At 53.6% G+C, this 56,573-nt stretch carries 46 protein-coding genes and 1 tRNA gene (1 of these 47 cut by a window edge); 22 read left to right on the forward strand and 25 right to left on the reverse strand.

Going from position 1 to position 56,573, the window contains the following annotated elements; translation table 11 throughout:
* From AC3B5A_RS06520 to AC3B5A_RS06535, 4 genes are all read left to right on the forward strand, one after another.
* A protein-coding gene (locus AC3B5A_RS06520; protein ID WP_489799766.1) for a Jag family protein crosses the window boundary here: on the forward strand, positions 1-398 show its 3' portion. Its footprint begins 301 nt before the window's first position; the window shows 398 of its 699 coding nt (coding positions 302-699); its start codon lies off the left edge, out of view; its stop codon occupies positions 396-398.
* Between the two features lie 2,654 nt (positions 399-3,052).
* A complete protein-coding gene (rsmG, locus tag AC3B5A_RS06525; protein ID WP_489799768.1) occupies positions 3,053-3,733 on the forward strand; it encodes a 16S rRNA (guanine(527)-N(7))-methyltransferase RsmG in 681 nt (226 codons plus the stop codon).
* A gap of 320 nt (positions 3,734-4,053) precedes the next feature.
* Positions 4,054-5,001 (forward strand): ParA family protein, encoded by a 948-nt coding sequence (locus tag AC3B5A_RS06530; RefSeq protein ID WP_489799770.1) that lies wholly within the window; start codon positions 4,054-4,056, stop codon positions 4,999-5,001.
* A gap of 523 nt (positions 5,002-5,524) precedes the next feature.
* Positions 5,525-6,901, forward strand: coding sequence for a ParB/RepB/Spo0J family partition protein (locus tag AC3B5A_RS06535; protein WP_489799871.1), 1,377 nt, complete (start codon positions 5,525-5,527; stop codon positions 6,899-6,901).
* Between the two features lie 516 nt (positions 6,902-7,417).
* Here the strand turns inward: AC3B5A_RS06535 and trxB are convergent.
* Together trxB and AC3B5A_RS06545 are read right to left on the reverse strand one after the other, a co-directional pair.
* Entirely contained in the window at positions 7,418-8,416 is a 999-nt protein-coding gene (gene trxB / locus AC3B5A_RS06540) for a thioredoxin-disulfide reductase (protein ID WP_489799873.1), read from the reverse strand.
* Between the two features lie 467 nt (positions 8,417-8,883).
* Entirely contained in the window at positions 8,884-10,266 is a 1,383-nt protein-coding gene (locus AC3B5A_RS06545) for a class E sortase (RefSeq protein WP_489799772.1), read from the reverse strand.
* A gap of 848 nt (positions 10,267-11,114) precedes the next feature.
* On the opposite strand from AC3B5A_RS06545, the gene crgA reads away from it, so the two are divergent.
* Complete coding sequence (gene crgA, locus AC3B5A_RS06550) at positions 11,115-11,822, forward strand: cell division protein CrgA (protein WP_489799774.1); 708 nt, start codon at positions 11,115-11,117, stop codon at positions 11,820-11,822.
* 166 nt (positions 11,823-11,988) lie between these two features.
* On the opposite strand, the gene AC3B5A_RS06555 is transcribed toward crgA, so the two are convergent.
* The 3 genes from AC3B5A_RS06555 to AC3B5A_RS06565 form a co-directional block, all read right to left on the reverse strand.
* Complete coding sequence (locus AC3B5A_RS06555) at positions 11,989-13,602, reverse strand: THUMP-like domain-containing protein (RefSeq protein ID WP_489799775.1); 1,614 nt, start codon at positions 13,600-13,602, stop codon at positions 11,989-11,991.
* Positions 13,603-14,260: 658 nt separating this feature from the next.
* Entirely contained in the window at positions 14,261-16,744 is a 2,484-nt protein-coding gene (locus tag AC3B5A_RS06560; protein ID WP_489799776.1) for a mucin-binding protein, read from the reverse strand.
* Between the two features lie 182 nt (positions 16,745-16,926).
* Positions 16,927-17,166 carry a hypothetical protein gene (locus AC3B5A_RS06565; protein WP_489799778.1) on the reverse strand — a complete coding sequence of 80 codons (240 nt, stop codon included), beginning with the start codon at positions 17,164-17,166 and terminating at the stop codon, positions 16,927-16,929.
* A gap of 463 nt (positions 17,167-17,629) precedes the next feature.
* On the opposite strand from AC3B5A_RS06565, the gene AC3B5A_RS06570 reads away from it, so the two are divergent.
* Entirely contained in the window at positions 17,630-18,283 is a 654-nt protein-coding gene (locus AC3B5A_RS06570) for an anthranilate synthase component II (RefSeq protein WP_489799780.1), read from the forward strand.
* 125 nt (positions 18,284-18,408) lie between these two features.
* Here AC3B5A_RS06570 and AC3B5A_RS06575 read toward each other — a convergent pair whose 3' ends face one another.
* The 4 genes from AC3B5A_RS06575 to AC3B5A_RS06590 form a co-directional block, all read right to left on the reverse strand.
* Positions 18,409-20,979: a mucin-binding protein gene (locus tag AC3B5A_RS06575; RefSeq protein ID WP_489799782.1), complete on the reverse strand. Its 2,571-nt coding sequence runs from the start codon at positions 20,977-20,979 to the stop codon at positions 18,409-18,411.
* Between the two features lie 80 nt (positions 20,980-21,059).
* On the reverse strand, positions 21,060-21,275 hold the full coding sequence (locus tag AC3B5A_RS06580; RefSeq protein ID WP_489799784.1) for a hypothetical protein: 216 nt from the start codon (positions 21,273-21,275) through the stop codon (positions 21,060-21,062).
* Positions 21,276-21,537: 262 nt separating this feature from the next.
* Positions 21,538-22,194: an ATP-binding protein gene (locus AC3B5A_RS06585; RefSeq protein WP_489799786.1), complete on the reverse strand. Its 657-nt coding sequence runs from the start codon at positions 22,192-22,194 to the stop codon at positions 21,538-21,540.
* Positions 22,195-22,510: 316 nt separating this feature from the next.
* Complete coding sequence (locus AC3B5A_RS06590; RefSeq protein WP_489799788.1) at positions 22,511-22,840, reverse strand: AlbA family DNA-binding domain-containing protein; 330 nt, start codon at positions 22,838-22,840, stop codon at positions 22,511-22,513.
* On the opposite strand from AC3B5A_RS06590, the gene AC3B5A_RS06595 reads away from it, so the two are divergent.
* The 7 genes from AC3B5A_RS06595 (at position 22,839) to AC3B5A_RS06625 (ending at position 28,791) form a co-directional block, all read left to right on the forward strand.
* A complete protein-coding gene (locus AC3B5A_RS06595; protein ID WP_489799790.1) occupies positions 22,839-22,994 on the forward strand; it encodes a hypothetical protein in 156 nt (51 codons plus the stop codon). The genes AC3B5A_RS06590 and AC3B5A_RS06595 overlap by 2 nt on opposite strands.
* Before the next feature lie 477 nt (positions 22,995-23,471).
* Positions 23,472-23,615 carry a hypothetical protein gene (locus AC3B5A_RS06600; protein WP_489760837.1) on the forward strand — a complete coding sequence of 48 codons (144 nt, stop codon included), beginning with the start codon at positions 23,472-23,474 and terminating at the stop codon, positions 23,613-23,615.
* Between the two features lie 141 nt (positions 23,616-23,756).
* Entirely contained in the window at positions 23,757-24,743 is a 987-nt protein-coding gene (locus AC3B5A_RS06605; RefSeq protein WP_489799792.1) for an ABC transporter ATP-binding protein, read from the forward strand.
* Positions 24,740-25,564: an ABC transporter permease gene (locus AC3B5A_RS06610; protein ID WP_489799794.1), complete on the forward strand. Its 825-nt coding sequence runs from the start codon at positions 24,740-24,742 to the stop codon at positions 25,562-25,564. Before AC3B5A_RS06605 ends, AC3B5A_RS06610 begins: the two co-directional genes overlap by 4 nt.
* A gap of 71 nt (positions 25,565-25,635) precedes the next feature.
* The gene (locus AC3B5A_RS06615) at positions 25,636-26,688 is read left to right on the forward strand and encodes an alpha/beta fold hydrolase (RefSeq protein WP_489799796.1); all 1,053 of its coding nucleotides are present in this window, start codon (positions 25,636-25,638) and stop codon (positions 26,686-26,688) included.
* A 193-nt stretch (positions 26,689-26,881) separates the two neighbouring features.
* Positions 26,882-28,147, forward strand: a complete 1,266-nt coding sequence (locus tag AC3B5A_RS06620) for a MalY/PatB family protein (RefSeq protein ID WP_489799798.1) — start codon at positions 26,882-26,884, stop codon at positions 28,145-28,147.
* A 59-nt stretch (positions 28,148-28,206) separates the two neighbouring features.
* Positions 28,207-28,791: an LOG family protein gene (locus AC3B5A_RS06625; RefSeq protein ID WP_489799800.1), complete on the forward strand. Its 585-nt coding sequence runs from the start codon at positions 28,207-28,209 to the stop codon at positions 28,789-28,791.
* 230 nt (positions 28,792-29,021) lie between these two features.
* Here the strand turns inward: AC3B5A_RS06625 and AC3B5A_RS06630 are convergent.
* From AC3B5A_RS06630 to AC3B5A_RS06645, 4 genes are all read right to left on the reverse strand, one after another.
* Positions 29,022-29,104: transfer RNA gene (locus tag AC3B5A_RS06630), tRNA-Leu, on the reverse strand.
* Between the two features lie 200 nt (positions 29,105-29,304).
* Positions 29,305-30,660, reverse strand: a complete 1,356-nt coding sequence (locus AC3B5A_RS06635) for a bacteriocin secretion accessory protein (RefSeq protein ID WP_489799802.1) — start codon at positions 30,658-30,660, stop codon at positions 29,305-29,307.
* Positions 30,661-30,677: 17 nt separating this feature from the next.
* The gene (locus tag AC3B5A_RS06640) at positions 30,678-32,831 is read right to left on the reverse strand and encodes a peptide cleavage/export ABC transporter (protein WP_489799803.1); all 2,154 of its coding nucleotides are present in this window, start codon (positions 32,829-32,831) and stop codon (positions 30,678-30,680) included.
* Positions 32,832-32,893: 62 nt separating this feature from the next.
* Positions 32,894-33,937 carry a CPBP family intramembrane glutamic endopeptidase gene (locus AC3B5A_RS06645; RefSeq protein WP_489799805.1) on the reverse strand — a complete coding sequence of 348 codons (1,044 nt, stop codon included), beginning with the start codon at positions 33,935-33,937 and terminating at the stop codon, positions 32,894-32,896.
* A gap of 314 nt (positions 33,938-34,251) precedes the next feature.
* On the opposite strand from AC3B5A_RS06645, the gene AC3B5A_RS06650 reads away from it, so the two are divergent.
* The 5 genes from AC3B5A_RS06650 (at position 34,252) to AC3B5A_RS06670 (ending at position 37,698) form a co-directional block, all read left to right on the forward strand.
* A complete protein-coding gene (locus AC3B5A_RS06650; RefSeq protein ID WP_489799807.1) occupies positions 34,252-34,521 on the forward strand; it encodes a hypothetical protein in 270 nt (89 codons plus the stop codon).
* Between the two features lie 7 nt (positions 34,522-34,528).
* Positions 34,529-35,161: a CPBP family intramembrane glutamic endopeptidase gene (locus AC3B5A_RS06655; protein WP_489799809.1), complete on the forward strand. Its 633-nt coding sequence runs from the start codon at positions 34,529-34,531 to the stop codon at positions 35,159-35,161.
* A gap of 102 nt (positions 35,162-35,263) precedes the next feature.
* On the forward strand, positions 35,264-35,941 hold the full coding sequence (locus AC3B5A_RS06660; protein ID WP_489799811.1) for a hypothetical protein: 678 nt from the start codon (positions 35,264-35,266) through the stop codon (positions 35,939-35,941).
* Between the two features lie 15 nt (positions 35,942-35,956).
* Positions 35,957-36,496 carry a helix-turn-helix transcriptional regulator gene (locus AC3B5A_RS06665; RefSeq protein ID WP_489799813.1) on the forward strand — a complete coding sequence of 180 codons (540 nt, stop codon included), beginning with the start codon at positions 35,957-35,959 and terminating at the stop codon, positions 36,494-36,496.
* Positions 36,493-37,698, forward strand: a complete 1,206-nt coding sequence (locus AC3B5A_RS06670) for a sensor histidine kinase (RefSeq protein ID WP_489799815.1) — start codon at positions 36,493-36,495, stop codon at positions 37,696-37,698. The genes AC3B5A_RS06665 and AC3B5A_RS06670 overlap by 4 nt, the downstream gene beginning before the upstream one ends.
* A gap of 850 nt (positions 37,699-38,548) precedes the next feature.
* On the opposite strand, the gene tgt is transcribed toward AC3B5A_RS06670, so the two are convergent.
* From tgt to AC3B5A_RS06710, 8 genes are all read right to left on the reverse strand, one after another.
* A complete protein-coding gene (gene tgt / locus AC3B5A_RS06675) occupies positions 38,549-39,985 on the reverse strand; it encodes a tRNA guanosine(34) transglycosylase Tgt (protein WP_489799817.1) in 1,437 nt (478 codons plus the stop codon).
* Between the two features lie 34 nt (positions 39,986-40,019).
* Entirely contained in the window at positions 40,020-40,607 is a 588-nt protein-coding gene (locus AC3B5A_RS06680) for a hypothetical protein (RefSeq protein WP_489799819.1), read from the reverse strand.
* A 65-nt stretch (positions 40,608-40,672) separates the two neighbouring features.
* Positions 40,673-40,840, reverse strand: coding sequence for a hypothetical protein (locus tag AC3B5A_RS06685; RefSeq protein WP_489799821.1), 168 nt, complete (start codon positions 40,838-40,840; stop codon positions 40,673-40,675).
* A 456-nt stretch (positions 40,841-41,296) separates the two neighbouring features.
* The gene (locus AC3B5A_RS06690; RefSeq protein ID WP_489799823.1) at positions 41,297-41,923 is read right to left on the reverse strand and encodes a hypothetical protein; all 627 of its coding nucleotides are present in this window, start codon (positions 41,921-41,923) and stop codon (positions 41,297-41,299) included.
* Entirely contained in the window at positions 41,920-43,068 is a 1,149-nt protein-coding gene (locus AC3B5A_RS06695) for a hypothetical protein (protein WP_489799825.1), read from the reverse strand. Before AC3B5A_RS06695 ends, AC3B5A_RS06690 begins: the two co-directional genes overlap by 4 nt.
* Positions 43,069-43,105: 37 nt before the next feature.
* Positions 43,106-43,381: a hypothetical protein gene (locus AC3B5A_RS06700; protein WP_489799827.1), complete on the reverse strand. Its 276-nt coding sequence runs from the start codon at positions 43,379-43,381 to the stop codon at positions 43,106-43,108.
* A gap of 17 nt (positions 43,382-43,398) precedes the next feature.
* The gene (locus AC3B5A_RS06705; protein ID WP_489799829.1) at positions 43,399-43,695 is read right to left on the reverse strand and encodes a hypothetical protein; all 297 of its coding nucleotides are present in this window, start codon (positions 43,693-43,695) and stop codon (positions 43,399-43,401) included.
* A gap of 2 nt (positions 43,696-43,697) precedes the next feature.
* Entirely contained in the window at positions 43,698-44,183 is a 486-nt protein-coding gene (locus AC3B5A_RS06710) for a hypothetical protein (RefSeq protein WP_489799831.1), read from the reverse strand.
* 366 nt (positions 44,184-44,549) lie between these two features.
* Here AC3B5A_RS06710 and AC3B5A_RS06715 point away from each other — a divergent pair, with 366 nt between their 5' ends.
* From AC3B5A_RS06715 to AC3B5A_RS06725, 3 genes are all read left to right on the forward strand, one after another.
* Positions 44,550-46,520 (forward strand): S1C family serine protease, encoded by a 1,971-nt coding sequence (locus tag AC3B5A_RS06715; protein ID WP_489799833.1) that lies wholly within the window; start codon positions 44,550-44,552, stop codon positions 46,518-46,520.
* 316 nt (positions 46,521-46,836) lie between these two features.
* Positions 46,837-48,270, forward strand: coding sequence for an FAD-dependent oxidoreductase (locus AC3B5A_RS06720; RefSeq protein ID WP_489799875.1), 1,434 nt, complete (start codon positions 46,837-46,839; stop codon positions 48,268-48,270).
* A 69-nt stretch (positions 48,271-48,339) separates the two neighbouring features.
* Positions 48,340-49,104 carry an alpha/beta hydrolase gene (locus tag AC3B5A_RS06725; protein WP_489799835.1) on the forward strand — a complete coding sequence of 255 codons (765 nt, stop codon included), beginning with the start codon at positions 48,340-48,342 and terminating at the stop codon, positions 49,102-49,104.
* A gap of 123 nt (positions 49,105-49,227) precedes the next feature.
* Here AC3B5A_RS06725 and AC3B5A_RS06730 read toward each other — a convergent pair whose 3' ends face one another.
* Complete coding sequence (locus AC3B5A_RS06730; RefSeq protein ID WP_489799837.1) at positions 49,228-51,315, reverse strand: cation:proton antiporter; 2,088 nt, start codon at positions 51,313-51,315, stop codon at positions 49,228-49,230.
* A 358-nt stretch (positions 51,316-51,673) separates the two neighbouring features.
* Here AC3B5A_RS06730 and AC3B5A_RS06735 point away from each other — a divergent pair, with 358 nt between their 5' ends.
* A complete protein-coding gene (locus tag AC3B5A_RS06735) occupies positions 51,674-52,156 on the forward strand; it encodes a nucleoside deaminase (RefSeq protein WP_489799877.1) in 483 nt (160 codons plus the stop codon).
* Here AC3B5A_RS06735 and AC3B5A_RS06740 read toward each other — a convergent pair.
* From AC3B5A_RS06740 to AC3B5A_RS06750, 3 genes are all read right to left on the reverse strand, one after another.
* Entirely contained in the window at positions 52,146-52,955 is an 810-nt protein-coding gene (locus tag AC3B5A_RS06740; RefSeq protein WP_489760854.1) for a sulfite exporter TauE/SafE family protein, read from the reverse strand. The two genes, AC3B5A_RS06735 and AC3B5A_RS06740, sit on opposite strands and share 11 nt — an antisense overlap.
* Positions 52,952-54,910, reverse strand: a complete 1,959-nt coding sequence (gene asnB, locus AC3B5A_RS06745) for an asparagine synthase (glutamine-hydrolyzing) (protein ID WP_489799839.1) — start codon at positions 54,908-54,910, stop codon at positions 52,952-52,954. The genes AC3B5A_RS06740 and asnB overlap by 4 nt, the downstream gene beginning before the upstream one ends.
* 276 nt (positions 54,911-55,186) lie before the next feature.
* The gene (locus AC3B5A_RS06750; protein ID WP_489799841.1) at positions 55,187-55,945 is read right to left on the reverse strand and encodes a Sir2 family NAD-dependent protein deacetylase; all 759 of its coding nucleotides are present in this window, start codon (positions 55,943-55,945) and stop codon (positions 55,187-55,189) included.
* Between the last annotated feature and the right edge of the window lie 628 nt (positions 55,946-56,573).

Consider the following 56,573-nt stretch of genomic DNA (forward strand, 5'->3'; position numbering starts at 1 on the left):
GGAAGAGGCTGCGGGAGATTGCCCTCGATGCCATTGATGAGGCGCAGGAGACTGGTGAGCCGGTTGATCTTGACCCGATGAATTCGTTTGAGCGCAAGGTCATTCATGATTTGGTGCGCGAGGAAGGAATGAAATCTCGCTCGCATGGTGAGGAGCCAAACCGTCACATCACGATTTACGCGCGTCCGGTAAAGAATGTAGAGAGCTATAGTGGAGATATCGATGATGCAGAAGATTCTGGTGAGGATTTCCCCCTCGAACAAGAATTGACTGGCCGAGATACTGCGCCTCGGTCTCGTCGATATGAGGACGAGGCATTCGCTGAAGATGAGTTTGCCAGTGCTGCTGCCGACGATATTGATGCTGTTGCGAATGATGATTCAGCTGATATTGACTAGGTGAGTGGCGTTGACAATGTTGCGTTGACAAAGGTGTACTGACAGTGTTGCGCTGACAATGAGACCTTGACACAGGGATCTTGACAAACGGACATTGACACAGGGACATTGACAACGTGGCGTTGACAGTGGGATGTTGACAGTATGACGTTGGCAATGACGCCGATTTCATCAAACGGACAGGTACTGACCGTTAATTGCTGAAGTGCAGACGTTGCTCTGAGCGATGGTCGTGCTTTGAATGACGGCAATGATTCTGACAATAGTGGCGATAAGACTGTCTGAGTGAGACTACATTTCAATCCCGTCTGTATTGTAGGGTGCGGTCAGGCGCGTATCCGAAAACACATCCGTCGCACGTGTGGAGGGTAATGTGTTCAAAGCTCTCAGATGGGTAAAAGCACTGATATTGTGCGATGCGTGCCAGCGACATGTTTATGTCGTTTGCTAGGTGCGGACACAGTGACGTGCTTCCTGTATGCCTGGTTATTGCCTTGTTAAGGTTCATGTGCGAGGAATATGGTGTGCACTGAGTCTAAATACGCAAATTATGAATTAAAGCATTTGTGATTTGCTATTGTTTCACGTGAAACAATAGCAAAAATGTTATCGAAGCAAAGCTGTGATGGCAGTAGTGGTGTAATAAAAGTAGGTCAGTAAACTCGAAATATAACTTGCGATAAGAGAAGTCTTACGTTGATGGAGCCGATAGGAACTTGGTAAGCTTTGCTCTCTGACAGTTCTCTCTGCAAGCACTCTTTCTTGATATACAAGCTTATTTGTGTGCCATACAGATAAGTGCAGATAGGCAAAATGTCAGGTCTGTGTTCTTGTATATGGTGTGGCTTGGATGTGTTGGATATGTTGGATGTGTTGGATGTGTTGGATATGTTGGATATGTTTGGTTCCGTTCGCTTGTTTTCTGGTGGCTGTGAGAAGGAATTCCAGCGCATAAGGTGAAAGGAATCAATCTTATGTTTTAATCAGTAAGTTGTAGCAGGAATGATTACTGCTGTAAATAAAAGATTACTACTATAAAATATGAACTTCCCTATAAACATGAACTCCATTTGGATTAGTAATAGGGAAATATACTTAGACCGCAGGGATGGCTGACGTATACCGCGATATCTGCTGCTCTAACATATTAAGGTTCAACTTGTAAAACAAGATTTCTATATATCGTTTCATGCTTTGGAGAGTTCTTATTTTGGAGAGTTCACAGTTAAAGAGCTCTTGTTGTGGCATCCTGTATTGGTGTATTGGCAGTACTGCCCGGTTTTAATTGTTAGAGTAAGTTGATCTTGTGAATAATAGTATCGGTCATCGTGATCTCTGCCGTGCTATACCTGACGATAGTTCTCGGTTCTCATGCTGATTTCTCTTTGTGTGGCACGCGTCATACCCGATGGCGACTCCTGATGTTTTGTGGAATACGTGGAGACTGAGTGTAGTGTTGCCATTGTTTCACGTGAAACAATGGCAAAGTTTGATGCTGGCATATCTTGACTGGTTGGTTGTCTGGCTGACCACCCACCTGACTTTCTGAAATCGCAGCTATCTAGATTGTCGGCTGACGGAATGGTTGACTGGTTGATTCATAAGAGAGTTGTTGAGCAGCTGGCGGGTTGTCTGGCTGATTGGCCAGGTTGGCTGATCGGTTGACTGAACTAACTATCTGGATGACTTGTTGATTGATTGACTGGCTGACTGACTGACTAACTAACTAACTAACTAACTAATCTTCTACGGTCTTCCTTCTTTGTTTGTGTAAAATTTTCCGTCGATGCTTGCCGATTTAGTGAATCCGTTCTCAAGGTGTAGAAGTTTCTGTTCGAAGATCTTCGCTGTTGTCGTGCACCTTTGGCAAACAGTGAGCGAAAGTAAAATCTCGTATGGGCGTGAGAGTTAATTATGGATGTGCGCCCACTAAGCATGTAGCCGTTCGCGAGATAGGCAGATATGCTTTTATAGAATAATCCGGCACAAGCGTATTCAAAGGGTTGTTTTCAGATTTGCCAGGTATAAAAGTGCGAATGTTTCACGTGAAACAATGACAATCTGACTAAGAGAATCTGTGATGGAAACCGTTCGCTATCATTCGATGATAGGTTAATCATCGGTGCGGAAGTCAATACTCGTGAGGGAAGTTTCTTCTTGTCTACTTGCATTGAAGATTCTGCTGCCTGGGACGACTTCGGGATTCGTTCCTTCATGTGGATGTGCAATCTAGATGAATGCCGAATACCACATGTTTCACGTGAAACATGTGCAAAATGATGATTGCAGGGCAGTCATGATGATTGCTGTAAACTGCATTCATTGATTCAAGCGCCGCTGGATGAGTGAATATGCTGGCTCTATGTCTAATGACATTGAGATAGCATGTTTGGGAAGGCCAACCTGAGGAACTGTGTTTGCTGCGCGGTGTATTGAATAGTTCGCAACATCCAGACCGCATGCTCATGCTACGGCACTATGTTTGCCGTTCGGTGTATTGAATAGGTGGTCTTGCAATAACGCGTTACAAAGCTCGGTGAACCCATAAAGAGTAAATGTGTAATGCCGCACGACTTTGGCTATCAGCTCTGTTGGTTTCAGCTGTCGTATAAACTAGAAACGATTGATACAGTGCGGATAAGAATTGGTGAAGCATGAACGAACATACTGACAGCGAACTTGAAGATTCGCCATTGCTGCAGCACGCCTTTGGTGAGGCTCTTCCTAAAATGCGAATGTTTCACGTGAAACTTTCTGAAGAAGGGGAAAAGCGAGGTCTTATTGGACCGAGAGATGTAGATATATTGTGGGAACGGCACCTCCTTAATTCGGCAGCAGTGGTGCCTTATATTGCTGAGGCAGTGAAATCGAGCTCAGAGAAAACAGTTGCTGATTTAGGCAGTGGTGGAGGATTTCCTGGGATTGTTGCTGCAGCATGTTTGCCTGAATGCAGCTTTGCTCTCATTGAGCCAATGGAACGCAGAGTGGCGTGGCTTGAGGAGTGTGTAGAAGAATTGGATTTGCAGAATGTGGAAGTGGTACGTGCCCGTGCTGAGGAAGTAATAGAGGGTGGTAGGCGAAACAATGCGAGGCAAGGTTTTGATGTAGTGACGTGCCGTGCAGTTGCACCTATGACCAAGCTTGCTGGCTGGACATTGCCATTGGTGAAAAAGGGCGGTCAGTTGATTGCACTTAAAGGGCGTTCGGCACCGCAGGAAATTGAGAAGGCATCTCGTATCATCAAAAAGTTCGGTGGGGTGAAGCCTCGTGTTGTGGAGGCTCAAGTTGGTGAAGGATTGGAACCAACTCACCTTGTTGTTGTGCAGAAAAAATGAACGTGTGTACAAGGGTAGTGCCTTGATTAGGCATCGACTTATCCACAAAATAAGATGCAGTGAAAAGTTATCCACATTTTTCCGGTTGTCTCATTTTAGGAACGTGAAGCTTGATATACTGCCAATATAGAAATCGGTAAAGAAAAAGTCGTAAACATCTTGCCCACAGGTTGTGCACACTTGTGCACAGTAGATGTGGATAACTTGGTGGAGAGCGATTACTGTCCATGCACATGGCGAAACTTGATGTAGTGAGAAAATTTTGCTGTGTGCAATGACGTAACAACAAGCGGCCTGGCCGCGGGAGGAGTCGGCGTTGTATGGAGTCTGCCTCGGAAACCATTAAACGAATCTTCGGCGAAAGTAATCGAACTCTTGGAAACGAGATTGCGGAGACTTCTGCACGGTATGAAGCGATAAGCGATGTAGAATTCCCGCACCCAAGTCAGACGCGCTTCATGGCCGTTGCGAATCAAAAAGGTGGCGTTGGAAAAACGACCACAACAGTGAACATTGCTTCGGCGCTGGCTCTTGGGGGAGCGAAGGTCCTTGTCATTGATTTGGATCCGCAAGGGAATGCATCTACAGCTCTTGGTGTGAACCATGACATGGGTATGCCATCCACATACGATGTCATTGAAGGTCGTATGACTATTGATGAGGTCAAGCAGCCGTGTGAGGATTGCCCTGGTCTGGATGTGGTTCCTGCGTCCATGGATTTAAGTGGTGCTGAGCTTGAAGTTGCGGATATGGAAAATCGTAACAACTTGCTGAGTAAAGCAGTCGACCAGTTCGTGGAAAATTCTGAAACACATTATGACTATGTGATTATTGATTGCCCGCCGAGCTTGGGGCTGTTGGTCATTAATGCTATGTGCGCAGTGACTGAAGTACTTATCCCCATTCAGGCTGAGTATTATGCCTTGGAAGGGTTGGGGCAGCTGCTCCATACGATTGAGCTTGTGCAGGAGCATTACAATCCGGTACTTACGGTTTCTACTATGTTGGTGACTATGTTCGACAAGCGCACACTGCTGAGTCGAGAAGTGTTTGCTGAGATCAAGGAACATTATCCGAATATTGTGCTCACGACTACCATTCCACGATCAGTCAAAATTTCAGAAGCTCCAAGTTTCGGGAAAACGGCAGTGGTGTATGATCCTCGTGGTCTCGGTGCGGTTTCATATCGAGAGGCTGCTTTGGAGATAGCGAGTAGATCGAAACAAGTGTTGGCGGCAATTGCAGTGAAGAAGCAGGAGAGGAACTGAGATGGCATCTAAGTCGCGTTTAGGAAAAGGTCTTGGAGCACTGTTCCCTGCATTGCCTGGCGAAAATAGTGAAGTCGCAAAAGACGATAAGCCGAAAAGTGATAGTGACAGCAATAAATCGGTAAAAGCCCCTGCTAAAAAAGCGGCTGGAACTACCGGTGCCAAGACGCGTAGTGCTGCAGGTAAGAAGAGCAATGCAGCGGTTTCTCAAAAATCTGCATCCAAGAGCGTGGAAGGTGTTGAAGAAAATGTCATTGTTTCACGTGAAACAATGACAAAATCTGAAGCGAAGACACCTGCAGCAGAGAAGAATTCGGTTCCTGACAAGGTGGGTAAAATCGTACCTGATGATGCTGGCAACAGTGTATCTGCTAATGAGACGGAAGCTCGTGTATCTGCACCATCCGTTATACCGGCGTCATCCACAGGTATCTCGAATGCGAATGTTTCACGTGAAACAGACCGAACAGATAAGAGCGAGGCTGCTACGCCAGAAAAGGAAAGCGGTGCTTCTGCTCCTGTTATCGGCAGCGTAAAGCAGGTTACTGGTGATTCCAGTAAGGCAGAGTCCGAAAAGACCGTGTCGTCCACGACCTCTTCAACAAGCAAGTCACTGAAGAATAAAAATGTAGGAACTTTATCTACGACAAGTGCGAATGTTTCACGTGAAACATCGGCAAATTCTCGTCGCAAGAGAATGTCGATTCCTGCAATGGATGGACTAGGTCATCCTAGCGATCTGTTCTTTGGTGGGGATGTGGCCGGTAATGTTCCTTCGTCTTCGCGAGGGGCTGGTATTGGTGAGCAATCATCGCAAAATGGTGCTTCCGCAGGTAAGGGTGTATCTGCAACAAGCAGTACTGCTGATGAAGTAAATGTCAATACAACTGATGGGGCAGTAGCTGATTTGGCCACGGGGCTTAAGCCTGTGCAAGGTGGGTATCTCGTTGAGTTGGAGCTTGACCAGATTGGGCCCAACGCCAACCAGCCGCGAACCATTTTTGACGAGGATGAACTACAAGAGCTTGCTTCGTCACTGCGAGAAGTAGGTGTGCTGCAGCCAGTAGTGGTACGTAAGCGTCCAGAGGATCAGCGAAAAGCAGCCGCAGAGGACGCAAAACATGCTGATAGTAGTGCTCAGCATGAAGAAAAGCAAAACTCTCTTGGCGCATCTTCCAATACTTCCGTATTCAACATGATGCGGAAGCCTGCTCTCAGCGATCCTGGCATGAGCAGTGAATATGAGCTCATTATGGGCGAACGGCGTTGGAGAGCGGCGCATTTGGCTGGGCTGAAGACAATTCCTGCCATTGTGAAGACGACAACTGATAATCATATGCTTCGCGATGCATTGCTGGAGAACTTGCATCGAGTAGCTTTGAATCCGCTCGAAGAAGCAGCCGCCTATCAGCAAATGATGAGTGACTTTGGGCTGACACAGGAACAGTTGTCGAAGTCAGTATCTCGTTCGCGTCCACAGATTGCGAATACCTTACGCTTGCTGAACCTGCCTTTGTCGGTACAAAAGAAGGTTGGCTCTGGGGTACTTTCAGCGGGTCATGCACGTGCGCTGCTGGGTTTGCAGACAGAGGAGGAGATGAGCAAGCTTGCCAATCGTGTGCTTGCTGAGGGACTTTCTGTGCGTAGTACTGAGGAGATTGTGGCTCTGCAATCAGCCAATGCTGAACCTGTGAAGAAAGAGCCTCCAAAGCGGAAGAATCCATGGAGTGAATCTCCTATTCAGCACAATCTCGAGAACCGCTTTGATACGAAGGTTTCCATTAAGGGCAGTAAGAAGCGTGGGCGTATTGAGATTGTGTTTTCATCGCCAGAAGATATGGATAGAATCCTGAACATTCTTATGCCTGATGATAAGTCTGGTTCTTCATCGTGGGTCTGATGGGTTGAACAAGTAGTAGCAATTCGACCAAAAATGTCATTGTTTCACGTGAAACAATGACATTTTTGTATTATCGGGTCATGCTGGAAAGGCAAGGTGCTATAGGGATATAGGCAGAACGACAATCCAGAACGACAATCCAGAACGACAATCCAGAACGACAATCCAGAACGACAATCCAGAACGACAATCCAGAACGACAATCCAGAACGACAATCCAGAACGACAGACCAGAACGACAGACCAGAACGACAATTAGTTCTTTTACTCCTGCAGGCGGCTGAGATATTTGCTCCAGTTTGAGCAGCAAAAGCATCTCTGCATTGACAATGCGCACGTCATGAGCAGGAGGCAACACAACTTAATAGCTTAAGCCATATTATTGATGCCTCATAAAAGAAGCCCTCGTCGGGCAGGTGACAGGCGAGGGCTTGAAAGATGGTGTAGCCGGGTTAAAACCAGCTGCTGGACTAATCACTAATTATTGATTACTGATTACTGATCACTAACTACTAATTACTGATCGATGTTGTTGAGGTATTCCTGCGCATCAAGTGCTGCGCGGCACCCCATGCCAGCGGCAGATATTGCCTGCCGGTAGACGCTGTCAACTACATCTCCTGCAGCGAAGACTCCGGGGATTGACGTGCGAGTAGAAGCGCCATCAACAGTAATATATCCGGAGTCGTCAAGCTGCAGCGATCCTCCTAAGAACTTGGTGGTGGGAGTGTGTCCGATGGCCACAAAGACGCCGTTGGCAGGTACCTCAGAAGTCTCGCCAGTCTGCACATTCTTCACGATAACCGACTTGGCACTACCGTCTTCACCTTTCACTTCTTCTACTACAGAGTCAAGCATGAAGGAGAGTTTATCGTTTGCCTTGGCTCGATCTACCATGATTTTTGTAGCGCGGAACTCGCTACGACGATGAATGAGTGTAACCGATGAACCGAATCGTGTCAGGAAATCGGCGTCTGTAAATGCGCTGTCACCACCGCCAATTACAACGATAGGTTGGTCTTTAAAGAAGAAACCGTCGCACGTGGCACAATAGGAGACACCGTGCCCTGAATATTCTTTCTCTCCGGGCACACCAAGTTTGCGTACTTCAGAACCGGTGGTAACAACTACGGCACGTGCCTTATATACATCGCCCTGATCGCACGTAATGGTCTTGATGCCATCAGAAGCTGAAAAATCTACTGAGACTACATCGTCCCACACAATCTCGGCACCAAACTTTTCAGCTTGCTGTTGCATGCTGTCCATGAGATCGGGGCCCATCACTCCATCGGGAAAACCTGGATAGTTCTCCACTTCAGTGGTGTTGACGAGTTGTCCGCCAGGGGTAAGTGCGCCAGCGATGACGATAGGCTTGTATCCTGCGCGACCCAAATAGATGGCTGCGGTGTAACCTGCCGGTCCTGAGCCAATAATGACGGCATCGTGGATGCTTTCTTGGTTGGTGTCGCTCGTGGTGGTCGCGCTGTCAGCTGAGCTGTTAGTGCTGAGCATATTAGTAGAGCTGGTTAGGTCAATCATAAGGCCACCTTAACATTGTCGATAATGGGTTCTGCAAAGCTCAAGCTTTAGGCACAATCACACAGCATTTGTCAATGTTTCACGTGAAACAATGGCAAAAGAGATTACTCTGCTGTGTGCGGCCGCCGGCCGTCTGCTACTTTCGGCCGCCCGTCCATCTGTCAGAGGCGACTCGCTGCTGGCAGCCGTGCCTGCGCATGCTCTGCTTATCTTAGCGTTATGGCAAGTCGGCGCGGGATGCATCTTTTAGCGAGTCCTGCAAAAGGTAATCTAACAAAAGGATAATCTAGCTAAACTGCGATCTCGCAAAACAGAACCCTGCAAAAAGCTATCGAGCAAAACAGAATTCAGCTAAAGAGAATCTCGCAAAACTGAATCCAGCAAAGGCGGGCAAGAAAGAGGCAGTCCTGCGAAACACAGTCCAGCAAAACACAATCTAGCTAGAAGGCGACGTTGGTCATCTGCTCCAGCAGCGGCAATGTCTCGGCAGCCCATGGGAACACCCACTCAAACAGCGCTGCTCCGCCCGCGACCATGAGAATCAGTACAAGCAGTACTCGGATGAGGGTCGGCCCTGGTTGTAGCCGGGAGAGACCGCCGTAGATACTAATATCAGGCTTGCGTACAAGATGCTGCCGTATCTCACGCCTTCTCGGCCAGCGCCACACCACGGCAGCCGCCAGATAAATAACGGCATACACAGTGAGACATGAGGTTATGAACGGTACGAGTGAATCGACAGGAAGCTTGGTTTCCATCCGTTTGCTATTGTTGTAGAACTCAATTTCACCGTTCTGATTGGTGCGAGCGAGCTCTTCTGGTATGCCGTCTGCGACTTTAGCCCAGTAGGTGAGCTTGCCGAACGCAACCCAGCGGTGGGTGGGTTTAGAGTATTTTGGTTCGCATGTGGTGAGCGTTATCATTCTCTGCGTGGGCGCCAGCATAGGGCTCCTCGGATTCGGAGCCACTACACCCACCTGATCGGGTGTTACCACGGTATGGTCGGTGTACTCGTACACATACCAGTAGTCTTTGGTGCGAATCACGATGGGGTCGCCTTCTTTGAGTTTATCAATGTCGCCCAGCGGTTGCCCGTAGCCGTTGCGATGACCGGCAGCTGCAAAATTGCCGATTTGCCCAGGCATTTGTGTCTGCGGGTAGTGTCCGATGCCGTGCTCGTTGAGCTGTGGCTTGTCGGTTCCTTCCACCACGGTTCGCATCCACTGATTGCCGAACCGTGGAATGTACACAGCGCCAATCAAATCGCCAACCTTCGGGTTGATGGGCTGCACAGGTGGCTCCCCGTCCTGCTTGCTGGCTAAGCGTTTGTTTTTGCCCTTGCTTGGGTCGCTCCATGCGGCGGATTGCATCTGCTCATCTTGCTTGTGCTGTGCTACCACACCGGTCCAGCCCATAAGCCAGACAATGTAGAGCACACATACCAGCGCCATGGTGAACAGCGTTTCGGCCACTATGCCCATAATCTGCCAGGCGGGGCCGGTTGCACGCTTGGACAGGTCGGGCCTGCGCTCCACGTACACATATTTGACTTGCTCTTGGAACGGAACTGGGTTGCCGTCCGCGTCATACAGTGGAACGGGTGCGGTCTTGGTGTCGCTGTCGTTGTTGTCCGAAGAGGCGACGCCTGAATCAACGCTGCCTGAAGCGGCGCTATCTGCTGAGTTACCGTTTACAGTAGCGCTGTCTGATGGCGTTGAGGGAGTGGATGGGTCGTCCGCTGTCTGTGCCGAAGACTGCTGGGGGTCCACTGATAATTGCGGTTCTACTGGCAACTGTGATTCTGCTGGATCTGTGGATGACATCGTGTCTGCCTCCCGCGGTCGCTGTTCGCTTGTGGTCTGTTTGTTCCGGTCTCCCGGTGTGCTGTGTATCGAGGCTGTGCTCTGCGCTTGGTTAACGATCGGTAAGTTGCGCTGCCTTGTGCTTGCTTCAGATGACGCAGGTTCTGTTGTTGCGCCAGAATTGCTCTCTGCTGCACTGAGAGGGGGAACGTATAAAGAACTACTTGAACTAGCGTTTTGCGCGTTCTCGGGGCTTACAGGCGTGTTTTCGGCGCTATCTGTGGCGCTATCTGCGGACTTGTCTGCTGAGGTCTGCTTGTTATTGGCATTACGTCGGAACAATGACATGTGGCGCTCGCCTGAAGTGCGCACTGACTTGCCGTGTGACGCGGCCTTATGCTTCCCGGATGCCATATGTTCGCCCCTACCTAACTTCCTCCCGTGAGTCAGGGGGAACCGATACTTGCAAGCGTATGTTAGTTGGATGTTGCATGCAGCAGCGCCTGTATGCAGCCACAAGAAATCCGGTTTCCCCTATGTCTCTACGCCCAGCCTAGCCCAAACGCACTGACATATTTCGGGTGTGTCACATTCTCTGTGCTGTAGAAGAGGTGTTGCGCACCTCTCGAGTGCGTGCTATGGCTTGTGATTTGTGCTGTAAGAGGCACACTGGCCCGAGGTAGCACGTGCTATCGCGCAGATGGTGGCGCAGTCTTGTGCCATGCGCTCGGCCGCGGCTTATCCAATGTCTGCATAAATTCCGCTGACGTGCATCGTCTGTGTTGAGACTGGTTATATTGACTCGTTCGGAAGCGTTCGAGTGCACCTACTATTATGTGTACTAGCCTATTGAATGGAGACTTAAGCTTATGGCTGACGAAGAGTTGCATGAGGACACCTCGACCTCCGCTGATGCCGTTAATTCCAACGCGGCTGAGGCCGAGAGTGCAAAGAAGAGCGCAGGCGAGGCTGTGAAGGCCAGCGAAGATCAGGCCGATGGTGCCGCGGATCAGGCGGCTGGTAAAGCGGAAGCTGATACCAAGCACGATGATGATCAGCTGCGAGACAACGCCGAGTCTTCCACGGATTCTGCACAATCCGCAGCGGATGAAGGCGACGAGGTCAGCCAAGGCAAGACCGACGAGTCGGGTAAGGCTAACGCTCCGGTTGGTGATGCTAAGAAGGCTTCCAAGAAGCGCAAGTCTTCAAAGTCCGGCGACGATGACGACGATGCCGATGACATCGCGGATGAAGATCTTGACCTTCCTATGGACGAGATTGAGGCGCTGTTGAATGCCGATAGTGCCGACCGTAAGGGCATGAGTGCCCAGATGCGCCGTGTGGCTCAGCGTCAGGCCGAAAGCAGCCGCCGGGTAGAAGAGACCATCAAGAACACGAAGGCCAACCCGCGCTGGTTCGTGCCGTTGTTTGTTACGCTGCTTGTTGTTGGCCTGCTGTGGGCAGTGGTCTATTACATGACTAACAAGTACCCGATTCCTGGCCTTGGGCAGTGGAATTTGGCGGTTGCGTTTGCCATCATGATGGTCGGTTTCATCATGACAGTGGCTTGGCATTGATCTTCAGTGCAGGCTGCGCGGCCATAAACGCCGCTGTGTGCTGGTGTTGACCGAATGGCACGCTGCGGCGAATGGCTGTTTCATTGCGCCTCTCGTGGTTTTAGCTGTGAGAGGCGCAACTGTATGCTCTAGAAGTAGGCGCGTGGCATAGTCTTAAGACTGCTGATCACTGGATTTTGTGCGTTACCAGCAGCACACGCTCGCCATTGGCCGTAGTAGTGCCGAAGATATAGATATCCCCGCCATCGCGCAGTCCTAGCTTGTGCCGTAACTCAGCGGCGCTGAGCGGGAAGTTACGTACTGCAATATTGGCGTGAGTCGCGCCGTTGAGAGCAGGCTTGAGCACGGTGCGTAACTCGCGCTTACCGAGACCGCTCACGGCGTCAACGGCGAAGATGCGGCCAGGGAAATTCCTGACGGGGCCGTTGCAAGTGGTAACGGAGCTGCTGATAACGGCGCTGTCGGCATGAACGTTCCGGGTGGCGTGGGGGCTGGTGTTGTGTGCGGGCTGAGAATCGGTGAAGCTATTGGAGTCGTCGTAACTAACTGAATCAGCACAACTGTCTGAATCGGCAAACCCGACGAACAGGTGGCTGTTGTGGCTGATCTCCTCTACGCCATATTGCTGCGCGAGTAGGTCGAAGCAACCGGCCTTCATGATGGAAGCATTGGGTTCGTACAGGTACTGAGGTGTTGCAGTGCTGATTGAATCAGCGGTATTGGTATGAAATGGTACAGAACGCAGCGGTTCCAGCGGTTCCAGCGGTTCGCGTTGAACTGTGAACGCGAAACGCTGAGCATCATTCACGCAGCATACGCGCACAGTCTGTGCGGTCTCACGCTGACCCTCGGCAGGTGCTGTTCCAGCCGCGTCTTCTGCTTGCCTCACACGTTCATCGCGCCCGAGCACGATGAGCAATTCCTTGCACTCGTTGCCGGTGGAGACGATATGCACCTCCCGCACAGCCGTACCAAAATCGGCGACGGCTTTATGCCAGTCAAGCATGGGGGAGAGTTTGACCATCACATGCGCGGATCGCTTGAGCAACAGCGGCGCCAAAGCCACGGCGTTTGGCGTGCAGTCGGCAATGGCATAGGTGCGCGCTCCGTGGTTGTCTCTGCGGGCAGGGTCAATGAAAATAAGATCGACCGGTGCGGCCGTGCTGTCTAAATATGCCTCGGCTGAGGTATTGATTACCGTGACAGTGCTCGTAGCCGAGGCGTTGGCTTGACTTTCGGCGCGTTGCGTCTTGCCTCTTGTGCCGCCTGTAATGCTCGCATCTGCGACCGATTGGTCTGCGGCAACATTGAGGCCGAGAGCGGCAAAATTATGTTCTGCGATTCGGCACAGCTCGGCCTGCTGCTCTACGTAAGTGGCGTTTGCAAAGCCGCGTGCCATATAGGAGAAGTCAACTCCGAATCCTCCGGTCAGGTCCACCATGTGGCTTGTATGATGCTGCGGGTGTGCGCTCGCTGCCAAGCGCTGTGCCAGTGATGCTTTGTATTGAGCGGTGAATTGTGATGAGCACTGTTCCATGGCAAGATGAGGCGGGTAAACGATGCCCTCGCACATGGCCCATTCGGGGAGTTTCCGCTGTGCCCGCTGCCAGCCTTCGATCTGGTTGAGCGCGAACGGTAGGTCGAGGGTCGCATCGGCGCTGGCGCTGGCATTGGAACTGGTATGGGCGCTGGCGCTGGCACGGGTATGCAAAGCTACGTCGTTCACGGGTTCGTTGCGGTGGTCGTGGACGAACCGCCAGGTCGTTTCGCTGATGTGCATAGGTTTATTGTACGAGTGTTGGCGATGTGCTGCTTACTGTTTATGCTGCTGTTGCAGTGTGAGTGTGTAGTTTTGGGGCGGACTTGGGTTCAGGATTGCGATCGGATTCGAGCATAAGCATGAGTGTGTGGCTTGGGCATATAGTTTGGGTGATGTGTGGCTGTGGCGGTAATTGGGAGGGAGTTTGGGGGCTGAAAAGTGAGTTATCCACAACGAGGATGGTGGATATTGTGGATTGTGGATAAACTCTCGTCCACATTATCCACCGTCTACAATCCCTGCAAAATGTGGACTTGTGAATAACTTTGTGGATAAGTTAGAGAGTTTTCCTCAACTTATCCCCGGGTTACACCCAACTTGTCCACAACGTTGTCCACAGATGTGGAGAACTACATGTGTGTAGTTTTGCTTGTTGGTTGTTGTGTCGGGGTTGAGGAGGACTGGCAAGGCATGAGTAAGGGGTGAGCTTGCGCTGGTGGTGTGCGAACCGGCCCTGTCTTCTTTGGGTTGTGTGCAGCCGCTTCGGGCTTGCGTTGAGGGTGTGTGAGGTCACTCTCTTATGGTTGTTGGTTGGTGTGCTGGGTTTGGGGAAGGCCCGCACTTAGTACAGTGTGGGCCTTCTGGCTATTGGTTGCCAACCGGGTTACTGGTCACCTGGTTATTTGGTGGCTGTTTTCTTGTTGCGCACGCGGACCAGCATGGCCGCCACGGCCAGGAGTCCTAGGGCGATGATGCCGCCGAGTAGGATTCCAGAGCCTCCGGTGAAGGGCATGCGTTGGACGGTCTTGTTGTAGACCACGGTTACGGTCAGAGAGCGGTCGCTGGTGTCCGGGTTAGCCGGGTCCGTTGGAGCGAACGTGGTGGATGAGTTGTCGGTGGCGCCGTTGTGTTGGATGCCGGTGATTTCACTGACGACTGGGGTTTTGGCGATATAGCCGTTGATAACTGGGCTGTTGATCTTCGGCATGGTAGTAGCCGGAGTGTTGCTGCTGCTGGCCTGCCACACGTATTTGCTCCAGTTGGCAGTACCATCGATCGAGTCATACGCAGTGTTATGGATCTGATGCTGTGTCCAGGTGATGGTCTGCACGTTGTCCGCTGGCGGAGTGTCTACGGTGTTGTGGTTGAGTTTGTAGTGGATGGTTCTGGTGGTGGTTTTAGTAATGTCTTTTTCCGGGTTGGCCTGGATGTAGATGTATTCGTCTTGGTCGGTGTTGTTGTCCATGTCGTAGGTGGTGTTCAGCTGGAAGTTGATGGTGCGTTTGCTGTCGGTGCCGGGGGCAAGCTGTTGCAGGCCTGCGCTGAGGCTGGCGGGGTGGTCTTTGCCACCGAGCTGCACCGTGTATTTCGCGAGAGTACTAGTGGCAGGGGTGCCGGAGAGTCCGGTGAACGTTTCTCCTAGACCAGTGTTTTCGGTGCCGTCGGACGGTTGCCAGGAGCTTCCGTTGCCGGGGGTGGCGTCGCAGTCTTTACCGCTGGTGGCGTCTGCAGAATTGGCGTAGCAGGGTACTTGCACGACGTGTACGTTGAGTTTCTGGGTGGCGAGGGTGTAGAAGTAGTAGACGTCGGTGGTGCCCCAGCCGGTGTTGCTGCCGGCTGTTCCGGCTGCGACGATGTCACCGTTAACGTTGTAGGTTTTGCCGGTTTCTCCGGGGTAGGGGACGGTCACATTGCCTGTGGCCCATACGGTTTTACCATTGTTCTTGTTGGCCAGGGCGGTGAGTCCTGCAACACTGGAGTCTGTGGTCCCGAGGGTAGAAGCGATGGTTTGCCGTTGCGCCGCGGTCAGCGAACCCAAATCAGCAACGGTCAACGGTCGGTAACCGGCCACGTTAGCTGGGGTGGTTGCTGCTGATGCGGTGCCTTTCGCACCGGTAACCGAATTCGCCTTACCAGTAGGACTGCCGGCAGTCGCCGTCACCGGAGACATGGCTTGCCCAGAACCAATATTGAGATAGTGCGACTTGACTGTGGTTTCTCCGGCTGCAGCTGCAGTGACAGGCACGCTGGTTTCGGTACCAGACTTGGAGGTCATCGAGGAGTCGTCAAGCGCTGTTATCGAGCTGGTGGTTCCGCGGTACTGGTCGGGAACATCGAACCTGAACTGGAAGTAGAAGTAACTGGCTCGTCGGGCAAGTACGTAATTGTAGTAGTAGACGGTCGCATTCAGGTCACCGGTCGGATTGTTGCTGGCAGCAAGGGCGAGATTGTCCTTGGCGTTGGCCTGCAGCTGTGCGTTGGTGAGTACGGTATCTTCTGCTTTGAGATTGACGGCCACGAGGTAGCTGTAACTGTTCTTGGTGTTGGTGGCTGCTTGCCGTGAGTAATAGACTACCGTGGTGGCTGATGCCGCTGCCATGGATTTCAATGTCGTCCACGGTACGTCATCACCGGCATCCGTCATGCTAATAGAATTATTGCAATGCATGGGGTCTGGCCAGCCTGCAACGGTTCCGCCACGATCGGCTGATGTTTGGATGCGGTTACTTGCCGCCGAAACATAGTGGCTTCCCTTAAAGAGCATCAACTGACTTGGTGTTATGTCTTGCGTTGAGTTGAATTTGTACGCGCGGACGATATCGGCTTTTGCGCCGACTGATCCTGATTGACCGCCACTGCTTTGCAACTGCTGAAGCACGGTGTTGTTGGTGATGCTGTTATTGAAGATCATAGGGCGTGCAAGGAAGTAGCTTGATCCCGCCTCTTCATATATATAGTTGCCTTGTATGGTGGTCGCGTCGCTTGTGGGGGCAACCTTGTTGAAATGGAAGGGGTAATCCCGCCTCGTTCCCAGAGTTCCGGTCAAACCTTTATCCGAGTCGTAAACGCCTATCTGAATAGTGTTGTCAAATGGCATTTTGGCGCGGATGGTATTGTCCGTCCAACCGTTGAAGATGATGCGGTATGGAATGGAGAAGCTGAATGTTTGCAGTCCTGCGCCCGTTGATGTTTTAGCCACTTTCAATGTCAGAGAGTGACCCCATTGGGCATGGTCCGTGTTGAATAGCACTGTGCCGACGGTGTTGCCTTGCGCGTCGTTCAAGGTGAGATTGGTACCGGCACCCTTCAGCTCCGCTTTTGCGTCAGGGGTTCCTGTAGTGGTGATGTTGAATGGGGCGATGAGAATTTCGTTGCCTGCCACTAAATCGCTCGCATTGACGGAGAAAGTTCCCGCAACGCCGAATAAAGCGTTCTGATTACCAGCAAGAGTCTGCTTGGTGGCGGGTTGGTCAACTGTCGAATTGTATTTGAGAAGGCGAACGTTGGGGCTGGTGGCGGTGATGAGCGCACCGCGTGTGGAGATTGAGGCTGCTGGTTCAGTTCCTAATGTGCCAGGTTTGCTGGGGGGGGGGTAATCTCATTGCTATTTTGAGCTGCTGCAACTGGTGCTTGGGATTGCAATGAAACCTCGGTGCTGTTGCCAGCGAATGCGGCGGTGCCTGCACCGAAGGCGGCGAACAGAGTAGCCGCAGCAGCGATGCTGGCCACGAGGCGCGTACGTGCAGACTTGGTTGTGCCGCTGGTTGCGCCTTGGCGGCGACCTGCTGTGTGAAGCATGTTCATGGGTGCGTGTCCTTCGTTCCGGTGTCGGTCCGTCCGCTGCGTGTGCCGGCATCATGCACAGTGCCATGCGCGGAAATCATATTCGGTTATGCTGCGGTATCCGCGCAAACCACGTCGCGGACACATACTGTGAGCTACAATACTTGGGAATATTGACAAACTATGCATAATTACCGCATAGCTTGGTGAATGCCGTCGATCCACGCTGCTGCGCGACTTGGCGGGGCGCACGATATGAGCGGTCTTTGCCGCAGCGGATTTGTTGCTGGTATATCTCGTTGAACGAGGAATCTTGACGCTGCTGCTGGCTTGGTCGCCAGGCATGATGGTCTGCAGCGAATAGGCGAATACCACGAATGACGTGAATGCAACGAATGGCATGACCACAAACTGGGCGCTGCGGCCGACGGACGGCCATAACCGGTAGGATAGAACCAGCAGACAGTTCAACAGCAGAGCGGAGATGGCAGTGGAACACGCACGGATTTTGGCGGTCGACAATTACGACTCATTTGTCTACACCATTGTGGGATATCTGCACACTCTGGGTGCTGAAGTGACGGTGGTTCGCAACGATGTGGACGCTGCGCAAGTGAGTCCCGAGGCGCTCGCCGACTATGATGGCGTGCTTATCTCCCCAGGTCCGGGTACTCCAGCAGAGTCGGGCGTGAGCAAAGACGCCATTCGTTCATGCGCGCAAACCGGTACTCCCATGCTCGGGGTGTGCCTGGGGCTGCAAGCGCTCGCAGAAGTGTATGGTGCCAACGTGAGCCACGCGCCCACCATTATGCATGGCAAAACGAGTGTGATTGAGCATGAGGACGGCGGCCTATTCGATGGCGTGCCGAACCCGGTCAACGAGACTCGATACCACTCCTTGGCCATTGAGCCTGAATCGCTGCCTGCTCAGTTATGTGTCACCGCGCGTGCGACGGATGATGGGACTGTGCAGGCGGTGCAGCATGAGTCGCTGCCGCTCTATGCGGTGCAATTCCACCCCGAGTCGGTGCTCAGCGAGTCAGGCTACCGCATCCTCGCGAACTGGCTGGCGATCTGTGGGCAGGAGTCCGTGGTTGATCGCTCGGCAGGTCTCGCGCCGAAAGTGTTGCAGCAGTAAGGTATTGGTGGGTTGGTGTGCCGGGTTTGGGGAAGGCCCGCACTTAATGCAGTGTGGGCCTTCTGGTTATTGGTTGCCGACCGGGTTGCTTGTTATTCGTTTACTTGGCAGTCAGGTGGTCAGGGTTATTTGGTGGTTCGCTTGTTGCGCAGGTGGGTGAGCAAGGCTGCCATGGCCAGGAGTTCTAGGGCGATGAGGGTGCCGAGTAGGATTCCAGAGCCTCCGGTGAAGGGCATGCGTTGGACGGTCTTGTTGTAGACCACGGTTACGGTCAGAGAGCGGTCGCTGGTGTCCGGGTTAGCCGGGTCCGTTGGAGCGAACGTGGTGGATGAGTTGTCGGTGGCGCCGTTGTGTTGGATGCCGGTGATTTCACTGACGACTGGGGTTTTGGCGATATAGCCGTTGATAACTGGGCTGTTGATCTTCGGCATGGTAGTAGCCGGAGTGTTGCTGCTGCTGGCCTGCCACACGTATTTGCTCCAGTTGGCAGTACCATCGATCGAGTCATACGCAGTGTTATGGATCTGATGCTGTGTCCAGGTGATGGTCTGCACGTTGTCCGCTGGCGGAGTGTCTACGGTGTTGTGGTTGAGTTTGTAGTGGATGGTTCTGGTGGTGGTTTTAGTAATGTCTTTTTCCGGGTTGGCCTGGATGTAGATGTATTCGTCTTGGTCGGTGTTGTTGTCCATGTCGTAGGTGGTGTTCAGCTGGAAGTTGATGGTGCGTTTGCTGTCGGTGCCGGGGGCAAGCTGTTGCAGGCCTGCGCTGAGGCTGGCGGGGTGGTCTTTGCCACCGAGCTGCACCGTGTATTTCGCGAGAGTACTAGTGGCAGGGGTGCCGGAGAGTCCGGTGAACGTTTCTCCTAGACCAGTGTTTTCGGTGCCGTCGGACGGTTGCCAGGAGCTTCCGTTGCCGGGGGTGGCGTCGCAGTCTTTACCGCTGGTGGCGTCTGCAGAATTGGCGTAGCAGGGTACTTGCACGACGTGTACGTTGAGTTTCTGGGTGGCGAGGGTGTAGAAGTAGTAGACGTCGGTGGTGCCCCAGCCGGTGTTGCTGCCGGCTGTTCCGGCTGCGACGATGTCACCGTTAACGTTGTAGGTTTTGCCGGTTTCTCCGGGGTAGGGGACGGTCACATTGCCTGTGGCCCATACGGTTTTACCATTGTTCTTGTTGGCCAGGGCGGTGAGTCCTGCAACACTGGAGTCTGTGGTCCCGAGGGTAGAAGCGATGGTTTGCCGTTGCGCCGCGGTCAGCGAACCCAAATCAGCAACGGTCAACGGTCGGTAGCCAGCCACATTGGCAGGTGTGGCAGGAGCGGAAGCAGTACCCTTCTCCCCGGTAACCGAATTCGCCTTACCAGTAGGATTCCCGGCAGTCGCGGTGACTTGGCTCATCGACTGTCCGTTGATGTCGAGGTAGTGGGATTTCACCATGGTTTGACCGGACGAAGCGATGCTGGTCTGTGCTGTTGAGTCGGTGGTTGATTGCAACACGGTTCCGCTGTTGTTGTCGAGCAGCTGGGTGGTGGCGTGGGCTACTTTGTATGGGTCGGTCACCGAGAAGTTCGCATACGGGTAGACGTGGGTGGCGCTGTTGTGGAGCACACCGTGGTAGTAGTCGAGCGTGGCTTGCACATCGGCGTCAATGTTCACGCTGTTGGCTGCGACGTTTGCGTACAGTGTGCTGCGGGTGCTGTCTTCTATTTGCGCGTCGGTGAGGATTGTTTCGGTGTATTTGACGTATGTGACGACGAGATAGCTGCCGTCGGCTTGCGTTGAGAAGGATACGTTGCTGGTGTTCTGCGCCTGCGCCGACTGCTGGGTTTGTGCCAGCGTCAGGTTGTTTCCGGCATTGTTTATTGGTATAGAGACGGCGTTGACTTCAGGTTCGGCTGCATACAGTGAGTTCGGGTAGGATTGCACCTTGTGGGTTGCCGCGGAAACGTAGAAGGTTCCTAGGTGCATCCATGCTCTGTCTGGCATGAGGGGCTGGTCGGCAGTCAGATGGTACGACCTGATGAAATCGCTGCCTTGATCGGGCACGCCTGCTGCGCCGTTGGTGTTCTGCAATGTCAGGAACTGGGTGTCGTCGGCGATGCGGGTATGCCGCAGCTGTTCGGAGGGCCGGATGCCTTCTGCGGTGTAGTCGAACAGATAATCACCGCCCAGCATGGTTGCGTCATAGGTTGGAGCGGGGGCGTTGAAATGGATGGTGTAGGCATGTTGCACCGCGCCGGCTTGGTTTTTACCGGTGGTGAAGGTGGCATCGAACGGCATGTTGTGCATCACCGAAGCCGAGGTGGCATAGTTAAGCAGGAAGAGCAGGTTCGCTTCAAATTGGAAGGTGATGGTGCCGACACCGCCCAGGGTGTTGGTTACGTCGAGCACAATAGCTGGTCCCCAAGCGGCGGTATCTGCAAAATGTAGGTTGCCGACGGTGGTGCCGCTGCCGGTGTTGAGCGGCATGTAGCTGCCGTGCTGGAAGAAGGTGACTTTGTTGCCGGCTGGATCGGTGGTGTCTTGCGCGATGGTTGAGATGAGAATGGTGTTGCCTGTTACCAGGTCGCTGTCGTTGACGGTGAAGGTGCCTTTGGCGCCGCCACGTTGGACGGTATCTGCCTCGAAAGTTTGGTAGGTGGGCAGCGGAGTGCCTTCGGTGTTGCAGAGACGCCCGTCTGACGTGGAATGGCACAGCAATGTGACATCGGCACTGATGGCAGACCGGTCTGTGGCGCTGCGGGAGAGTACGGGTTCGGTGGAATCAGTGGTCAGCGTTCCTAGTTTGCTGGGGGGGGGGTAATTCCGTTGCTATTTTGAGCCGAGCTAGCTGTGGTTTGAGTTTGCGAGGTGGTGTTGCCGGCGAATGCGGCTGATCCCGCTGCGAACGTGGCGAGCAGGGTGGCCGCCGCGGCGATGCCGGCCACCAGGCGGGTGCGTGCGGACTTTGCGCCAGTGTGTGCGGCGCGGTTCGCCGGGGTGGGGGACATGCTCATGGTTGCGTCCTTTGCTGCGATGCTGATGGTTATTCGTTTATGCGTCTTCGTTTATGTGCTTGTGGCATCTGCAGCATAACTTCCGACCGCAAATCCCGTGCTACATCTCACAATATCCTTTAATATTGACAATTAATGCATATACTGCGAATAGAATAAGATGCTTGGCTCATACGCAACCTGCCGGCAACCAAATTCCCGTTGGTATTCCAATGTTTCTCCGTCTGCAAGCCCTAAATTGTTCGTTACTGGCGCCAATTTATCAAGCCCAATTTGGTATGTATCGCATTGATTTTGAAGCCGCGTCTTTTTCGAATGGACGGATTAAGTTCGCTCTTACGCAATCTTTGATGAGACGTGAAATTTGTGAACTACTACTTGTATCTAGTCCAAATCTAGTGCGTAAGGAAGCATTGGTGAGCTGTTTGCCGTCTACGTACCTTAAGCAGGCATGCCAGTAGCAAGCTGCCCGTTTTTCTTGGACGCTGAGATTTTTGAAAGGCATATATGTACGTATTTGCACTTCGATTGATGGGGATCCATCTGTAATCTCTCGTATCTGTGGCGATGGGAGTTGTGAGAGTTCACATGCCGTAATAATCTTGTCCCAGCCGGTGCCGGCTTCTTCGCAAAGTCCCAGTCTACGTGATAAGTGTGCAAGTTCGGGGTTTCGTGATTTTGAGGGGTCATTGACTAATCCGGAGACGGGTATTAAAGATGTGCCGGGATTGGTCATGACTATGCGGTTAGGGAAAATTTCAAGCATTGGTCCGGTGCCCTTGATTGAAAAGTCTTGATGAATCAGCATATTGGCAATTAACTCGCGTAGTGTGAGAACTGGATACCCTTGCACGGTTGTACGCAGTGCTTTATTGATGGTTTCTCGCTCAGGAAGCAATGCTATGACGTAATCGACCATGGCGTCAAAGTCGGCATATCCTTTATCGAAGGTTAGCAGCCTAGCTTCGCTGGCTTTGCTGTCTTCTTCATATTTAACAATTCGAAGAGCTTTAGTGCGTAGGTCGTTAAAATCCGAAAGACGATTTGCGAAAAGAAGTGCACCAAGATTGGTGATGGAATATTGTCCACTATCTTCATGGATGATTATTCCAGCTTTTCCGAGCCCTGCGGCAGTGAGTGGGTAGAGCTACCATTCCGGATGTATGCGTGCCCGTTAAAGGAAACTGGGTATCTACTAGCAGGCATGACACGTAAGAGGTAAACACTGGTGCCTTCTAGATTGACTTTATAGAACCTGAAATCGGCATTTTTTGAGAGCGTCTGTTCGAGACAGAGTAGAAGTTCCTGCTTGCTTTGCCCCTTTTGCCTTGTCCCTTGGCGGTGTACGGGTTGAAGTTTGTTCCTATGATGTTGTGGGTGGTATCGTCGATACCCCACACCATGTATCCGCATTGTTCGTTGTGCAGCGCTGCTGAATTTGCCAAGGCTGATATATCGCGGCCGATCATCTCCGGCTCGTTGTAAGAGTCTTTGAACTCGACTGTTTCTGTTTCGCTGGTTAATTGGCTTAAATTCCGTATCAGCGCGCTTAAGTCTTCAGGCATGACTTCAGTATACAGTATGCAAACTACTGTCAAAGAAATTTTTGTTGGAATTTCAACGTTTTGCCACTTTTCTGGACAAAAGCGGCAAACAAAAGTCAAAGAAATTGAGGTGCAAAAGTTGATGAGCGGCATGGATGAGGTTGGCTGGTGTTGACTTGAACTGTTCAGACGTCTCAGGTATGCAAGAGAAACTGCTGAAAATTGTTGATATCCTGCGGTTTCATTCCTGCTAAGGGAATGCTGCTTTGTGTTATGGCATGAAGTGAAGAAGGGTTGGAGCGCTCACTGCACCGCTCTGTGCAAGAGCAATTTCCGTACAGTGTGCAAACTACTGTCAAAGAAATTTTTGTTGGAATTTCAACGTTTTCCTGTTCTGAATCCATAAGTTGTGCATTACTGAGCAAACAAATTTGGTCTCCACTTCCGTTTAGAGCCTGTAAGAGCGCTATCTGTAAGGGTTGCATATGATGCATTAGTCAAGTTGACGTAAATGGATTTACAGTGTATTATAAAACTTGCGTTCGCTGTTTTAATACGCATAGTAAGAAGCTGTATCCAACTACCACTGGGGAAACCATGGCAGAAATATCCAATAAAACAGTACAACGCTTCTGTTGAGTGAGTGGCATTTATGGCAGAAACAGAAGAAGAACTCAGGGATTTGGCCTATCGGAAAGCGCGAAAACAGAAAATTGTACGCAGGGTAGTGCTTATTGGTGGAGGCGTTCTGGTGTTCATCATTGGTAACTGGTCTTTGCTTATGAATTTTCTGTGAGTGGCAGACTACTGGAATGCCTGCATCCGATGTCCAAATCCGGTGTGAGCGAGACGAGTCTGTCATGTATCAGTACCTGTTCGTTCCGGGAACATCTGTGGTCAGCAATCAGAGAACACACACCATCGAAAGGCCGCTATCGTGACTGATTATGCCATCAGTGCTGAGCATGTCACCGTAAAGTACGGTGATTTCGCGGCGCTCAATGACTTATCGTTTACCGCTGAACCCGGTCAGATTATCGGGCTGCTGGGGCCTAATGGAGCTGGCAAATCTACGTTTGTTGATGCGCTCATTGGCGCTAGGAAAGTTGCCGGCGGCCAGATTCGCACCCTCGGTCTTGATCCTATAACCCAGGCCAAAGAGTTGCGCCCTCAAATCGGTATCGTTCTGCAAAGTGCAGGGTTTCCTACTGGAATGAAGGTCAAGGATATCCTGTTCAGTTGGAAACGCTATATTCCTGCCATGTCTAAGGATGACGTGCTGGACATTGCCAAGAGGGTCAATTTGGTCTACTTGATGGACCGTCCGCTCAGCTCCTTGTCGGGCGGCGAAAGTCGTAGAGTCGACATTGCAATGGCGCTGTACGGCAATCCGCGGCTGATTGTTCTCGATGAGCCCACCACTGGTTTGGACCCCATCTCTAGGGAGAATGTCTGGGACATCATCCGTCAACAGCGCGATCAGGGTTCTACCATATTGCTCACAACGCATTATCTAGATGAGGTCGAAGCACTATCCGATTCCATCAGAGTGATCAATCACGGCCATATTACGGCTACGGGTACTGCTGAGGAACTGGCCGTGTCTGTTCCTGCTCCAAGGTTGAGCGCTGTGTCAGCGGCGTCTGAGGTACTGCAGGATATCGAGCGGATATTGCCAGCTGACAGTGATGTGACCTATCGCCAGCACCGCTTGGAATGGCAGGCGCAAGACCCGGCCCGTGATCTGGCAGCCATATACCGCGCCAGTTTTGAACAGCAGTGGGTCATCAACGACGTTCGTGTAGAGCCGCCGTCGCTGAAGATGGCTTATGCATCATTAGTCGAAGTAGCGGACACTGTGACCGAATCCGACCAGGTAGCAGGCAACCGTGCAGTTTCAGGCGCAAAGGACAATCTTCAATGAACACCACCGTATTACCTCAATTTCATTTGCAGACTCTAAGTTTTCTGCGCAATTCCAAGTCCGTTTTCTTCACTTTAGCTTTCCCTGTAGTGCTGGCGCTCCTCTTTGGAATGGCATACAAGGACGAAAAGCTGCCGCTCGCTGGCGGTGCTCAAGTCCCGTTTCGGGATTGGATGATTGTGGGGTTGACAGCTTACGTTGTCCTCATGGGAGGGTTTATCAAGGTAGCTGGCGACATCACCTCGCAGCGGGACTCTGGCTTGCTGAAGCGCATCAGGCTGAGGGGACAATCTGACAGTGCGGTGCTGCTGGGGTATGCGCTCTCGGGTTTGGTGGTGGCGTTGGTATGCGAGGCCATCTTGCTGCTGGCAGCTATGCTTTTCCTTGGCCTTAAAGCACCAGCGAATCTTCCGGGCGCCGTATTGGTGGGGGTCGCCGGTGCGCTGCTATGCGTCGTTATTGGCGTAGCTTACTCGTCCTTCATTCCATCCGCAGATTCCTCGCAGATGATGCTGCTGGTGCCTGCCCTCATCCTCATGTTCCTCTCAGGTGTGTTTACGCCGTCTTGGCTTATCCCCTCATCGTTGCGTACGATTAGCCAGTTGTTCCCAGTCGGGTATCTAGCTGATGCCATGCGCTCCATGTGGCTTGGTGAGGATTTTGTTCATGCCACAATGCAAGCCGATGGTATGGCGCCGGGCACGAATCAGGGACTGAACGTGCTGGTTGCCCCGGGGTTGGGTGTTTGCGCCGTCTGGTTGGCTGCCTCAATATTTGTAGCGTTCAAAATGTTCCGCTGGGACGTACGAGAAGGACGCTGATACGCGAGATAATCGGGCGCGCGTTACCTGTCCGGCCCCTCCCGGGCGCGGCCACACGCTAGACTGAAATCATGCAGATTCCGCTGATTGACGACGACGGCAACGCCTACGTGCAGGCCATGCGCTCGCAGGTGCTCCCTGCCTTGGAACAGTGCGGCATCGAGGGGTGGATGGAACCTGCTGCGGCTGCAGGATTGGCTCAGCCGCCCACGTCGGGGCGGTTGCACTATATGGTCTACGATGCGCAACGGTTCAACGAGCTCAACGTCCCCGGCGCTTCGGCACAATTCCGTGGGGCGGTGGTGATTGCCCACGGGTTCACTGAGTTTGCTGAGAAATATAGCGAAATGATCTGGTATTTCTTGCTCGCAGGTTTCTCTGTTTGCGTTATGGAACATCGTGGGCATGGGTATTCGCCGCGCGACGTGAGCAATCCGTCCTTGGTGTGGATCGATGACTGGCATCGGTATGTGGCCGATTTTGCGCAGTTCGCGCGCACGGTCGGCAGCGAGGCCGCGCAGGGCAGCCCCCTCTACTTGTACGCTCATTCGCTGGGTGGCGCCATCGGTACCGCGGTGATGGAACAGCATCCCGACCTGTTCGACAAGGCGGTGTTGAGCGCGCCGAGCATGTCCCCGAACTGTGGCTTGCCTAATTGGCTTGCATTCCCGTTCACCGGCGCAGCCACCAAGCTGGGGTTGGGCAAGCGGCATGCGCCCGGGCAGCACGACTACTCACCGAGCGCACCAGACAAGGGACATGACGCTTCGGCTCCGGCTCGCGCTCGCTGGTACATGGGTTTGCGGCGCAACAACGAGCATTATCAAACCAAAGCTGCTAGCCTAGGCTACACGTTTGAGCTGCTGAAGATAGGGCGTGCGGTGCAGCGTGAGGAGTACTGTGCGAACATCGAGGCGCCGATTCTGCTGTGCCAAGCCGGCCGTGATGCGTGGGTGCACGAAGATGGGCAGTTCCGCTTCGTAGAGCGTGTGCAGGGTGGTGGCGGCCAGATTGATCTGGTGCGTTTTGACACGGCCGAGCACGAGATTTACAGCATGCCCAACGAGGTGCTGCGCGAGTATATCGACAATATTATGGACTTTCTCATCCCCGATATTGACTGATGTGGTGGGTTGTGCGCCTGTGCTGTGCTTGTTATTTGGCTTCTGCGTGCCCGCACCGTTCCCGCCAACTTGCTGTGGGGCGCCCCAAAAAATTCGCATTGAGATATGTGAGCTGGGCTGAGCTGTGCCAGCGTTTCTCTGATAGGATAAACGCAACCAGCACCGATAACAAGGCGACGATAAGGCGGCGAACATGAGCAATTCCAACGGTTTCACAGGCACAACAGCAGGTTCCACAAGCCAGACAACATACGATTTCACCACCGTGGTGGACCGTCGAGGCAAAGATGCCGTCGCTTATGATGGGCTGGGCAACGAGCCAGGTTTCGCCCCGGAAGCTCCGCAAGAGGGGTTCGATATTATCCCTATGTGGGTGGCGGACATGAACTTCGCCACCGTGCCTACTATCCCCGAGGCCATTATCGAGCGTGCCAAGCACCCGTTCTACGGTTATTTCCGCCCCACAAGCGAATATTTCAATGCCATCATCGACTGGCAGCGCGACCGCAATGGTGTGGAAGGTCTTACTCCCGAGGCTATTGGCTATGAGAATGGTGTGATCGGTGGCCTGGTGTCTGCTCTCACCGCTTTCGCAGCTCCAGGCGACGCTGTGCTGGTGCACAGTCCTACGTATATCGGCTTCACACGTTCCATTGAAGGCAACGGTTATCACATCGTCCACTCGCCGCTCAAGCGTGACAGCGAAGGCGTGTGGCGCATGGACTTTGAGGACATGGACCGTGCAATCAAGGAGAACAACATTCATGTGGCCGTGTTCTGCAGTCCGCACAACCCTTGCGGGCGCGTGTGGGAACGTTGGGAGATTGAGCAGGCCATGGAGGTGTACCGTAAGAACGATTGCATGGTCATCTCCGACGAGATCTGGTCCGACATCATTCTTGCCGGGCATCAGCACATTCCCACTCAATCGGTGAACGATGACGCACGCAACCGTACTGTTGCGCTCTACGCACCGAGCAAGACCTTCAATTTGGCTGGATTGGTCGGTTCGTACCACATTATTTACAATTCTTATCTGCGTGACCGGGTCACCTCCAAGAGCGAGAAGGCGTTCTATAACGAGATGAATGTGCTCTCCATGCATGCGCTCATCGGTGCCTACACGCCCGAGGGCCGCCAGTGGACGGACGAATTGCGCAGCGTGCTCACCGGTAATGTTGACTATGCCACGTCTTATATCGCTGAGCATTTTGACGGCGTGGACTTCGCCAAACCGCAAGGTACCTACATTCTGCTGCTCGACTGTGAGCGTTGGTGTGCCGAGCATAGTGTGAGCATTGACGAGGTGCTGCGCCGCGCTTGGGCTGTGGGTGTTGCGGTGCAGGACGGTCGACAGTTCAAGGTGCCGCACGGTGTGCGCATGAACTTGGCGTTGCCGCTCTCTCGTGTACAGGAGGCTATGAGCCGCCTGAGCAAATATGTGTTCATTGACAAGTGAGGCAAAACGCACACCGTTCGTAGTATAAAGAGATGTAGACCACATAAGAAGGGACTGGTATGCGAGTTACGGTGTATTGCGGTGCGGCGAGTGGCAAGGATGGCAAGTATCAGGAGGCCATAGAGCGGCTGGGCGAGCAGATTGCTCAGGCCGGCGATGAACTTGTGTATGGCGGTGGCGGAGTGGGGCTGATGGGTGCTGTAGCGCGAGCGGTATACGGCCGTGGCGCTCGCGTGCACGGCATTATTCCTGAGGTATTGCTGGATCGCGATGGCGTTGACGAAAAAACCATCACCGAGTTGGAAATCGTGCCCGATATGGATGTTCGCAAGCGCCGCCTGATGGAGGCCAGCGATGTTCTCATTGCGTTTCCCGGCGGCGCTGGAACGCTTGAGGAGATTGCGCAAGCCTTCTCATGGGCACGTATCGGACTGAACGACAGGCCCTGCGTGTTCTATGACCTTGATGGGTTCTGGCAGCCGCTGCGCCAAATGCTGCAGGACATGGTGTCGAACGGCTTCGTTTCAGATGTGGACTTTCATAAGATGCTTTTTACCACGTCGTACGACGAGATTCGAGAGTTTGCAGCCTCGTATGAGCCACCCATTCCACGCACTTACCCGAAGGCTGATTCTCAGCAATAACAGGGTGGAAGTAGAGTAAGCGGCTGTGTACGGTTGACGTGCGCAGCCCCGGCGTTTGTTGGTGACGGTGAGCTGTGCTGCAGCACGGCTGCTTGCGCCGGTGCGGACGTGTCGAGACACTGCATGATACAAGAGAACTGCGAGGGAATGCGGGGTATTGACATGCCCTATTATTTATGTAAACACGAAGTACTATGTATGATGCCAATCGCGTATCAGAACAATCAAAGTGCGAGTAGAGGGAGTTGAACCCTCACGAGCATTCGCTCACTGCCACCTGAAGACAGCGCGTCTACCATTCCGCCATACTCGCAGACAAAGAACAATTATATCGTAAATGAGGACAAGGTGCAAGGCCTGCAAGCAGCGCCGCGTGTTGCACTGCTGCTGGTTGGTGATGATGGTGATACTGCTGATGGTGATGCCTGTATCGGTCTGCATGGCCTACACGTCCTTCAGCATGTCAGCCAGCTAGGGTGCACAAGCAATTGAGGCGCCGTAACAGCGATTTCCCTACGGATGAAGCAGCTTATCTTTGTAATAGTTGAAGAACGTTTTCTGCCCGGTAACGATGACCGTAGCACCCTCAAACCCATAGCGAATACGGTCATTTTGTTCGTCGCTAGTGGTGGCGCGAGCGTGTATCTCATAGTAGTTACCCTGCTCGGTGCGCGTGGGCGAGGCAGCAATAGTGGTGATAGCACCGTCGATGATCAGCGGTTTGGCGCTGTTCTGATAGCTGGACAGGCGCACCGTCTGCCCGTTGCGGATGCTGTCAATATGCTCGACGGGCAAGTGCAGCACGATATCTAACTTAGTGGCCTTGTTAAGCGTGGGGTAGATTTGCGCCACAACGGTTCCGACCGGAATGGAATCCATCCCTTTGACTTCCGCATTGATGTGCAGCACGCCGGTACTGTTGGCTTTGACCGTGGACTTGGCATCTTGCGATTGTGTCAGCGCAATCTTGGTTTCGGTCTCAAGGCGCGTGGATGAGATGGATGACAGATCCTTGTTGACGTTAAGCAGATACTGAGCATTGAGTTCATCGATTTTGCTGCCGGCACTGGTCGCCTGCGCGGTTATGCTCGTAGATGTCTCCTGCGTTTTCAGTGTCTTGTTGGCTTGGTTCAGTTCTTGTACAGAGTTGTCGATTTCGCTGCGCAGCTGACCGGTGACCGCGCTGCGCTGCGCTGAGTCGGAGGCATTGAGCTGAGCCTGATACAGCTGGTATGTAGCGGTGAACACGTTGTCGCCTGGCAGGTTTCCGCCGTCGATGGCCTGCGCCAGCTCGTGGTAGTCATCGATCCTGGCCTGATTTTGGGCGATCTGCTGCGCGATGGCATCCCGAGTAGACCTGACGGCTTGGTTTTGGTTGGCGGTAGTCGCGTTGTCGCGGCTGTCGTCCTTGTTGATGACGGCGACTTGCGCATTGTAATTGTTGAACATATCCCAATACCCGAACTCATCGGGCGTGCTGAACGTGTTGGTTCGCTTGGTAAGACTGGATTTGAGCTGTTCTGCCGCTGCCTGTTGGCGTTTGATAGTGTCAAGCTGCTGCCGGAGCGCATTGAGCTGTACCGAGTTCTCACCATTGTCATAGGCGAGCAGGGTGTCACCTTTGTGAACGGTTTTATTCTCTTTGAGATTGTTGGTGATGATGCGCTCGCCGCTGGTCGACTGCACTTGCCCGATGGCATCAGCGGGCTCAATCTCTCCGACGGTCTTGACGGTCACCTCGGTCTTGCCGAAGAGTGAAAACACCAGAAGGCCAACGGCAAGTAAGGAGATGGGAATAATGATGAGCGTGGAGAAATTATCGTACCGACGGCGATAAAATTCTGAACTTTCAAAGATATCGGGGTTCATGCTTGGGGTCCTTCCGTTCACGATGTGAAGAGGTCGTAATATTCGCCCTTGCGATTCATCAGTTCGTCGTGAGAGCCGTGCTCGATGATGTGACCGTTGCCCAGCATCAGGACGTTCTGGCAGCGGCTGGCCACAGTCAGGCGATGGGCGATGAACACGATGGTTTTGTCGGTGAGCGCGAGCAGATTGTCGATGACTTTCTTCTCGGTGGCTACGTCTAGGTTGCTGGTGGCCTCGTCGAGAACGAGCACCGGAGTGTCGGCTAGGATAGCGCGTGCCAGCGCGATGCGTTGTTTTTGGCCGCCAGAGACGATGGTGGCGTCGCTGGTGAGCTGCGTCTGGTAGTTCATCGGCATGTGGTAGATGTCGTCCGATATTTCAGCGATCATTGCGGCCCGCTCAACGTCGTTCATCGTGGTTCCCGGCTTGGCGCCGAGCATAAGGTTGTCCAGAATGGATCCCGAGAAGATGTATGGGTCTTGCGGCAGGTAGTTGATGGTATGGCGCAGTGCCGCGCGGTCCACATTGCGCACGTCCGTACCGCCTATGGTGACGGTGCCCACGCTCGCGTCGTAGAAGTTCACCAGCAGTTTGGCGAGTGTGGTTTTCCCCGATCCACTCATGCCGACGATCGCCAGCTTCTCTCCGGGTTCAATGGTGAGGTTGATGCCGTGCAAGGTGTCTTTGCCGTATCCGAACTTGTACGAGAGATTTTCGACCACGACAGGGCCGTTGAGCGCTTCCGGGTCGTCGACGGTCTGCCGGTCGTTGGTTTCCGGCTCGACCAGGAACACCTCGTTGAGCCTGTTGTTGGCTACTTTGGCTTGCTGCAGCTTGGTTTGCAGGTTGATGATGTTGAGCAGGGGCGTGGTGAAGTAGCTCAGCAGTGTGTTGAAGGTGACGAGTTGCCCGACGCTGATTTCTCCCGCCATGACGAGCTGCGCACCGAACCAGAGCACGGCCACGTTGAGCAGCAGCTGTGCGCCGGCTTTCAGCACACTTTGCAGAGTGCTGGTTTTGGCGTAGGTGAAGGACTTGTCGAGGTAATCCACGAATTCATGATTGATTTTCTTGTAGCGGTTTTCCTCGCTTGCCAAGGATTTGACGGTTTCGATGCCGTTGATGTCTTCGATGATCGAGGAGCTGACGATGGAGTTGGCTTGCATGGTGGCGTTGTTCATCTTCTCGAAAGGCTTGACAAACGCGAAGATGATGACAGCGTAGACGGGCAGCGCCACGAGCGCCAGGAGCAGAAGTTTCTGGTTCTGGAAGCCGAGCATGGCTCCTACCACCACGACTGTGCCGGCGTCGAGGAACACCGAAATGATGGTGCTGCCCAAAGCGTCGATGATGGAATTTGCATCGGTGAACCGGGATATGATTTCACCGGTGCGGCGAGTAGAGAAGAAACTCATCGGCAGTTTGAACACGTGGCGGATGTAGGAGAGCAGCACGTCTATGGTGAGGCGCTGGCCAAGCACGGTGAGCAGATATTGCTGCGCGAAGGAGAGGACTTGCTGGATGATGTAGGTGACGACCAAGCCGATGGAGATGATGCCGAGCGTTGAGCGCAGTCGGTCGGGGATATATGTGTCGATCAGCCCTTGCAGGTAGTAGGAGCCGACCACGTTGATGATGGTGACCAGCAGGGCCGCCAGGGTGATGTTGAGTATCAGCTTCTTGTTTTTGAAGAGCAGAGGGACGAAGTTCCACAGGCTGTTGCTCTTGTCTTTGTGCGGCTTGTAGTCGGCGGCCGGTGCCATGAAGAGCGCTACGCCGGTCCACTCTTGCTCGAACTTGGCTTTTGGCTCCTCGTGGATGCCGTCGTGCGGGTCCGGATCCGCCACAATGATGCTGTCTTCCGTGGCGCCGTACACCACAACGTAGTGCATCAGTTTGCCGTCTTTGATGATGTGTGCGATGAACGGGTAGGGGACGTGGTCGTCGAAGATTTCCATGTCTACCTTGAGCGGGGTGACCTCAAAGTTGATTTTCTTCGCGGCTTCCACGATGCCCAGTGCGGTGGTGCCTTCCATATCCGTTTTCGCCAAGGTTCTGAGGTAGGCGAGCGAATAGGTGGAGCCGTAGTGCTTGGCGAGGGTGGCCAGTGCGGCCACCCCGCAGTCGCGAGAGTCTACCTGCGGCACATAGGCGTAGTGATGATCGAGCATGGTGGTCCTTTTGTTAAGACTGGTGAGATGGGATAGTCAGTATGTCAGGTAGAAGGTGTGTTTCAGATATTGAACCTGCTGAGCATGGTGAGCACGCAGTACACCAGAGTGACGATGAACAGTGGTGAGCGCCACGAGCGCCAGATGTGTTCCGGCGGTCGATGGCTTTTAATAGTTGCCTTGATGATTGAGCGTTTGACGATCATAAGAATGAGCAGCACTACCGTGGCTACTGCAGAGAGGATGTTGAGACAATCAGAAAAGGAATGGCTGGGAATTAGTGTCACCATGGAACTTAGCGTGTTGTTGAAGATGTGCAGCGCGATGGACCATGTCAGTGAATAGCAGTAGGCAATATAGCCGAACAGCAATCCTGCCAGGAATGCGGAGGTACTTTGTGCGAGGTCACCGTGCATTGCGCCGAACAGGAATGAGGAAGTGATGATAGCGAAAATCGGGCCGTACTGGCGCAGATTTTCCATGATAACTCCGCGGAACAGCACTTCTTCGCAGATTGGTCCTACGATGCATATGGCCAGTATGCCAGGTATGGAATATGTGATGGAATCAAGCTGGGACAGTGAGGTGGTGGGTTTCCAATGCATGGCATCGGCAATTGCTTGCACCGCGGCGTCAACGACGCTGCTGAATCCACCGATGGCGAAGATAACCAAGACAAACACCGTCAGCGCCGAGGCGGTCATATTGGTGCGTGAGTGCCAGTGCAGGTGCAGTGCGGTGCCTTCTGGGGTAACGGTATTGTCGTCAGCGCGCAAAGACATCGCCACGGTAAAGATGATGGCTACAGGAAGCGGGTCGGTAAGGAGCTGTACCCACGCCATCACATCTGTGCCGTCATCATTTCCGCTGAATGCAAGGACGCCAAGTATGAGGATGGCGCTGACGATGGTAGTGCCAATCAGGAAAGCGAGGGTAAAGCCTGCCTGTCTGCCGACAAGCCTGCGCGGTGTGGGAGGTCTGTGGTTGTTTGCGCTGCTGGTGGCTGAGGTTCCTGTGTTGGATTCCACGCTGAGACTCATGGCATCGGTGGCCTCAGATACCCCAGATGGAGGTTCGTTGATGCTGAGATACTTGCTCGCAGTCATGGTCATCGCTCCTTATACCACGTTTCGGTTTTGGATTACTACAGACCATAAGACCATAATCGTGCGCTGCTGGAGCGAAGGTTGACGGACTGTGTAGCCATATGTGTACAACGCCGGTATTGGTGGAAAACGATGAGGCAGTAGGGCGGAAGTGCAACTTCAGAAAATTGATTAGACATCCGTTGACGTAGTTGTGGCTGACGGCTTCAGGACCTCGTTTTTGTGATTTTCTTATGGTAAATCCGAACTACCTCGGATTCGGCAACACGAGCAGGTTCAGGAAGTTCATTATGCAAAAGTCAATGAGACGGGCCGTGAACCAGAGTGCGTTCATTGTTCTGGCATTCTCTATCATCTTCGATTTTGCGACGATTATTGGGTCGCAGTTTGCGGGGATATTGCCCAACGGCGACAGTGCAGTACTTGTGGGATGGGTAAGCATACTTGCAGATGTTGTAGCGTTGTGTTGCATCCTTGTCGTCGTCAACAATGTTGGTGCGCGCCATACTTTGCATGATGGTTATATGCTCAACGTTCGTGTTTGTTCTCGTCAAAAGATGACATTTTTGGGGGTTTATTTTTAGTGTGCTGATGGTGATTGCGTTTGCAGGTGTCGGTGGGCTACTCGGAAGCGGGATTGAACAAGTTTTCCGTATGTTGGAAATCGCTGCTCCAACCAGCAATGACATCCTCACACAAAGAGGCTTAGCATCCAACGTAGCTCTTTTTGGCTCAATATCTGTTACTCCGGTTGTGGAGGAGCTGGTATTCAGAGGTGTTGTGCTTTCCCGCCTAGAGCGGTTCGGCGGGCTTTTTGCCATAGTCACGACTTCAGCGTTATTCGGCTTGCTGCATCAGGATTTCTCGCAAGGCATGGCTGCTTTCTTTATGGGACTTGCATTTGGATGGGTGGCGAATCGCTACTCGGTTGTGTGGTCGATGGTGATGCACGCTTTTAATAACGTCGTGCTTGCCTATGGTGGCGAATGGTTGGATATGCAGATCGGTGAAAGAAACTGTACTATCGTTCAGCTGGTTTGCATGGTTGCAGCTATTGCAATTGTATGCACTGTTTTACTATGCAATCGTAAGAGTGTGAAAGCGTACTTTACTAGCAGTAAGAGTGTTGAGGTGCACCCCTATCGCTCGTGGATTGCCCCGGTATTTCTCATCTTTGCTCTGCTATCTTTGGTGACTGCTGTTATCAAGCTGTTCGTGCTGTAGGCACGGGCTAGATTCCAGTATGTCAATTTACGTTGTCAACAGTTGTCCACGGTTTGCGGATATTGGCGGTGAGAGTGTCGTGATATCTGCTTATGTGGGAATGTGCGCAACCCAATTCAAGTTTGTGGCAAAGGGATGGCGCAGATTCGACTCAAGGCGGGAGATGGTATGGAATACCGGGATACGGCGGCTGTGGTCATAGCTTATGTCATGAAATTTATGGAGCTGATCAACTTCGTAGGGGCGCTTATTACTATGGCGGTGTATCTTGCTGCGGGAGTCTTCTCGTACGAGCCGCTCATCAATAAATACTCAAAAGAGACCATACCTGCGCTGTATGGGTTTTCCATGGACCTTCCGTTTGGTGAACTTGTGCATCACGAAACACTCTTTGCCGTGGCCGCTGTGAGCGTGATTGCCATCTTTGTGGTTATGACTTGGGCTTTTCACCTGCTGTACAGAGCGTTGATGACACTTGGAAAAGTCCGGGGCGATACCGATCAGAGAGGTGCCGTGAGCGTTACCAAGGATTTGCGATATGCGGCAAACCTCATGTTGGCGCTGTTTGTTGCCAATATCGTAATGACGGACGTGATATTGGTGTTGCAAGACCAGCATCTCGTCCCTGCTTTTTCTATTACACAGGTAAGTTACGGATGGTTGATGCTGTCTCTCGTGGTGTATGGCTTATCCAAGCATATTGGGGATACGCCGCATACTGGTGCTGACCGCGCTGATAGTCCTGACCGTGAGATTTCAGAATCGATTTATGGTGAATAGGGGTATATTGGTGCCATGAGCGAGAACACGACAGTTCCTAAGCAGGAGAGGCCCGAAGCGGCGCCACTCCAGCCGCTCCGACTTGCGATCGTAGACAACGACGGATTCACCTTGGCCGCGTTGACCAGTTTTGTGCCCAAGGCCGTGCCGGCAAGTGTGATTCACTGGAAGACGAGCTCGCCAATTGAGGCGATGGAGAAAGCGATTGACCCGGTTACCATGCCGGACATGCCGCAGATTGCGCTCGGTGTGAGCCGGTTGAGGTGCGGCAAAACGTTTTCACCACTGGAAGAGGTCCACTTTGACAGCGCTGAAGTTGCGTATGAACGCATAACGCATGAACCTAAAACACGGCCGCGCAAGCCGATGCTGAGCGTTCACGAGTCGCGCATCATGGAGCTGCTGTCGCAAGGTTTCAAATACTCGCAAATCGCTGCTGAATTAGGCAACAGCGAATCATCCGTGCGGACCGAAGCTCGTCGCGCCGTCAAAAAGCTTGGGGCTGCTACTTTGAGTCAGGCCGTGGTGATCTGGGTGTTGGGGCAGCGGACATGACATTGCGCGCGCGGGGAGCAAGGTTGTGGGGGTTGGCCCAAGGTGCGGGATACTGGTTGCGGACCCACACCGTCAAGGACAAGCTTGTCATTGTTGTTGCTTTAGTTGGCGCAGTTGGTGCGGTTTTGTTGAGTTTTTTCGACACTGAAACCACTACTTCTCCTTTGCGGATTGTTATCGCTGCAGTTTGTGCGGTGTTGTTGTCGTCGTCGTTGTTTTTCCCCGTGGCTGGTGCGTCTATAGCGTTCATTCTTGCATTAATTTTCAGTGGAACGAATTATGCCTCTTCCTCATCATGGTTGGCTATTGATGTAACAAGTATGTTTATCGTCGGACTTGTCAATGAACGTCCCACAATCAAGGTTCTACCATTTTTTGCAGTTATTTTTTTCTGCACGATCGATATCATTTTTGATAAACCCAGCATAGTGGGATTAGCCCTATATGCTTTTATGTTTCTTGGGCCGTGGGCTGCTGGTGTACTGATAAGACAACAACGTGAACTTCATAGCAAGCTGCAGGTTGCGCATCAGCTTGAGATGGAAAATGCACTCTTAAAACAGCAGCAGAGAGATATCCGGCTTGCTCGCGATATCCATGATTCAGTGACCAACGAGCTGTCCTATATTATCCTGTTAAGTTCTGGTAATAACAGCAATAATGGCGAAGCATCTTTGACTGCCAGTCAGCAGCAGTTTATTAGTGATAAGGCCAAAGCAGCGCTTAACAGAGTGCATCTCATCATCTCGCTGCTTGACGGGAAAACCTCTGCACAGCAAGTGCAGTCAGCTGAGGCACCTTCTTCTTTTATGGAAGTCGTACGTGCTCTCTGCCAAAAGCAAGATGAAGCTTTGCTGCAAGCTGGGTATCAAGGCGCTTCTCGGGTCTCAGGAGATGGCAAAGAACCTCCTGAGCTGGTAGTGTCAGCAATCAGGCATGTACTGGTTGAAGTCTACGCAAACATTGCGCGCCATTGCGAGCCTGATGTTGATCAATATACAGTTGTTGTCGCGTGCACAGAAGAAGCAGTGACTGTCTTCCAAACCAATACCTGCCTACATGGGGTGCACCAGGTTGCGGATGTAAGTCATGGTAAAGGACTCGCGTTGCAGCAGCAAACTGTGGAAGGGCTGGGCGGCAGTCTCAATACATCATTTGAAGACGGCACATGGATTTTGAACTGCGCTATTCCATTACCATAGACGGGCAAATCTATGTAGCCATCTGTGTACAGAATCGCAATGTTTTATTATGTGCAGTGCTGTTACGGCCTAACTTTATATAGAAGTTAAACTTCCATTTAACTTCTTGAGCGATAGCAATGATGTCATCAATGAGGAGGTTCGCACAATGCAACAGAACGATACGCGCCCACAAATGAGCAGTGAGCAGTTAGCGCAAACTGTGGGAGGTTTCTCATATTGGCCATGTTTTGAGTCCATTAAAAATCATTTTCTCTCTCTCGGATGGTGATGTCAGCAGCTTAATCATTTTTATCATAAGGGAGTAACCATGAACCAACATACCGCTATGACCGATGAAGCGCTCGCATCCTGCACAGGTGGGGTAAGAACATGTCTGCCGGTGCACGTCAACCGTCTGCGACCGCCCCATTACACAACGCTGCCGGTTAGGCCAATCCTGCTGTAGTCTAGGCGCATCCCAGGCGGCGCTCGCAGCGCAGCATCACTTATCCGGGTCGAAATATCTCCCAGTATTTCGACCCGGATTTTGCGTAAATTCATTCCGTGAGCACTTTTACCGCGTTCATCGCAAATTCCAAATTCAAAAACAGTGGAATTTAGCCGTTCTTGTTTGGGATCTCGCGCTGAACGAGCGTAAAAGTACTCACGGAACGTTCAGCGAGGCGGGGGAGTATGCATCAGTGCATGAGCGATTCAGGCTAAACATCCCTACTGAACAACAATGAGGCGGTGGAGTGGCAGATTGCTGACGTTGCGGCGCATATCTGTCTGACTGCTGCCATTGCTGACGCACATTCACTCAATCAGACACACAGTCACCTGACAGTCATGACTGTGTGAGGGACGATTACCCCTTAGAACCGTTCTCGTAGTAGCGCGCGAGGGTTTCGTCGCGGAAGGCGTCGAAATATCCGCCGTCGATGGAAGCGCGGATGTCGTCGAGCAGTTTGATGAAGAAGTGCTCGTTGTGAATGGTGGCCAGTGTCGCTCCGTTCATCTCGCCGGCGCGCAGCAGGTGGTCCACATAGGCGCGCGTGTAGTGCGTGCAGGTGTAGCAGGTGCAGCCTTCTTCCAGCGGCCCGAAGTCATGCTTGTGAGCGGCGCGCTTGATGTTGTAGCGGCCACGCCGGGTAAAGATGGCGCCGTTGCGCCCGCAGCGGGCAGGGGAGACGCAGTCGAAGGTGTCGCCGCCGTTCTCCACGCAGGCGAAAATGTCATCCACCGCCGCGATGCCTAGCACGTGCCGCGGCCTGCTCTGTGGCATTTCGTCGCAGATCCAGGCGCAAGTGTCGCCGATGAGACGCTTCTCGATGGCACCGCCAATGCCCACACCGTCAAAGTCAAGCGAAGCAATCTCGCTCGCAGCTCGCCGTCGTAAATCCTCGTAGTTCGCGCCTTGCACTACGCCGTACAGCGCCTGATAGGGCTTGCCCACACGCTCGGCAGTCAGCCGCTGATGCTCGTCTACGCATCGCCGCGCCCAGCGGAACGTGCGCTCCACCGACCGCTCCTGGTAGCCGCGCGTGTTCATCAGCGTGGTCAGCTCGTCAAAGGCGAACATAACGTCGGCACCGAGCTTGTGCTGAATGCCCATGGAGATTTCCGCGCTGAAGCGGTGTTTATCGCCATTGAGCGGGGATTTGAAGGTCACGCCATCTTCATCCACGAACGCCAGCCGCTCTTTACCGTCGGCAATCACGTCGTCGTTCTTCATGCCGGTCACGTCCATTGCCAGTGTTTTCTTGAACCCGGCGCCCAGCGAGAGCACTTGGAAGCCACCGGAGTCGGTGAAGGTGGGGCCGTCCCAGTTCTCGAACTGCGCCAAGCCGCCGGCCTCGTCGAGCACGTCCGGACCAGGGCGCTCAAAGAGGTGGAAGGCGTTGGAAAGTAAGGCTTGCGCGCCCAGATCCTTCATGGTTTCGGGCAGCACACCTTTCATGGCGGCTTGCGTGGAGACCGGTATAAAAGCTGGGGTGTTGATGTCGCCGTGGGGCGTGTGGATGGTGCCGGTGCGGCCGTAGCGCGCCCCGCCGCGGCCCTTGCCGGAAGCGGCATCGTCAAGCCGGGTGTGCTGCTCGAACCGGAATTCTGATCGATCTCCCGGCTGTCCGGGCTCGGCCCCGCGCGGGTGCTCCAGCAGCCCCGAAGCGCTGCGGCTCAGGTGATTGGCTCTGTCGCTACAGGCTGAGGCTGTGCCATTGACTTTGTTGCCGTGCGCGGTTTCGGGTGCGCTGCCTTGCAGGCCATCTGGTCGGGCTGATTGATGTTCGGTTGCTCTCGTCATGCCCCCACTTTAGGGGAAGCCCTGCATGTGTGCATTAGGATCGAGGCAGGCGTTTGGGTATATCCTCTCCATTAGCATTGAGAGAATCTGCAATGGTCATGAATTCCATAGCATGGGCAACAAGGTGTTCCGCTGGCGCAAGCATGAACAGTTCTGCTATGTTTCCGCGAATCGGCAGTAGGGCTATTGAAAGAAACCAGTCATTGTGTGGTGTGGAGAATGTGCATCGGATTAATCCGATCTGCAGCCGAGGGGCAAGTTTGCCATTTTTGTCAATATGCGGTGTGCGCGACGCAATCTCTACGTTGTCGAACAGTGGCAAACTTTTTGACAAGGTCTGGTATTTGTCTTGCAACAGCTGCTCTAGTTGCCCTGTTGGCCACGCTTCTTCCGAAGTCACGCCGCACACGTAAGCCTCGCCATCATCGCTGATGAATGCGGTATCTGGAACGATGACGGTATTGTGACTTGATAGCGGTGCATTAAGCACAGAAATGATGCTGGTCTTAGTCTCTTCGTTTTCTGTGTTCTGGGGCATTTCGTCTTGTACTGTCCAAGCAGTGTAGCCCTTGGGGAGTTCTAGCGTGGCGGCACCGTTGAATATTGTGTTGAGTTGGTTCATTGTTGATCTTTCAGTAGTGGAAGTTCATGGCTATTAATAAAGGATTTTGTTAGATATCAGTGTGGTTATTCGTGCATGGTGTTGGAGTCGAGTGTTTGGCTGGTTGTAGGGTTACTGGTTTGGTATTGTTCGTAGAGGTATCCGGTGCGGCAACTGTAGACTTTGACGGTCATATCCCAGGGCCCGGTTCCTCCGTTGATGTAGTAGAGGTCACCATATATTTGTGGTGTCATTTCGATGCTGAGATTGATAGGGTTGAAATGTTTGTCGATCCAGAATGAGAGTGTGCGGTTGGCTTGGTCGTATTCGTAGTGGTAGTCGGGGTTACCGTCGGTGAGAGCATCAGTGAGGCCTTTGATGTTTTTGTTGTCGCGAGTGATGAGTTTTTGGCGTTGTTTTTTTGGTGACTGTTACGGTGATGTCTCCGTTGGGTTCTGCTCGTACGTCGGTGTAGCGTTGTTGTTCTTTCATGGATTTGACGATGTTTTGTGGGGTGCGTTGGTTGGGGTCTTCTACGGTGTGTAGGTAGGTGTTGCTGGTGGTGTAGTTGTGGTCGTAAGTGATCGTGCTTGTAGGCTCAGGTTCCTTTGGAGCTGGCGCTGAGGATGTAGGTGGCAATCCACACGAGCTCAGGAGAAATATTGTAGCTGAAGCGATTATGGTAGCGATAATTTTGTGGGGTTGCATGGTTATTCCGGCCAGTTATTAGTGTCAATTGTCTGTTTACCGTCGTGGTTGGTGAATTGCTGGTAGAGGTGTCCGGTATGGCAACCGTACATTTTAGTAGTTATGGTCCATGGTCCTGTTCCTCCGTTGATGTAGTAGAGGTCACCATACATTGGTGCGAGTGCAACAATGCTGATGGTGAGAGGCGAGGCGTGTCGATCTATCCATAGTGACATGGTGTGAGTAGTGTCGTCGTATTCGTAGCGATAGTCAGGATTACTATCGTTGAAAGTTTTAGTGAACCCTTTGATGTTGTCGTTATCGTGGGTGATGAGTTTTTGGCGTTGTTTTTTGGTGACGGTGACGGTGATGTCTCCGTTGGGCTCTGCTTGTACGTCGGTGTAGCGTTGTTTTTCTTTCATGGCGTTGGCGATGTTTTGTGGGGTGCGTTGGTTGGGGTCTTCGATGTCGTGGATGTAGGTGGTGCTGGTGGTGTAGGTGTGGTCGTAGGTGATCGTGCTTGTAGGCTCAGGCTCCTCCGGAGCTTCGAAGTAAGCTTTTGGTTGCGGAGATGAGCCACATGCGGATAGGAGGCATATGCTGAAGATGGCTGCTATGAGTGTGTTGATGCGTGCTGTGCGTTGGGTCATGCGATTGCTGCTCCCGCTAGTAGTGCTAGTAGTGCTGTCAGTACGGTTGCTGCTGTTAGGGTAGTCCCGCCGACTGGCTGAATAACTGGCTTAAACTCAGGCACACTGAAGTGTTCCCACAAGGCACTGAGATCTGGCACTGCTATAGGATTAAGCTGAGTGTCTGGAGCTGTTTTGGGCGTGTGGTCGTGCCATTGAGCCTGAGGGTCGACAGTCAGTGCAACATCACTGGTGACTGTTGTTGTACCGTATGCTTGTGATGTTGCCAGTGTGATGGTTGCTTGTTCGCCTGACGTCTTGAGCGTATATGTTTCCGCAGTGCCGTCATGAACACGGTGCGCTGTGACAGTGCCATCTGACTCGATTTCGTGAGTCCACCCATTGGTATCAGCTGGTATTCCGTATTTATCAATATTGAGGCCGCTCTTACTCGGAGAAAGCAGGTCTTTGAGATTGGTTTTTTCTCCCTTGAGTACTTCTGGAGGGATGGTCAATGTGGCGGGAGCACCGCCGTCGCTGGCACCGTGAAGACCAAACGCGATGACCAAGCCGGGGCCAAGGACGAGTTCCCATGTATCGCCGATTTCAAGGTTAGGGCATAGGTCGAAAGCGGTTCTCCCCATCACCTGTAGCAGTCCCATAACGTCACCTGGGGTTGTTACTTCCTTCAGTCCGCTCTGCTCAACCTTGCCAAGGAGTGTGCTGAGTTGCAGATACTGATTCACTCCAGTCTTGAGACTGCCGGTAATGCTTCCATAGTCCAAGGTTCCTGTTTGAGTGCCGTTGCTCATAATGGCAGTCATAGCGTCGATTTGCTGTTGTAATCCTTGCAAATCTGAGTCGGCGGCTACAAATTTGGAAAAGTATGTACTGGCAGTGGCGTTAACGTTACGCCAAATGGTTTCGATTTGCTGTTTTGAAGCATTATTGGCATCAATGACGTCTTGATGGTAATTGTCTTCCACCCTTAAGTTGTTGGCCACATAAAAGGTTGTTTGCTGAGCGAGCATGAGTTGAGTAAGGAGGTCTCCGATATCGTCGGCAGTACGACTCCACCAGTTATCAGCAGGCTCCACTTGCTTGACGATTTTTTCTAGCTCTTGCTTGGTGTGTAGTGTGAAGTCTCTACGTACTGAATATGGCATGGTTCCACTTTCTGTGTGTAGCCTCTTAATACTGTGCTTAGCGGCCCGCGAACTTGTGGGCTGCTTCGTTGTCGGCTGCCTTGTTCGCCGCAATCAGGTTGTCGAAGAAATCAGCTGTGCCATCAATGAGTGAGCGTAGTGATTGTGTCAGTACCTCATACTCTGCTTCCACTCCGTGCAGTGCTTGAGGCGCATTGCCTTTACTGCCTTGCATATCAGTTGCCGAGGTATGCGTAGACCCTGTGTCAATGGCCCTGAGTTGCTGCACGAGATCCTCGATTTTGTCAGTGTTGACATCAATGGTTTTTGCCATGGCATGTGCCTTTCAATTCAATATAGGAAGCTGTCGTCACGGTCAACTTGCTCTATGAAGTTTGTGCAGGATGTGCTGAACGAATGAGAAACCTCTTTGATTTTTCCATGCGCGTAGAGTGTTTCCCCAACGCTGATGAATGCTTCTAACGCGTCATGCTGCGCACCGGAGACCAGCGCATCGTTGCTGATTTTCTTGAGAATGGATAGGTACTGGTGCATTGCGTTGTCTAAAACCTCTCCGCGCTTTTTGCACGTGGTTCCCACAGTCTGTACATAATCATCCTCGATGATGAGGTTCGGATCGTCTGCCATATTTATGCTCCATTCCTGCGTGAACGTTGGCGTTCCCGCTCTCGCTGCGCTTCTCGACGTTCATCGGATACAGCACGGTTGAGTCGTTGTTGGTACTGGGCTTTGTCGTTATTGAGGTCGGAGAGCACTCTCCCTAGATGCTGGATTTGCCGTTCAGCCTCTTGAATCTCAATGTTGACTCGGTGTAAGGAATCCTGAAAAGATTGCGACGCCTGCCGGTAGCGGTTGCCACTCAAGAGGGCCTGCATCTTGCTACTGTAACCGCGTGCGCTCTTGGCCTGTAAATTAACCTGATTGAGCCTATTAATAGTGTGCTGACGCCTGTCTTGTATGGTGTTGAATTGCTGTTGGCGTCTTATTACAGTTGAACGAAGACGAAGTAGCTGGTCGAGCTTTTGCTGTTCGGAGCGCTGTTGCTCCGTGATGTTTGCAAGCTGCCGGTCTGTTGCGGCAATCTGCCTTCGTATGGTGGCTGAGTATGACATCATTGCCTTTCGCTATGTCGTGCTGCATCGTACATCGCTTCAACTGCCAAGCAAGTTCGATGTTAGCATAAATCGATGTATTCACTGACCCCGGGCCTGTGCATCAAGGCTGCGGCCTGCGCCCACGTTACTGCCGCCGCGTTCCTCCGCCTCTCGCGAACAGTGGCGTTTATGCTGCTTATTAGACTGTCAATGTAATTATGCACTGGTAAAAGCTAGGGATACGGGGGATTGCAATGAAAGGTAAATTGTTCTTTCAATGAACATTCAGGAAACCTCCAGTCTGACTATCTTTACTCGTACAGTAGAAGTGGTTATCAACGGCGCGGCTTACCGGTCGACGGCGTGCTAAACGTAAAAGGAGCAGTCATGGCTGAAGATGACAACAAGGAGAGGTTCGACGCACAGTCCGCAGCGCCCGAGCAGAATGGTGCCGGCGGCAGCGACAGCGCTTCGCACAGCGGCGTGGAGAGCAGCCCGTTCTCCGGTCTGTACGGCAGTCAGTCCGAGTCGGAGGACTCTGCTGGCGGCGTGCAGGCACACGACGCGCAGTCGGCTGCAGACGAGAGCCCGACCGGTGCGGATACGGCAGCGCAGGGCGTGTCCCAGAGCGGGGCGGAACAGTCCACTGAACCTATTGCTCAGCCGGCCTCGTACACCGATAATCCTTATGAGACCAACGATTTCCTAACCACGCGCGTGGATGCTTCCCCGGCTCCTCAGTACGGTGCTCAGTACAACGCTCCGTACGGTCAGCAGACTACGCAGCAGTACAGCCAGCCGGAGTACGGCCAGTACGCTTACGGCCAGAACATGCCGGAGTATGGCCAATACAGCACCGCTTATACACAGCCTGACCAGGCTGCGGGCGCTGGCGCACAGTATGGTGCTCAGTCTCAGCAAGCTCCCACAGATGGCGCAGGCGCGGACGGTCAGCAGTACGGCGCAAACTTCGGTGGCGCTACAGGACCCGCAGGCCCGGTCGATCCGAACAATCCAAACGGTCAGCAGTTCGTCCCCGGCAATGGCGGAAACGGCTCCGCGGCGACGCGGCGCAAGCTCAGCAGCAACACGGTCACTGCCATCGTCTCGGCTGTCGTTACGGCGGTGCTATGCCTTGGCATCGGCTATACGGCGCTGGTCAATGGCTGGGTGCCGATTCACAGCTCCAGCTCCATGACCGGTATCAGTTCGAACACGTCCGGTGAGGGCACCGCCACACCCAAGGGTGGTGCCGCTCCGGATTGGGTTGCCGTCTCCAAGCAGGTGTCCAATGCCGTGGTTTCCATCCAGACACAGGTGCAGGGCGGTGAGGCCAAGGGTTCCGGCGCTGTGTTGGACACTGAAGGCCACATCGTCACCAACAACCACGTCATCTCCGGCGGCCAGGATATCCAGGTCACGCTCGCCAACGGTCAGATGTACAAGGCAAAGGTGACGGGCACCGACCCCACTACCGATTTGGCGGTCATTCAGCTCGAGAATGCACCCAAGGATCTCACTCCCGCCAAGTTCGCGAACTCCGACAAGCTTGCTGTGGGCGAGAACATCATGGCCGTGGGCAACCCGCTCGGCTATGACGACACCGCCACCACCGGCATCGTTTCGGCACTCAACCGCCCGGTGAGCGTGATGGACGACAACCAATCGCAGGTGGTCACCAACGCCGTGCAGATTGACGCGGCCATCAACCCCGGCAACTCCGGCGGTCCTACGTTCAACGTGGCCGGTGAGGTCATCGGCATCAACTCGTCCATCGCCACAGCTTCCTCGTCGTCGCAGGGTCAGTCCGGTTCGATCGGCATCGGCTTTGCCATTCCTTCGAATCTGGTCAAGCGCATCGCTGACGAGATCGTTTCCGACGGTTCGGCCAAGCACGTCATGCTTGGTGTCACTATCAAGGACGCCACAGTCGAGGCTGACGGCATCAACCGCAGCGGTGCACAGATCACCAAGGGCCAGAGCGGACAGGCCGTCACGCCTGGCAGCCCGGCGGCCAAGGCCGGTTTGAAGGAGGGGGATACGGTCGTGGCCTTCAACGGCAACGCTGTAGGCAGCAACTCCTCGTTGCTCGGCTTCGTGCGCGCTTCGGGCCTGAACGACAAGGTCAAGCTCACTGTGGTGCGTAATGGCAAGACCATGGACGTCGATGTCACGCTTGACAAGGAAGAAAGCCAGGTTTCCGGCTCCAACAAGCAGGAGAACGGTCAAAACGGACAGGGCGGTCAAGGTCAAGGTCAGCAAGGTCAGGGCCAAGGCGGCAACGGTTTGGGTGGTGGCCAGGGCCAAGGGCAGGACGGCAATGGCGGTGGCCTTTTCGATCCGTTCGGCCTGTGGTAAACCCAGGTAGCAGTAAGCGTAGATAGACCGGAAAATGGTAGTTGCCGCCAGACGGCACACGGTTATCTGATAGGCCCCGAGGTGATTTTGCCCGGGGCCTGCTTACATCTTGGGGACAAGTGCGATATGGTAGAGGCATATTGTGCGCGATGAGCATCGCGCGTGTACGAGTATGACGTATTGATTAAGGGAGAAAGCAGTGAGTGAGGCAAGTAGCGTAGCGAATGCGAGCGGAGAAGCGGCGACGGGGCAAGCTGGTGCTGCAGCGGCTGAGGCTGAGGCGGGAGCGCAGGCTCCGACGGCGGGTACTGGAGAACTGCGCATCGCTGTGGTAGGCGCTGGCCCTGCAGGAGTCTATTCTTCTGATATTTTCCTGCGTGAACTCGCCAAGCGTGGCGAAGAGCTCGGCCTGCCCACATCGGCTCGCATCGACCTGTTCGAGAAGCTGCCGGTGCCGTTTGGTTTGGTGCGCTATGGTGTGGCACCCGATCACCCGGCTATCAAGTTCATCACCGGTGCGTTGGAGAAGACGCTTGACAACCCGCGTATCCACTTGTATTGCGATGTGACGTTCGGCAAGGATCTGACGCTGGACGATGTGCTGCAGCGTTACGATGCCGTGCTGTTCGCCACGGGCGCGGTGGCCGATAAGCCGCTGTGCCTGTCGGGGGCGAACCTTGAAGGCGTGTTTGGTGCGGCACGGTTTGTGGAATGGTACGACGGCTATCCGACCGGTGCCAAGCAGTGGCCGTTGGAGGCTGAGCAGGTTGCCGTGATTGGCGGCGGCAATGTGGGTATGGATGTGGCACGTGAACTGATGCGCCGTGCCGACGATCTTAGGGAAACCACGGATATTCCTGACAACGTGTATGAGGGCATCGCGGGCAACCGGGCCAAGGAATTGCACATGTTCATTCGCCGCGGTGTGGCGCAGGCCAAGTTCTCGGTGCAGGAGCTGCGCGAGCTTGAGCAGCTGCCCGGTGTGCAGCTCATTGTGGACGACGCTGATTTCGAATTGGATGATGACACGATTGCCGAGGCGGGCACCGATAAGCTCACCCGTCAGATGGTGGAGGAGCTGTTCGCAGTGCGTGACATGGCTGAGGATATGTCCGATGGCACTGATTTCGAAGGCAATCCTGCTGACCGTAAGTACTACCTGCATTTCAACGCCGACCCTGTGGAAATTCTGGGACAGGACGGCAAAGTGGCTGCGTTGCGCGTGGAACGTACATGCACCAGCGCCGACGGTGTCATGAAACGTACGGGTGAATTCACGCAATACTCGGTGCAGTCGGTGTATCATGCCATCGGTTACCAGCCGGCGAGCGTGGACGGTGTGCCCTACGACGATCGCCGTGGTGTGTTGGCCAACCAGGACGGTCGCATCGTCACCGAAACCGGCGTGGAGACAGGTTCTGCCGCTGAGATATGCCCAAGGCTGTATGCCACCGGTTGGGCCAAGCGCGGACCGGTCGGCCTCATTGGCTCCACCAAGTCTGACGCGCTCGCCATCGTGGGCAACATGCTTGATGATTTCGCCGCTGCAGGTCATGCTGGCCAGGTGGCGCCTGACCGTGATCCGGAGTCCATCGACCGTCTTTTGGCTGAGCGTGGCATTCGACCCATTGACTTCGCTGGATGGAAGCGCGTGGATGCGTTTGAGCGTGAACAGGGTGCCCAAGAGGGGCGCGAGCACAAGAAGGTAACTGATCCTGACCAGATGCGTTCGCTGGCACACGGAGAGTGAAACAATGGTGATGCGGCCGCGGGTGAGCTGAATAGCTTCCCTGCGACCGCCGCGCAGGAGGGTACTGACATGAGCGGTTTAGACGATGGACCAGAAGGTTTGGTGGGGCGCGAGTCGTCGGCTCTGCCGGGAAGATTCGGCGAGCCGTTGGAAGTCACGCATGTGTTGACATCGCGAGGTGGTGGCAATGCGGTGCCGTCGCGTCCATTGTTCCTGTGCTTGCATGGCTGGGGCTCGAATGAGCAGGATTTGGCCGGTATCATGCGCTATGTCGCGCCCGATAACGATTTTGTCTCCTTGCGGGCACCCTTAGTGCTGCAAGCTGAGGGGGCGGGGGAGTTTGGCATGGGTTCCGGCGCGTTCAGCTGGTTCCATGACTCAGTCCCGGTGGGTGAGGATTTGGACCGCGATGCCTATGCGGCGAGCCAAGCCATTGACCGCTGGGTGGCTGAACATGTTGATCAGGGTCGCCCGGTCGTGCCTATCGGTTTTTCGCAGGGCGGTCTGCTGGCCGTGCATTTGCTGCGCATACATCCCGAACGTTACCGTGCCGCTATCTCGCTATCTGGTTTTTTGGCTCCTGGCGGTGTGCCCGGCACCGCTCCTGCGGACGACCGTTTGGCAGGGTTGAACATTCCGGTGTTCTACGGTTATGGGCAGCAGGATGCCGTGCTGCCCAAGTATGAGATGTCGGCGATGGCCGCTTGGCTTGGGGAGCACTCGTGGCCGACGGTCAAAGCATATCGTTCGCTTGACCATGCGGTGAGTCTTGAAGAGTTCTCCGACATTCGCCAGTGGCTCATTCTGCACAATCTGTCATCAGGCGTAATCTGAAACTACGGCTATGCTGCCTGCGTCGCGTCGCGTCGCACCGCACCGGCCGGCATGGCACATGGCACCACAGCAGCGTAGCCGCAGATTCGTCAAGCGGATGAGGTGCCGATGGTGATGCTGCGTTTATAGCTCGGAATCTGCATCCACCTGCATCACATACACATTGCGCCGTAGCTGTTTGGCTTGAGCGCGTGTGATCTCCTCGTTTTCCAGCATGTCTTGAATGATGCCCAACTCAATGGTGTAGCTCTCGTGCCGCGCCTCCTGTACTTTGGCGGAAGCAGTGGCATTGGCCTCCAGTGTGGGGCGACTGCGTAGCGACGATTCCGTGCTGCGATAGTCCAGCAGCAAGGCCGAATAGTATGCGGTCAGCGCTGTGCTACCGCCCATGGCTTCTGAGATACGGTTGATGACGTACTCCACGGCCTCAATCTGGATGTCGTGGACATACTTATAGATTTCATCTTCCGTCAGCATTGGGGCCGTGCGTCGTATCTTGCTGTTGAGCCTGTGCATAACGAGCTTGAACCTGTGCCAGTTGGCACGTATACGTCCGAGTATCTTAGCCACCAGGCGGCTGCCGGTCTTTTTGGCCTTCCGATTTTCGGTGTGGCGCAGCGAGTTCATGATCTGATCCATCATGCGTTCACATGCTTCGATCTGCAGGTTGCGCACATGCTCGCTGAGCGAGGTGTCGGCTTTGACTTGTGCCAGGCGGTTTTTAATGTAGTCTTTCTCCCAACGCAATGCTTCGATCTGCAGGTCTTGGAACTTCTCGGCGTCAATGGTGCCAGTGCGCTGTTTCAACCTGGTGATGCGCTTGTTGTAGGAGTCGATAACGGGCAGCACAATGCGCCGGTTTTCCGACGTTACACCGCTGGACAGCTCCTCCACGGTACGCTTGAGCACGGTGATGGTGACGTTGGCCAGTTTGGCCGCACCGTCGTCAGAGCTTTTGTTAGGCGCCAGCAGGGGGAGAAGGAAGTTCGCCAGCAGCAGTGTGACGATGATGACGCCCGAGGCGATGAAGATGAGTTCCGAGCGCAGGGGGAACAGCTCACCGGTGTCAATGACGAACGGGATGGTGAACATCAGCGAGAGCGTGATGGTACCTTTGGCTCCACCGAAGGTCATGATGGCGGCGCTACGCCAACGGTGGCCGTCCATCTTCTTGCGCTTGCCGGTGGCTGGGTCCTTCGAAGTGCCCACCATCACCGCCACCCACAGGAAGCGCAGTGCGAGCACGACTGCCGAGACAAGCAGAATCAGTTCCAGCAGTGTGCCGTTTGATACCGCTTGGTCTTCCCAACTGGCACGGATGGTATCGGGCAGTTGCATGCCGAGCAGAATGAACACGGTGCCGTTCAGGCTGAACGAGACCACGGACCATACGCTGTTGGAGACGATGTTGGTACGTGCCGTGTTCGGGCTGATGCCGGTACGGTCAAAGTGCACAAAGAGGCCGAATGCCACTACGGCAAGTATGCCGGACACGTGCGCGACTTCATCGGCTACCGAGTAGACGAGGAAGGGGAGGAACAGTTCCATGAGAATGCGGCTGGTGGTGGTTTCCCACCCGGCTGCACGTACCGCTTCAAAGAGTTTGTTCGTTAGGAATGCGGCTACGACTCCTATGATGGCTCCGCCGACGAAGGAGACCACGAAATTTCCTGCTGCCTCGGCAAAGGAGAATGAGCCGGTCACAGCGGCCAAAATCGAGAACTGGAAGCCCACTACGCCCGAGGCATCGTTGAACAGGGATTCTCCGGAAAGGATGCCTTTTTGCCGTTCGGTCAGTGATGCTTCATGGCTCAATGACGAGACTGCCACTGCGTCTGTGGGGCCAAGCGCCGCTCCCAGGGCGAATGCTGCGGCCAAGGGGATGCCCGGCCATGCCCAGTGCAGTACGAATCCAATGACCGCCATGGTTATCAGTGCCAGTCCGATCGCGAGTTCCAGCGACGGCTTCAGTGTTTTAATCAACGTCTGCTTGTTGATCTGGTGTGCTTCCAGGTACAGCAGAGGCGCGATGAACAACACCATGAATAGAGATGGGTTGAGTTTCACCACGGGGAACGAGGGCAGGAACGTAAGTGCAACACCGAGTGCTATTTGTACCAACGGCGTTGAGATACGAGGAATGAAGCGGCTCACGAAAGACGAGAGCACCACCGCCCCCAAGATGGACAGGATCAGTTCGAGTATTTCCATATATTGCTCCTCGTTGACTGTATTCGTGATGTTGTGCTGACAGCATATTGGCACGCTTCGCCACGGTACGTGCGTAGGCGCACCGTACACTGGTGTGTCCGCGTTTTATACTGGCTTTTCATAGGTCTCCTCCCATTATAAAGGATTGTTCTTTCCGTCTTATGTCTATTATTTGCCCTTCTACATTTTCTTTGGGCGGACATGCGTATTTTCTTGGGAGACGATCGCGTTAATGTTCGCCGAACCCTGTCGTTACCGCTAGACTACCCGTATGAGCGATTCTCTTCAGCCTGCTGCGATTTCCACGACCGCAAAGACCACTAAGCCTGTCCGAGGTACAAGCGGTTTCACATCGGCTATGCATCGGGCTCTGAGTTTGGCTGAAGACGCACAAGCCGCCGGCGAAGTGCCTGTGGGAGCGGTGGTGTTAGATGCCGCAGGCGAGATTATCGGTGAGGGGCGGAACCGTCGTGAGACCAGCGGCGACCCTCTGTCTCATGCTGAGGTAGAAGCGTTGCGTCAAGCAGCTGTATCTCATTGTGCAGCGTCCGCCGATACCTGCGGCACAGGCACCACTGCTTCGTGGAACTTGTCGGATTGCACGTTGGTAGTCACTCTTGAGCCGTGTCCCATGTGTGCAGGTGCTGCACTTCAAGCGCACATCGGCCGCATTGTGTTTGGCGCTTGGGACGAGAAACTGGGGGCCTGCGGGTCAGTATGGGACATTCCGCGTGACCCGCACATCGGTTCACGACCTCAGGTATTTGGGGGAGTGTGCGAATCCGAGTGTGCTGCAGTATTGCAGGACTTCTTCTCGGCTCGCCGTCGTGTTACTTCCTAGGCAGCTTCGGGCCAATGCCCGGCGTAATTTTCAGCGCGGTCCACACACATCTCAGCAGTATTATGCACAGGTAGGCCGCCAGCAAGTAAGATCCTGTGCGAGCTGACACCATTGTGGCAAGATGAGTGCCGATTGGTGCTGCTATGGCTGCCACAATTCCAATGAACAGTCCTTTTCTTACATCCACCAAATGCCGTTTCCAATTGGAGAGGGTGCCGGTGATGGAACTGGGGAACATGGCCAGCAATGACGTGCCTCGAGCCACTAGGTCTGAAGCACCGAACAGCAGTGAGAGGGCAGGCACTGCAACAGCGCCTCCACCTACTCCCAGCAGAGCTGACAGCATACCGATGATTACGCCGAGCACTATGAGACTGACTGCCGTGCCTGTGCTCATGGTGATGCTCGAGTCGCGAGAAGGCGTATACACGAGTTGCGAAATTACCACGAAGAACAGGAATGCCACGTATACCCAGCGCAGCAACAGTTCTGATAGACGCGAGAGCAGCCAACTGCCGATGAGTGAGCCGATCACCGTGCCGCACACCATGAGTAGCGCTGCCAACCAGTCCACATGCCCGTCTGCAGCGTACGAGATCACGCCGGATATGGACATCGGAATGATGGAAGCAAGCGACGTGGCTGCCGCGTGCCGCTGCGTCATGCCGATCCACACCATCGCCGGAACGACAATTGATCCGCCGCCAATACCGAACAGGCCTGAGAGCACGCCTGCCAGAAGGCCCACCGCCACCATCACAATGGTGCGCTTCACTGTGGCAATTGGCATACGGCTCATATCAGCGTCCCATTTTCCGTAAAGCGTTGCACATCCGGCTGCAAGCGTTCGTACTTGCGCCGGGTTTGCGCAAAGTCAACGAAGAAAAGCTTGTACCAGGTCAGGAAGGTAAAGATATTCCATATCTGACGTCTGGCATCCCTCACGCCGTCAAAGTTTTCCTGCAGCAGTTTCAGGATTGCCTGCTGATCGAAGAACTGAGCAACCCAATCCTCGCTGAACAGCGCACGAATCTGACTGCAGTATTTTTCTTGTCTTAGCCAAGATTTGATGGGCACCGGGAAGCCGAGCTTGCGTCGGTTGGCACACTCATCGGGCAAGCGTCGGTTGGCAGCCCTGCGGAAGATGTCCTTCGAGTCATGATTGTTGATGAGTTTGCTTGAGGGGATGCCGTTCGCCAGTTCTGCCACTTCGCGGTCGAGGTATGGCACACGCAATTCGAGCGAATGCGCCATGGAAATCTTGTCGGCCTTCTGCAGGATGTCGCTGAGCATGAAGTGGTGCAGGTCGATGTACTGCATCTGTTTCACATCTTCGGCACCAGCAACCTTGTCAAAGTCGCGTTGGTACAGGTCCTGCGCGGTTGGACCGTTGCGGTAGGCCGGCTTCAGCACTGCATCAGCCTGTTCGTCGGTAAAGATGGTGGGCTGATCTAGATCATAGATGTACGACTGACCGGCATAGTATTCCCGCGGTTCGGCGGTCTGCGTGTACATTTGCGTGCGCCCTGGGAAGTTCGGCATCTTCTTGAGTGCGCTGGCCATGGCCTTGCGAGCCGGGGCTGGCAGTTTGTGCATGGCGCTCGCCGCGCTTCGCAGTGTTTTGTTGTTGGTATGAATGCCGTAGTTGACGTACCCGGCAAACAGCTCGTCCGCACCCTCTCCGGAGAGCACTACGGTTACCTTCTTGCGCGCCAGTCGGCACAGGTACCACAGCGGTACCACCGAGGGGTTGGCATCAGGCTCGTCGAGGTGGTATTGCATCTCGGCGAAATCTCGGAACGCTTCGTCTCCGTCAACGCTGCCTTGGTTGAAATTCAGCCCTTCGCTCTCGGCCAGCAGCTTGGCGTTGCTGGCTTCGTCGTAGGGGCCTTCGTCGAAGTTGATGGTGAAGACTTCCTCCGGTTTGAGCACGGTGGTGATGTAGCTTGAATCCACACCTTCTGAGAGGAAACTGCCCACGGGTACGTCGGCTACGCGGTGCGCTTCCACGGACTCGGTGATGGTGTCATCGATTTCGGCGATGATTTCTTCGTCGCTGCGGCTGTAGTCGATGGCATAGGTGGCATCCCAGAATTCATGCGTGTGCATGGTGCCGTCGTGGTATTCGAACCAGTGCCCGGCGGGGAAGCGGTATACACCCTTGAAGAATGTCTCCTCGAGATCGTTGTACTGGTTCATCAGGAACGGTTTGACGGCCGTCTGGTTGAGTTCCTTCTTGAAATGCGGGTGTACCAGGAACGATTTGATTTCCGATCCTGCGATGAAGGTGCCGTCTTGGTTGTAGTAGTACAGGGGTTTGATGCCGAAGTGGTCACGTGCTCCGAACATGCTTTTCTTGTTGTCATCCCAAATCAGGAAGGCGAACATGCCGCGCACCCTGCTCAGCAGCTGATCCATGCCCCATTCCTCATACCCGTGCAGCAGCACTTCGGTATCGGCTTTGGTGCGGAAGGTGTGCCCCGCGGCGATGAGTTCTTCGCGTAGTGTTTGGTAGTTGTATATCTCACCGTTGAAGGTGATGAGTATGGATTCGTCTTCGTTGAAGATTGGTTGTTTACCGCCTGCGAGGTCGATGACGCTCAGACGTCGGAATCCCATGGCTGTGGTGTCGTTGGTGTAGAAGCCGCTGCCTGACTCGTTGGGCCCGCGGTGCGCGATCATGCGCATCATGGATTGAATCGTTACGTCTTTATCTACAATCGTTGGGTCACAAAACGCCACAATACCGCACATGCGCTCCTCCAGTCTGACAGCCCTTGTCTGTCGTTCAGCCCCAATGGCCCCTGGGCAGTTTCGTTGATGCTGTGAACGGTCGGGCTAATTGCCGCCGTAGATTTCCAAGAATAGCTACAACCGTGGGCTAATGGTGCAGCGATTTCGTGCTATGGAATACCGTATCTTGCTATACTATTTCATCTTTACAACGCGCTTGATGAGGGCACTGTTTCTTGAATTCATAAGGATTCTGGGTGATTCTCCAATATGTTCGCATGGTACATATCCTGATTTTCACTCAGAGGATTCCTGAATCGTCTGTTCAACCAATTCCGGCAGCGCTTGCGCGATGTCGTCGTGTATCAATGAGGTGGCGATCCGGTCATACTGGGTGCGCCCCATGTTCATGATGGTCACTGGAACCCCGGCCTGTGCGGCGATTGGTGCCAGGCTTGCAGCAGGGAACACTTCTAAAGTCGAACCGATTACCCAGAATTCATCTGCCTTCGCCACAGCTGCACTGGCGCGTTCCATCGCCCCTTCGGGCAGCATTTCCCCGAAATACACCACGTCGGTTTTGATGATTCCGTTGCAGGGCATGTTGCCGCTATAGGGAAGTCTGCGGTGGCAGTGCGGGTCTGGTTCCTCGTCCAGCGTTGCCATGATGTCTGCTGTCCGGTATTGTGCGTGGCACTTCATGCAGTGCGAGGTTCCGATGCTGCCGTGCAGATTGACGATGATGTCGCTTGAGTTGCCTGCTTTCTCGTGCAACGCATCGAAATTCTGCGTGGCCAGCAGGGTCAGCATGCCTGCCTCTTCCAGCCTCACTAGGGAGCGGTGTGCTGCCCCGGGTTCTGCATTCCACACTGGTGAGGCTTTCTGCCAGGCCCAAGAGTATTGGCGCTGCTTGGTGTCACTGAGGAATGTGTCGATGTCGTATACGCTCATCTGTTCGGGGTGCTTGGTCCATACCCCGTCCGGACCGCGAAAGTCCGGTATGCCTGCAGAGGTCGATATCCCTGCGCCTGTCAATACCGCAATGTGTTTGCTCATATCTTCAAGTTTATAGCAGGTTCGTTGCGGACAGGTGAGCGGTAAGTATTGGCGTAAGCCATCGGCTTGACTGTTTGCAGCAAGCCGGGGCTGGGAAGATTGCCAAATTCCGATTGGGCAAAACATGAGCAGGAATGATTGAGGGCATATAGAGGTAGGGGCATATAGGTACACGGATGTGCCCTGCCTAAGAAGGTCAATGGCGTGGGGTGGAAAAGAGGAGATATAGAGGCACGGCGTGCTGGGCTTTGGGGCGAAGATGGGGGAGTGGCTATACAACACGCCGATGAACGCCTAATTTTCGAGCTTGATTCGGGAAATATTGTGGCTAAACTAGGTTGAAGAAGGCATAAAAGCCGGTTTTCGACACGCCGAGAGAACCCCTGAATTTCAAGGGTCTCGCGGCATTCTTGCGTACCCGACTTGCGCAAAGTCAAGAACTCGCGTATATTTATCTCTTGCTGCTCATCACAACAGCTTCTCTCCAAGAGATGATGTTGAGTTGGTGTGGTGGTGGTTTGAGAACTCAAGAGTGTGTCTGTACTACTTTATTTTTTGTTTTGATTGCCAGTCCGATGTCTGCCTTGCTGTTGTGGTGGGGTCACCGAGGGGTGTTAATTGATGTCGG

The organism is Bifidobacterium sp. ESL1133 (assembly GCF_058107325.1).

Bases quoted from the DNA above. Each gene is read 5' to 3' on its own strand.
- rsmG (WP_489799768.1), top strand. From the start codon at position 3,053: ATGAACGAACATACTGACAGCGAACTTGAAGATTCGCCATTGCTGCAG.
- AC3B5A_RS06530 (WP_489799770.1), top strand. From the start codon at position 4,054: ATGGAGTCTGCCTCGGAAACCATTAAACGAATCTTCGGCGAAAGTAAT.
- trxB (WP_489799873.1), bottom strand. From the start codon at position 8,416: ATGCTCAGCACTAACAGCTCAGCTGACAGCGCGACCACCACGAGCGAC.
- AC3B5A_RS06545 (WP_489799772.1), bottom strand. From the start codon at position 10,266: ATGTCATCCACAGATCCAGCAGAATCACAGTTGCCAGTAGAACCGCAA.
- crgA (WP_489799774.1), top strand. From the start codon at position 11,115: ATGGCTGACGAAGAGTTGCATGAGGACACCTCGACCTCCGCTGATGCC.
- AC3B5A_RS06555 (WP_489799775.1), bottom strand. From the start codon at position 13,602: ATGCACATCAGCGAAACGACCTGGCGGTTCGTCCACGACCACCGCAAC.
- AC3B5A_RS06565 (WP_489799778.1), bottom strand. From the start codon at position 17,166: ATGAACATGCTTCACACAGCAGGTCGCCGCCAAGGCGCAACCAGCGGC.
- AC3B5A_RS06570 (WP_489799780.1), top strand. From the start codon at position 17,630: ATGGCAGTGGAACACGCACGGATTTTGGCGGTCGACAATTACGACTCA.
- AC3B5A_RS06580 (WP_489799784.1), bottom strand. From the start codon at position 21,275: ATGAGCATGTCCCCCACCCCGGCGAACCGCGCCGCACACACTGGCGCA.
- AC3B5A_RS06585 (WP_489799786.1), bottom strand. From the start codon at position 22,194: ATGGTCGATTACGTCATAGCATTGCTTCCTGAGCGAGAAACCATCAAT.
- AC3B5A_RS06595 (WP_489799790.1), top strand. From the start codon at position 22,839: ATGACTTCAGTATACAGTATGCAAACTACTGTCAAAGAAATTTTTGTT.
- AC3B5A_RS06590 (WP_489799788.1), bottom strand. From the start codon at position 22,840: ATGCCTGAAGACTTAAGCGCGCTGATACGGAATTTAAGCCAATTAACC.
- AC3B5A_RS06600 (WP_489760837.1), top strand. From the start codon at position 23,472: ATGGCAGAAACAGAAGAAGAACTCAGGGATTTGGCCTATCGGAAAGCG.
- AC3B5A_RS06610 (WP_489799794.1), top strand. From the start codon at position 24,740: ATGAACACCACCGTATTACCTCAATTTCATTTGCAGACTCTAAGTTTT.
- AC3B5A_RS06615 (WP_489799796.1), top strand. From the start codon at position 25,636: ATGCAGATTCCGCTGATTGACGACGACGGCAACGCCTACGTGCAGGCC.
- AC3B5A_RS06620 (WP_489799798.1), top strand. From the start codon at position 26,882: ATGAGCAATTCCAACGGTTTCACAGGCACAACAGCAGGTTCCACAAGC.
- AC3B5A_RS06625 (WP_489799800.1), top strand. From the start codon at position 28,207: ATGCGAGTTACGGTGTATTGCGGTGCGGCGAGTGGCAAGGATGGCAAG.
- AC3B5A_RS06635 (WP_489799802.1), bottom strand. From the start codon at position 30,660: ATGAACCCCGATATCTTTGAAAGTTCAGAATTTTATCGCCGTCGGTAC.
- AC3B5A_RS06640 (WP_489799803.1), bottom strand. From the start codon at position 32,831: ATGCTCGATCATCACTACGCCTATGTGCCGCAGGTAGACTCTCGCGAC.
- AC3B5A_RS06645 (WP_489799805.1), bottom strand. From the start codon at position 33,937: ATGACTGCGAGCAAGTATCTCAGCATCAACGAACCTCCATCTGGGGTA.
- AC3B5A_RS06655 (WP_489799809.1), top strand. From the start codon at position 34,529: ATGGTGATTGCGTTTGCAGGTGTCGGTGGGCTACTCGGAAGCGGGATT.
- AC3B5A_RS06665 (WP_489799813.1), top strand. From the start codon at position 35,957: ATGAGCGAGAACACGACAGTTCCTAAGCAGGAGAGGCCCGAAGCGGCG.
- AC3B5A_RS06670 (WP_489799815.1), top strand. From the start codon at position 36,493: ATGACATTGCGCGCGCGGGGAGCAAGGTTGTGGGGGTTGGCCCAAGGT.
- tgt (WP_489799817.1), bottom strand. From the start codon at position 39,985: ATGACGAGAGCAACCGAACATCAATCAGCCCGACCAGATGGCCTGCAA.
- AC3B5A_RS06680 (WP_489799819.1), bottom strand. From the start codon at position 40,607: ATGAACCAACTCAACACAATATTCAACGGTGCCGCCACGCTAGAACTC.
- AC3B5A_RS06685 (WP_489799821.1), bottom strand. From the start codon at position 40,840: ATGACACCACAAATATATGGTGACCTCTACTACATCAACGGAGGAACC.
- AC3B5A_RS06690 (WP_489799823.1), bottom strand. From the start codon at position 41,923: ATGACCCAACGCACAGCACGCATCAACACACTCATAGCAGCCATCTTC.
- AC3B5A_RS06695 (WP_489799825.1), bottom strand. From the start codon at position 43,068: ATGCCATATTCAGTACGTAGAGACTTCACACTACACACCAAGCAAGAG.
- AC3B5A_RS06700 (WP_489799827.1), bottom strand. From the start codon at position 43,381: ATGGCAAAAACCATTGATGTCAACACTGACAAAATCGAGGATCTCGTG.
- AC3B5A_RS06705 (WP_489799829.1), bottom strand. From the start codon at position 43,695: ATGGCAGACGATCCGAACCTCATCATCGAGGATGATTATGTACAGACT.
- AC3B5A_RS06710 (WP_489799831.1), bottom strand. From the start codon at position 44,183: ATGATGTCATACTCAGCCACCATACGAAGGCAGATTGCCGCAACAGAC.
- AC3B5A_RS06715 (WP_489799833.1), top strand. From the start codon at position 44,550: ATGGCTGAAGATGACAACAAGGAGAGGTTCGACGCACAGTCCGCAGCG.
- AC3B5A_RS06725 (WP_489799835.1), top strand. From the start codon at position 48,340: ATGAGCGGTTTAGACGATGGACCAGAAGGTTTGGTGGGGCGCGAGTCG.
- AC3B5A_RS06730 (WP_489799837.1), bottom strand. From the start codon at position 51,315: ATGGAAATACTCGAACTGATCCTGTCCATCTTGGGGGCGGTGGTGCTC.
- AC3B5A_RS06735 (WP_489799877.1), top strand. From the start codon at position 51,674: ATGCATCGGGCTCTGAGTTTGGCTGAAGACGCACAAGCCGCCGGCGAA.
- AC3B5A_RS06740 (WP_489760854.1), bottom strand. From the start codon at position 52,955: ATGAGCCGTATGCCAATTGCCACAGTGAAGCGCACCATTGTGATGGTG.
- asnB (WP_489799839.1), bottom strand. From the start codon at position 54,910: ATGTGCGGTATTGTGGCGTTTTGTGACCCAACGATTGTAGATAAAGAC.
- AC3B5A_RS06750 (WP_489799841.1), bottom strand. From the start codon at position 55,945: ATGAGCAAACACATTGCGGTATTGACAGGCGCAGGGATATCGACCTCT.